Below are 55772 nucleotides of genomic sequence, written 5' to 3' on the forward strand. Positions count from 1 at the left end.
GGCCGGGGCCGACAGATCCCGTTGAGGACCCAAGGTCAGTCAGTGGCTGGGTCAGACCCCGCCGGGAGACGCTCACGAACATCCTCACTGTCAGTGGCGGTGGATCCGGTTGGCTATGGCGTGGCCCACGAACAGATAGACCACGGCGGCCAGCCCGTAGCCGGCGACCACGCGGGCCCAGGCCTCGTCGAAGGTGAACAGGTCACGCGACCAGCCCGCCAGCCAGTTGGCCGCGTCATGGACGAACTGCACCAGGTCGTTGGCCCGGTTGGCGTCCAGCAGATACATGAGGATCCACAGTCCGAGGATGACGGCCATGACGTCGGCGACCACCGCGACGACCGTACCGGCGGAGTGGGAACCCGTGCGATAGCGAGGGGACATGACGTCCGTCTGGCCCCTCAATCCTGATTGAAACCTGTAATGCCTACGGGGAGTGACACCCCAAGCACCCGGCGCACCCCTCGTGGTGCCGCTGTTTCAGCGGGGAGCGGCGGGATCACACGGACGCACGGAGCACACGGAGCCACACCTCGACAGGAGGACACCGTGCCCGTACCGATACGGCGCCTCGCTGTGGCGCTCACCCTCTGCTGCGCCCTGCTCGCCGGATCCACCGCGTGGGCCGCGAACCAGGGCGCCTCACCGCACAGCCCGACCGTCGCCGTCGCGGCGGCCACGCCCAGCCCCAGTACGTCCGCGGAGAAGCAGAAGTTCGCCAAGACGCGCTTCGTGGCCAACGCGGCCCTGGCGGCCGGAGCCACCTACCAGTGGATCTGGAAGCCGTACAAGCAGGGCAAGTTCAAGAAGGGCGCGCCGCACCGCAGGACGACGCTCATCAAGGCGGGCCTGGCGGGCGCGTTCGCGTACAACCGGCTCAAGGCGGCCGTGCGCAACGCCCAGGGCGACCCGACGCTGTCCAAGGCGCTCGCCCCGATCGAGGCGGCCATCGCCGGCCTGAAGGAACTGCCCGCCAAGCTCCGCAAGGGCGACGGCTCGGCGGCCAAGGCCTTCAACGACGTCATCGACAAGGTGAAGGAGGCCGGCAAGAGCGCGGGCGCCGAGGTGAAGGACAAGGTGCCCTCCACCTCCGAACTGACGGGCGGCTGACGGGCGGCCGACCCGGGCCCACCCGGCCCTCCTCCCGGGGCGGCCCGGCCCGGCGGGGCCCCGGGGAACGCCGACGGCCCCCCGCCCGCTGGGGGCGAGGGGCCGTCGGCGTGGCCGGAGGGAACTCAGCCGCGCTGGATGTTCGACGCGTCCTGGAGGACACCGCGGCGGCCGTCCTGCATCTCCGTCAGCAGGCCCTGGCCGCGCTGTTCCACGGCCAAGTACCACACACCGGGCGCCAGTTCGGCGATCTGCGAGGCGCCGTCCTCCCCGAACAGCGGCCGCGGCGCCGGCACGGCGAACCAGAACGGCGAGAACGCCGCCGACGGCTGCGTCTGCTGCGGCTGCCCGCCGGGGAAGGGCTGCGTCTGCTGCGGCTGGCCGCCGAACGCCGCCTGCGGGGCGCCCGGGTAGCCGTAACCGCCCTGCTGCGGCGCCCCGTAGGGCTGCGGCGCGGCCGGCTTCGGCGCCGGCATCAGCGCGCCCTGGAGGGCGGGGACCAGCGGGGTGGCGATCGCGGCGGCGGCCAGCACCAGGGCCGCGATGAAGCCGAGGATCAGGCCGGACCCGGCGTCGACGCCGTCGCCGAGGTCCACCAGCGTCCAGAACAGGGTCCAGGCGGCCAGCACGGTGAAGCCCACGCCGATCGTCCCGAGGTCGAGTCCGGCCACCTTGCGCGGCTGCGGCAGACAGCGGTTGACGACGATCAGGGCGGCACCGATGACCGCGCCCATGTAGGTGCCGAGCCCCATGCCGAGGGAGTCCCACGCGCTCCTGCTGTCGGAGTAGCCTCCGATGGACAGGGAGTAGAAGTCGAGGAACGACGCGATGAAGAGCAACACCGCTGCTCCGATCACCACGCCGTCGCCCCGAGTGAGGGAGCGGATATTCACTTCAGGTCCTTCGTAGGTCGTCTCGTCGTCGGTCAGAGGCGTCGCTGTCACCGGATCGCCGTAGGGCTCCTCGGTGGGAAGCGCGGGGGTGGCCCCTCATCGTACGGGTGACACTATCGTCCGGCCGAGTGGGATGTCCGCCCGGATCCGTGCTGCCGTCAGGACGCGCGCAGGAAACTCACGATTCCCTCAGAGATCCCCTCCGCCGCCTTCTGCCGCCAGTCACCGCTGCTCAGCGATGCCGCGTCCTTGCTATCGCGCATGTTGCCGCACTCGATGAACACCTTGGGAACCGTTGACAGATTGAGACCGCCCAGGTCCTGACGCGTGACGAGACCGGTGCCGCCGCCGACGTAGTTGGACGGCGGTTCGCCCGTGACCCGGAGGAAGTTGCCCGCCACGCGCTCCCCGAGGTCCCGGGAGGGGGCGACGATACGGCGGGTGTCCGCCGCCCCGGCGTGCACCGACGCCGGGAGGATGACGTGGAAGCCGCGGTCGCCGGCCGCCGCGCCGTCCGCGTGGAGCGAGATGGCGGCGTCCGCGTGCGCGGCGTTGCCGATCCGGGCCCGCTCGTCCACGCACGGGCCCCAGGACGGCGAGCCGTCGTCGTGGGTCAGCTTCACCGTGGCGCCCTGCCGTTCGAGCAGCGTGCGCAGCCTGTGGGCCACGTCCAGGGTGAAACGGGCCTCGCTGTAACCGGCGTTGGTGGAGGTACCGGTGGTGTCGCACTCCTTGCGGTGGGTGCCGATGTCCACCGTGCGGTTGATCTCCGAGGTGTGCCGGAAGTTGCCGGGGTTGTGTCCCGGGTCGATGACGACGACCTTGCCCTTGAGCGCGCCGGCGGCGGGCGCGGAGGACGGGGAGGACGGGGAGCGCCGCGCGGGGGAGCCCGCGGAACCCGGTCGCTCCTCCCCTTGGCCCGGATACGACGGCACCGGCGGCGACACGTGCGAGGACGCCGCACCGGCGGCCGGCGCCACCGCCCGGCCGGAGCCGCCCCCGTCCGGGCCCACCGCCTCGTACACCAGCCAGCCCAGCAGCGCGCCGGGCACCAGCGCGGCGAGGGCGACGGTCAGCGGCCCACGACGCGGGCGACGGGCGCCCTCGGGCCGCGGCTGATCGAACTCGGGTCCCAGGTACGACACGTCAGCCACCTTACGGGCAGTCCGAGGGAGCCCGCAGGCTCCGCGGCCGCCCACCCCCTCGCGGCCGGGGTCCTCCGCGGCGGGACTCAGGGCTTGTGGGTCACCCACAGCAGTTCCGCCGGCCAGCGGTGTGCCCAGTCGGGCGGGTCGGTCTCGTTGTAGCCGTTGGGCGTTCCGGGTGCGGGCCGCGGCTCGATGAGGTCGTCGATGACGAGACCCGCGCCGCGCAGGACCCTGACCCAGTCGCCGTAGGTGAGCTGATAGCTGGTCGCGCCGTCGTCCTCGGTGATGGCGTCCAGCCCGAAGTAGTCCTTCTGGAGCGTCGTGGTCACACGGCCGGCGGCTTCGTCGTAGCAGGCTTCGAACCATGGGCCGGCGACGTTGAACACCAGGCGTCCGCCCCGGCCGAGCACGCGCGCGGCCTCGGGGACGGCCAGGTGCGGGGGCGCCCAGCTGAGCCCGCCGAAGTCGCAGAACACCAGGTCGAAGCTGGCGGCGGCGAAGGGGAGTTGCTCGGCGGCGCCCTGCACCAGCGGGTAGCGGGCCGCTCCCCTCGCGCGGGCCGCCGCGGCGAGCTGCGCCTCGGACAGGTCGAGCCCGACCACGCGGGCGCCCTCGGCGGCGAGCGCCCTGGACCACTGGCCGGCGCCGCAGCCGAGTTCGAGGACGCGCTTGCCGGAGACGTCGCCCAGGGCGTGCAGCTGCGCGTCGGGGACGGAGTACATGCCCCACAGCCGGGGTGCGGCGCCGATCCGCGGGTCGTGCCGGTGCTGGTAGGCGTCGCTGATCCGGTTCCAGAACCGCCGGTTGGCGGGGATGCTGTCCATGCGCCGACTCCAGCAGTGCCTGCCGGGGGCGGTCAACACGGTCAGGCCACCGGCCGGCCCTCGCCCGCCGCCGTTCGCCGCAGGACGCGCAGGGAGCCGGTCACCGAGACCTCGGTGAACTCCCCGGACCGAAGGGCCCGCAGGTACACCCGGTACGGGGCCTGTCCGGTGAACTCGTCCACGGGGTCGGGGAACACGTCGTGGATGAGCAGCAGCCCGCCCACCGCCACGTGCGGGGCCCAGCCCTCGTAGTCTGCCGTGGCGTGCTCGTCGGTGTGGCCGCCGTCCACGAAGACGAGCCCGAGCGGGGTGTTCCACACCGCGGCGACCTGCGGCGAGCGGCCCACCAGCGCCACCACGTGCTCCTCCAGGCCGGCCCGGTACAGCGTGCGCCGGAAGGTGGGCAGCGTGTCCATCAGCCCGAGCTCGGGGTCGACGGTGCCCGGGTCGTGGTAGTCCCAGCCGGGCTGCTGCTCCTCGCTGCCGCGGTGGTGGTCGACGGTGAGCGCGGTGACGCCCGCCTGCCGGGCCGCGTCGGCGAGCAGGATAGTGGACCGCCCGCAGTAGGTGCCGACCTCCAGCAGCGGCAGCCCGAGCCGGGCGGCGTCGACGGCGGCACGGTGCAGGGCGAGGCCCTCGTCCGTGGGCATGAAGCCCTTCGCGGCCTCGAAGGCGGCGAGGATCTCCGGCTCGGGGGCCGCTGACATGGGGTTCCTTCCGGTCGTACGTGCGCTCGGGCCATGCTGCCGCACCCCCCGCCGCCGGGGCGACCGGGGGTGCGGTGGCGTGGATCTCACCCGCGCACCCCGCCCACGGCCGCGGGCCGCTCAGGCGGTGACCGTCTCGCCCGGCAGGGACAGGTCCAGGTCGACCGGGCGGTCGTCGCCCGGGTGACTTGCCGCACAGGCGTGCGGGCCGTGGCCGGCGGCACGGGCGGCCAGGACGTACGGTCCGCCGGCCGGGACCTCGAGGGCGTAGCCGCCGTCCTCGGCGGTGAGCGCCGCGCCGGCCTGGCGCCCCCGGCGGTCGATCAGCGTGACCTTGGCCCGGGCGACGGGGGCGCCGTCGGCGCCGAGCACCCGGCCGCGGAAGCCGCGCAGGGCCTGCGTCGCGCGGGCGAGGTTCAGGTCCTCCTCGCTGGCGGCACGCAACCGGGGGCGGGCGGCGGCCCGGCGGCCGGGCAGGAAGAGGGCCAGCACCAGGCCGGTCGCGACGGCGGCCGTGGCGATCAGGAACGAGACGCGGAAGCCGTGCAGGGTGGGGACGGCGACACCGCCCACGGTGTGCGCCGTGTTCGCGAGCACCATGCCGACGACGGCGCTGGAGACCGAGGTGCCGATGGAGCGCATCAGGGTGTTGAGGCCGTTGGCCGCGCCCGTCTCGGACGCCGGGACCGCCCCGACGATCAGCGCGGGCAGCGAGGAGTACGCCAGGCCGATGCCGGCGCCCAGGACCACCGCGATGACCAGGCTCTGCCAGGCGGCGCTCATCAGGCCGAGCCCGGCGCCGTAGCCGATCGCGATGATCAGCAGGCCGGTGATCAGCGTGACCTTGGGGCCGTACCGCGCGGACAGGCGGGCGTAGACGGGCGCGGTGAACATCATCGTCAGGCCGAGCGGGGCGATGAGCAGACCCGCCGAGACCATCGACTGGCCCAGGCCGTAACCGGTGGAGGTGGGCAGCTGGAGCAGCTGCGGCAGGACCAGCGAGACGACGTAGAACGAGACGCCGACCATGATCGAGGCCAGGTTGGTGAACAGCACGGCGGGGCGGGCGGTGGTGCGCAGGTCCACCAGCGGCGCCTGGACGCGCAGCTCCAGCACGCCCCACGCGAGCAGGACCGCCGCCGAGGCGGCGAACAGGCCGAGGGTGCCGGCCGAGGTCCAGCCCCAGTCGCCGCCCTTGGTGATCGGCAGCAGGAACAGCACCAGCCCGGCCGACAGACCGAGCGCGCCCGGCAGGTCGAAGGAGCCCCGCGCGCGCATAGGGGACTCGGGCACGGCAAGCAGCGTCAGGGCGACGCACAGCACGCCGAGGCCGGCGGCGCCGTAGAACAGGACGTGCCAGTCGGTGTGCTGGGCGACCAGGGCCGCGGCGGGCAGCGCCAGTCCGCCGCCCACCCCGATCGACGAGCTCATCAGGGCCATCGCCGAGCCGAGCCGCTCGCGCGGCAGCATGTCCCGCATCAGGCCGATGCCGAGCGGGATGGCGCCCATCGCGAAGCCCTGCAGGGTACGGCCCACGATCATGGGCAGCAGCGCGCTGGTCATCGCGCTGACCAGCGCGCCGGCCACCATCACCGCGAGCGAGGTGATCAGCATGCGGCGCTTGCCGTACAGGTCGCCGAGGCGGCCCATGATCGGTGTGGCCACGGCGCCGGAGAGGAGGGTGGAGGTCAGCACCCAGGTGGCGTTGCCGGGTGAGGTGTCCAGCAGCTGCGGCAGGTCCTTGATGACCGGGACGAGCAGGGTCTGCATCACCGCGACCACGATTCCCGCGAAGGCGAGCACCGGGACCAGGGCTCCGCCCGCGCTCCGGGCGGGCCGGTGGGTCGTCGTGAGCGTCATGTGGGAGGGCCTCCGGGCCTTGAGCGGCGGTTCACGACCGCCCGCGCGGGACGGGACGGGGACGGCCGGGTGCGGTTCGCGGTCGTACGTCGCTGTCCGGTTCGCGGCCGTACGCCGCTGTCCAGTACGGGCCGTACGTCGCTGTTCGGTATGCGGTCGTACGCGCTGTCCGGTTGGCGGTCGTACGCGCTGGTCGTGGCCGTCCCGCGTGGACGGGTGCAGGGGGAACCTCGTATGCGCGGGCAACTATTCCGGTGTTTTGGCGTCCTAACTATTTCTTGACCATTCCGTGGGGATCCGGTCCCGGGGCGGCTTCGTCGCGGCGGTCACAGCCAGCCCTGGCGGCGGGCCTCGCGCATGGCCTCCATGCGGTTGCGGGTCCCGGTCTTGCCGATCGCGGAGGACAGGTAGTTGCGCACGGTGGACTCCGACAGGTGCAGCCTGGCGGCGATGTCCGCGACCGTCGCCCCGTCGGCCGACGCCTCCAGCACGTCCCGCTCACGGCCGGTGAGGGGATTCGGCCCGGCGCTCAGGGCGGCGGCCGCGAGCGCCGGGTCGACCACCGTCTCCCCGGCCAGCACCCGGCGCACCGCGGCGGCCAGCTCCTCCACCGGGCCGTCCTTGACCAGGAAGCCCGCCGCACCCGCCTCCATCGCCCGGCGCAGATAGCCGGGGCGGCCGAAGGTGGTCAGGATCAGCACCCGGCAGCCGGGCACCCGCTCGCGCAGCTCGGCGGCGGCGTCCAGGCCGCTCCTGCCCGGCAGTTCGATGTCCAGCAGGGCCACGTCGGGACGGTGGTCGAGAGCGGCGGCCACGATCGCGTCGCCGGACGCGACCTGCGCGACGACCTCGATGTCGTCCTCCATGCCGAGCAGCAGGGCGAGCGCACCGCGCATCATGCCCTGGTCCTCGGCGAGCAGGAGGCGGATCGGCTTGTCGGAGCGGTGCTCCCGCTCCCGCGGCATCTCGTTCACGGCGCAAGAGTAGGGAAGCGGACGGTGGGGCGGGCAGGCTCAGGCGTGCGCGGGATCGGCGGCCCGCCCGGGCCCGTCCGCGGCGGGCGCCTCCGCGAGGTCCCCGGCGAACCCCGCGGCGGACTCCTCGCGCTCGGTCGGGAGCTCCGCTGTGACCGCGAACCCGCCGTGCGGCGACGGCCCGGCCCGCAGGGAGCCACCCGCGGCGGCGAGGCGCTCGGTGAGGCCTTTGAGGCCGGTGCCGCCGGGGGCCGGGCCGGCGCCCTCGTCCATGGCACTCCGCATGCCCGCGCCGTCGCCCGTGTCCGCGCCGTCGCCCGTGTCCGCGCCGTTGCCCGTGTCCGCGCCGTTGCCCGTGTCCGGGACGCCGCCCGCGTCCGGGACCTGAGCGGCGCCGCCGCCGTTGTCGGCGACGGTGAGCCGGACGCGTTCGTCCGTGCCGTCCACGGTGATCTCGCAGCGGGTCGCGCCGCTGTGCCGTACGGCGTTGGTGACCGCCTCGCGCACCACCCAGCCCAGCAGCGCCTCGGTCCGCGGACTCAGCACGGGACCCGAGCGGCGTACCGCGGGCTCGATGCCGGCCGCGGTCAACGCCGAGCGCGCACGGTCCAGTTCGGTGCTCAGGCTGCCCTCGCGGTAGCCGGTGACCGCCTCGCGGATCTCGGTGAGCGCCTGGCGGCCGACCGACTCGATGTCGGTGACCTGCGCGAGCGCCGCCCCCAGATCGCGGGGTGCCAGGCGGCGGGCCGCCTCCGACTTCACCACGATCACGGACAGCGTGTGGCCGAGCAGGTCGTGCAGGTCCCGGGAGAAGCGCAGCCGCTCCTCCTCAACGGCCCGGCGGGCCAGTTCCTCGCGGGCGGCGCGCAGTTCGCGCACGGCTTCGCTCAGGCTGAGGATCGCGGCGGTCACCATGCTGGACAGGAACGTGCCGTAGGCGATGTTGATGCCGTTCCAGCCCTCGTGCAGGGCGGAGACGGCGCCGGCCAGGGCGGACAGCAGCAGACCCGTCCTGCCCAGCCAGGGCCCGCGCACGATCGCGCCGGCCGCCAGGCCCAGCAGCGGGAAGAACAGCAGCCAGCTGCCGCCGTAGGCGAGCGCCAGGGCGGTGGTCACCGCACCCAGGAGCAGCAGCGCCACCCGGGTGGAGACCGCCTCGCGCGTCCGCTTGCAGAAGGCGCGGAAGACCACGTGGATGTACAGCGAGTTGAAGGCGAGCAGGCCCAGGCCGCCGATCCACGGGTTGGGCGTCTTGCCCTGGAGGACGTTGGACAGCGAGCCCAGCCCCAGCAGCAGCCAGGGCAGCAGGGAGAAGCCGGTGGGCGGCGGCCCCGCGTGCTCGGCCGTCCAGCGCTCCTTGCCGGCCGCCCGCCGCTCGCTCCAAAAGCGCCTCATGTCCTGCCTCCACGCCGTCCCATTCGGTCCCATCGGTCCCATCGGCCCCTCACACCGTCCCCGCGTGCCGCCGGTAGGACAGCACGGCGTACGAGCCGAACACCAGCAGCCAGACCGCCAGTACGAGGATGGCAGCCGCCGCCGGGGCGTGCCCCTGGGTGACCGACGTCCCGAGTTCGGCGAACCGGCGGGTGGGCGTGTACGCCGACAGGGCGCGCAGCCACCCCGGGAACAGCGCGACGGGGAACCACAGGCCGCCGAGCACCGCCAGCCCCAGGTTGCACACCATGTTCACCACGCCCGTGGTCCACGCGGCGCGCCGCCAGAGCGGAGATCCCGGCGAGCTCCAGAGCCCGGGCGACGGGCAGCGGATCGGGGTACCGCCCGGCCACGAACCCGACCAGTTCGCGCACCGTGACCCGGGGCACCGCCCGCGCCTCCTGGAGCATCGCCCCGACCAGCCCGGCGCGCACGGCACGCTCCGGCGGGCCGCCGAACAGTTCCACCCTGCCCGCGTCCGGCGCGCTCAGGCCGAGCAGCAGTGAGATGGCGGTCGACTTGCCCGCGCCGTTGCGTCCGGGCAGGGCCACCGTCTCTCCCCGGCCGATCTCCAGGTCCACGCCGTCGACGGCGCGTACGACGCCCGCGCCGCGGGCCGCGGCGAAGGTCTTGACCGCCCCCGTGAAGGACACGGCACTCGGTGTCTGTGTCATGTCTGCGACGCTACGGACCCGGGCCCGGACCCGGCAGATGCGCTTGTACGGACTCGGCCGGGACAAATGTCACGGGTGGCCGGTGCCGGCCGTCGGGCCGATGTCCGTCGGTGTCCGCGGTCCGGCTGGTGTCCGCCGTCGGGACGGTGCCCACCGTCGGGCAGATGCTCGTCGTTGGGCAGATGCCCGTCGATGCCGGCCGTCGGGCCGGCGCGCGGGGGCGGCGCGTGGGGCCGGAGCGCGGGGCCGGGGTCCGCCAAGATCTTCCGCGACCGGCGGGCGCCGGGCTATACAGGGGCGACCGGACCCGTAGGAGTGCAGCGCCCATGCCCATCGACGCAGCCAAGGCCCTCGCCGCCGCGCCCCGGACCGGTGAGATCTCCTGGACCCCGAAGGACGTCCAGCTCTACCACCTCGGCATCGGCGCCGGCGTCCCCGCCACCGACCCGCGCGAACTGCGCTACACGCTGGAGACCCGGCTGCACGTCCTGCCGAGCTTCGCCACCGTCGCCGGGGCCGGCGCGCCCGGTGTGATCAGGGCCCTGAGCCTGCCCGGTGTCGACGTCGACCTCGCCCGCGTCCTGCACGGCGGCCAGAGCCTGACCGTGCACCGGCCCCTCCCCGCGCAGGGCACCGCCACCACCGCCGACCGCATCGTCGCCGTGTACGACAAGGGCACGGCCGCCGTCCTCGTGATGCGCACCGAGGCCGCCGACGCCGAGGGCCCGCTGTGGACCGGCGACGCGGTCGTCCACGTACGCGGGGAGGGCGGCTGGGGCGGCGACCGCGGACCCTCCGCCCGCACGCCCGCCCCCACCGGCGGGCCGGACCGCACCGTCGAGCGGCGTCTGCGCGGGGACCAGGCGCTGCTGTACCGGCTGAGCGGCGACCTCAACCCGCTGCACGCCGACCCGGAGTTCGCCGCGCGCGCCGGGTTCGACCGGCCCGTCCTGCACGGCCTGTGCACCTACGGCGTGACGCTGAAGGCGGTCGTCGACACCCTGCTCGACGGCGACGTGACCCGCGTCCGCTCCTGCGCCACGCGCTTCGCCGGGGTGGCGTACCCGGGTGAGACCCTGCGCATCCGCATGTGGCGCGGGGACGGCCGGGTACGGGTGACCGTGAGCGCGGCCGAACGGGACGACGCCCCGGTCCTCGCCGGCACCACGGTGGACCACGGGTGAGCGGGACGGCGGTGCTCCCGCTCGCACGCGCGGGTGGTCCCCGGCGCGGGGAACGGCGCGGGCGGTGAGAGCCCGGGGACACGAAACGGCCCCGCCCTGGTGAAGGACGGGGCCGCCGCGTTGTTCCCTCGCGCCGTCAGGCGGCCGCTCCGCTCTCGTCGGCCGGCTTGCGGTGACGGCCGCGGGGGGCCGTCTCGCCGTCCTGGGACGAGACCGGGCCGCGGTGCCTGCCGTGGCCGCGGCCCTCCTGGGCCTCGGCCTCGCGCGCCTCGAGCGGCTGGGTCGTAGTGGCGTTGCTCATCGGAAGAATTCACCCCGTCGACATGATCTTTCGTACAGCCGGGCGAGTCTAACCGGCACACCTCGGGCCGAATCCAGGCGGCCACGCCAACCGGCACTACTTCGTTACAAGCCGCCCCAGCGGCGCCTGTTGAAGCGGAACGGGACGCGGTGCGGAGGGGACCGGAGCCTCCGATTCCCCCTGGTCCACGGCCTGTTCGGGCTCACCGGTCCCCCCGGAGCGTCCGCCCTCGCCGGCCGCCTCCGCGGTGTACCCGGACACCTCCGGCGCGGCGTCCGGCGGCACGTGCTCCCGCGCACGCGCGACGGGCCACACCACCTCCGCGGTCACCCGCCGCCAGACCCCCGTGTCCGTTCCCGTCACCGTGTCCGTTCCCGTCACCGTTTCCGTGACCGTGTCCCTTTGCGTCACCGTGCCGGGACCCGTGTCCGTGCCGGGACCCGTGACCGTGCCGGAACCGCGACCGGAACCGGTGGCCGTCCCCGCACCGACGGCGATGGCCGTCCCCGCACCGACGGCCGTACCCGCACCGATCGCGGTCTCCGCACCGATCGTGGTCTCCGCACCGAAGGCCGTCTCCGCGCCGATCCCCGTCCCCGCACCGCCCCCCGCGTCGTACCCGTACTCCGCCGCCGTCTCCTGCCCCGTCACCGCCGCCGTCTCCTGCCCGGCCGCCGTCCACCGCGCCACCCCGCAGGGCACCGTCTCCGTGGCGTACGGCAGCCGCAGCTCGCCGTCCCCGGTCCACACCCCGCACCCGGTCAACCAGCCCTCGGGCGGCGGCAGATGACGTACCCGGCGCTCGGCGGGCCGCCACACGCCGACCCAGCTGCCGGAGGCGCCGTCGCAGCGCAGTGCCACCGCGCACTGCTCGGGCGTCAGCACCTGCCCCGGCTGGATGGCGAACGGCGTCACCACGCAGTCCGCCGGCCGCAGGCAGTCCGGGAAGCGCACCGGCAGCGTGCTGCCGAGCACCCCCCAGCCCAGCCGGGCCCGGCCCGGCGAGGGCGCGTCCGAGCGGATCAGCAGCAGCCCGCTGTCGGGGTCGGCGAGGAGCAGCCGGTCGTCGCTGTCCGCGGCGATCTGCAGCAGCGGCGACACCTCGCCGCCACGGCTCAGGTCCACCACCACCGCCTTGGTGCGCCCGCCGGACTCCCGGTCCAGGGCGAGCATGCTCCCGCCGCGGTCCAGCCACAGCCCGCCCGAGCAGCGGCCCGGCACCTCGGCCAGGTACTCCGGCCCGCAGGGGCCGCCCGCCACCAGCCACACCGCCGAGGAGCGCGGGCCCACCGCGAGCGCGTACGCCCGCTCGCCGCCGGGTGCCGGCGGCAGCAGCCGCAGCCCGGTGTCCTCCGGGCACTCGATGCCGCCGAGCGGCAGCTCGCCGGTGCCCGGGCCGGTCGGGTACAGCAGGGAGAAGGTGTGCCGGCCGTCCACCAGCCGCCGGATCAGGACCCGGCCGTCGCCCATCGGCTGCACCTCCGTGCCCGGCTCCTCGGGCTGGTTGCCCGGCAGCGGCACCGCGTACGGCTCCGGGCCGTCCAGGGTCCAGCGCTCCGGGTACCAGGAGTCACCGCTGCGTGCGAGCCGGGCGGCGTAGGCGCCGTCCGCCGTGATCGTGCAGCCCGCTCGCGGCCCACCGTCGTCCTCGTCCGCCGCCGAAGGCTCGATAACACAGGCCGTCATCGTTGGGTCACCTCCGGTGAGGACGCTAGTTTTCGTACGCACGGGCGGAGGACCGGCGGGCGGCGGCTTCACACGTACGGGTGGCCCAGAAACGATTCAGCTGAGAAGGGGAGGACGTGTGTGCTGCCCGGCCCACCACCGGCGCACACCGCGCGGCGGCACCCGTCACGGGCGCCCCCGGGACGGCGCCGGGCACACGCCCAACGCCGTGGCAGCGCCCAGCGCCGTGGCAGCGCCCAGCGCCGTGGCACCGCCCCACGCCGTGGCAGCGCCGCGGACTCCTGCCGGCTCGTCGCCGCGCCGGCACTCGAGCACGGCGCTCGTCAGGTACTCGCGGGTGTGTTGCCCGTACGTGACCGGGTGACGGAGGGGGTCACAGCCGGGGCTTGGCCTCCCAGCGGGGGCCCATGTCGGGGGTGTCGACTCCCGCCAGTTCCGTCACCAGGCGGTGCACCCGCGTCAGATCGTGCAGCAACGCCCGCGTCTCGTCCGGCGGCAGGTCCGCCCGCCGGGCGATCTCGTCCAGGAGCACGGCATCGCCGTCGTGCTCCGCCTGTGCCGCCGACAACGCCTCGAACACCCGCTCGTGCTCGGGGGTGTACTCCTGGCGCTCGCGCTCGACGAAGGTCCGTTCCGGGCCCACCGCCGCCGGGTCCTTGATCCGCTCCTCGGCCGGATCCCCGGGACGCCACTGCTGCTTGCCGCGGTGCTTCGCCGCGATCCGGTCCTCGTGCGTCACGGAACCGCCGTGGCGCAGATGCGTCCGCTGCTTGGAGGCGCCGGTGGTCTCGTTGCGGGCGCTGGGGTTCTCGCCGTCGGCCGCCGCCTCACGGGCCGCGGCCCTGCGCTGCTCCTCGTTGCCTTCCATCTTCTTGCCGACCATGGTGCTCTCCCGTCCTCGGTGCTCTGCCGTGTCCTCCCGTTCGTGTCAGCCGTCCAGTTCCTCCTGGACCGGCGGCTTCCACCAGTTGGTCCTTGGTCGCCGGGAAGTCGACGTCCTTCAGGGGCTCCGCACCTCCCGGGCACTCGTGGCGTGCGCCACGGCTTGCTCTCCGTTCCGGTGTGCGGGTCTCGCGGCCGTCGGGTACCCCGACACCGCTGGCCGTTTCGTCACCCTGTCTCCCTTTTCGTCCTGATCCTGACGGCGGACCTGGCAGCACGGCCGGCACGGCCCGGCGTCGACGCGGTCGCCCGGCACGTCGCCGAGCGGCCGTCCCGGGCAATGCAGTTGCCTTGGCGGGGTATCGCCCCTGTTAAGTCCGAAGGTCGCCAGTAGTTGATCTTCAGCGCGTACGCCGCCCCCGGCGCGGGCGCTCCCGGCCCCCCGGGGCGGCCCCCCGGCGCAGGCGCCGAGGCCCGGCGCGGCGGCGCCGGTTCTGCCGGGGTGAACACCCAGGTAGCCTTGCACCCGTGCCCCGTCTGTCTGAAGTCATCGCCGCACTGGAGAACCTGTGGCCCGCCGAGCGGGCCGAGTCCTGGGACGCGGTCGGCACCGTGGCGGGCGATCCCGACCAGGAGGTCACCCGGGTCCTGTTCGCCGTGGACCCGGTCCAGGAGATCGCCGACGAGGCGGTGAAGCTGGGCGCGGACCTGCTGGTCACCCACCACCCGCTCTATCTGCGCGGTACGACGACGGTGGCGGCCTCCACCTTCAAGGGACGCGTGGTGCACACCCTGATCAAGAACGACGTCGCGCTGCACGTCGCGCACACCAACGCCGACACCGCCGACCCCGGCGTCAGCGACGCGCTCGCCGGAGCGCTGGACCTGCGCGTCGTACGCCCGCTGGTGCCGGACCCCAGCGACCCCCAGGGCTGCCGGGGCCTGGGCCGGATCTGCGAACTCGACCACCCGCTGACCGTCCGCGAACTCGCCGCCCGCGCCGCCGAGCGGCTGCCCGCCACCGCGCAGGGCATCCGGGTCGCCGGCGACCCGGGGGCGAGGGTGCGCACGGTCGCCGTCAGCGGGGGCTCGGGCGACAGCCTCTTCGACGCCGTGCGCGCCGCCGGGGTCGACGCCTTCCTCACCGCCGACCTGCGCCACCACCCGGCCTCCGAGTTCATGGCGGACGCCGCTCACGGCACCGCCGCTCGCGACACCGCCCACCGACCTCTCGCGCTGCTCGACGCGGCGCACTGGGCCACCGAGTGGCCCTGGTGCGAGCTGGCCGCCACCCAGCTCGACGAGATCTCCGACCGGCACGGATGGGACCTGCGCGTCCACGTCTCCAAGACGGTCACCGACCCCTGGACCGCCCACGCGGCGTCCGCCTCCACCACTAGCGCAACGGGAGCCCCCAACTGAACGCCGCGCCCGCCGACCAGATCCGACTCCTCGACGTGCAGGACCTCGACGTCCGCCTGCAGCAGCTGGCGCACCGGCGCAGGTCGCTGCCCGAGCACGCCGAGATCGAGTCGCTGACCAAGGACCTCACCCAGCTGCGCGACCTGCTCGTGGCCGCGCAGACCGAGGAGAGCGACTGCGCCCGCGAGCAGACCAAGGCCGAGCAGGACGTGGACCAGGTGCGCCGCCGCGCCGCCCGCGACCAGCAGCGCCTGGACTCCGGCGCCGTCACCTCGCCCAAGGACCTGTCCAACCTCCAGCACGAGATCGCCTCCCTCGCCAAGCGCCAGGGCGACCTCGAGGACGTCGTCCTGGAGGTCATGGAGCGCCGCGAGTCCGCGCAGGAGCGGGTCGCCGAACTCACCGAGCGGGTCGGCTCCGTCCAGGCGAAGATCGACGACGCGACCGCCCGCCGTGACGCGGCCCTGGAGGAACTCGACGGCGAGGCGGCCTCGGTGACCAAGGAGCGCGAGGTCATCGCGGGCTCCGTCCCGGCGGACCTGCTCAAGCTGTACGACCGGCTGCGCGAGCAGCAGGGCGGCATCGGCGCCGCCAAGCTGTACCAGCGCACCTGCCAGGGCTGCCGCCAGGAGCTCGCCATCACCGAGCTGAACGAGATCCGCTCGGCCGCCCCCGACACGGTCGTGCGCTGCGAGAACTGCCGCCGCATCCTGGTCCGCACCGCCGAGTCCGGCCTGTAGGGCACGGGCCCGGAGCGCCGAGTCCGGCCGGCCCGTAGGACGCGGGTCCGGCGCGCGGGCCGGGCACGTGGGCTGGGGTACGTGGGCTGGGGTACGTGGGCCGGGCGCGCGGGCCGGGCGCCAGGGCCTCGGCCCGGGCGACGCGGGCAGGGGAGCCGGCGTCGGAGAACGTCGGGGGACCTCGGGGAGCCTCGGGGAACGAGGGTGAGGAGCGGTCGGGCGTGCGGGAGTTCATCGTCGAGGCGGACGGCGGGTCGCGGGGCAACCCGGGGCCCGCGGGCTACGGCGCGGTCGTACTGGACGCGGCCACCGGCGAGCCCCTGGCCGAGGCCGCGGAGTACATCGGGGTGACCACCAACAACGTGGCCGAGTACCGGGGGCTGCTGGCCGGCCTCCGCGCCGCGCACGCGCTGGACCCGGCGGCGTCCGTCCGCGTCCGCATGGACTCCAAGCTCGTCGTCGAGCAGATGTCGGGCCGCTGGAAGATCAAGCACCCCGACCTCAGGCCGCTGGCCGCGGAGGCGGCCGGGGTGTTCCCGCCCGGGCAGGTCGTCTACGAGTGGGTCCCGCGCGAACGCAACAAGCACGCCGACCGCCTGGCCAACGAGGCGATGGACGCGGGCGCCCGGGGCGAACGCTGGTCGGCGTCGTCCTCGTCGGCGGCCCTCGACCGCGAGGCCGGCGCGCGGGGCACCGCCCCGCGGCAAGCCGCCGTACGAAACACCGCTGCCCAGGGCACCACCGCGCAGGACGCCACCGCACAGAGCACCACCACTCAGAACGCCACCCCACAGGCCGCCACCGCGAAGGAAAGTGCCCCACAGGCCGCCTCCCCGAACGAAAACGCCCCACAGGCCGCCTCCCCGAACGAAAACGCCCCACACGGCGCCACCGCCCAGCGAGCCAGCGTGCGGGAGACCGCGGACCAGCGCGCCGCCCGCACGGTCGCCTCGCCCGGCTGGGGGCCCGCCGACCTCGGGGCGCCCGCCACCTTCGTACTGCTGCGGCACGGTGAGACGCCGCTGACCCCGCAGAAGCGTTTCTCGGGCAGCGGGGGAAGCGATCCCTCGCTCTCCGCGGCCGGCCGGGAGCAGGCCGAGAAGGCCGCCGCCGCGCTCGCCCGGCGCGGCACGATCCAGGCCGTCGTCACCTCCCCCCTCGCCCGCACCCGGGAGACCGCCGACGTCATCGCGGCCCGCCTCGGGCTGGAGGTGACGGTGGAGGACGGTCTGCGGGAGACGGACTTCGGCGCCTGGGAGGGGCTCACCTTCGGTGAGGTCCGCGAGCGTTACCCGGAGGACCTGAACGCCTGGCTGGCCTCCCCGGACGCCGAGCCGACCGGCGGCGGCGAGAGCTTCGCGGCGACCGCCAGCCGTATCGCCGCCACCCGCGACAGGCTGGTCGCGGCCCACCGGGGCCGTACGGTCCTGCTCGTCACGCACGTCACCCCGATCAAGACCCTGGTCCGGCTGGCCCTCGGGGCGCCGCCCGAGTCGCTGTTCCGCATGGAGCTGTCGGCGGCGTCCCTGTCGGCGGTGGCGTACTACGCGGACGGCAACGCCAGCGTGCGCCTCCTCAACGACACGTCCCACCTGCGCTGAGCCCCGCCGCCGCACGGGCCAGCCGCTCGATCCGGGCCCAGTCCCGGCCGGCCACCGCATCCGGCGGAACCATCCAGCTGCCGCCCACACAGCCGACGTTGGGCAGGGACAGATACGCGGGCGCGACGTCCGGACCGATGCCCCCGGTGGGGCAGAAGCGGGCCTGGGGCAGCGGGCCGGCGAGCGACTCCAGATAGGCGGTGCCGCCCGCGGCCTGCGCCGGGAAGAACTTCATCTCGCGCACCCCGCGCTCCAGCAGCGCCACGACCTCCGAGGCGGTCGACACCCCCGGCAGGAACGGCCGCCCGCAGGCCCGCATCGCCTCCAGCAGCAGGTCCGTCCAGCCCGGGCTCACCAGGAACCGCGCCCCGGCGTCCACCGCCGTGTCCACCTGCGCCGGTCCGATCACCGTGCCCGCCCCGACCACCGCGTCCGGCACCTCCGCGGCGATCGCCCGGATCGCCTCGGGCGCGACCGGGGTGCGCAGGGTCACCTCGACCGCGGGCAGCCCCCCGGCCACCAGAGCCCGCGCCAGCGGCACGGCGTGGGCCACGTCGTGCAGGACGACCACGGGAAGGACGGGCGCGATGTCCAGCACGGAGTCCGGCGAGGGGGAAGAGGAGCCGGCGGCGGGGGAGGAGGGGGCGGAGGGCGCTGGCATGGCCACATCCTGCCCAGCGGCAACACCACCCGCAACGAGCATTGCGCATGCTGCAACGACCCGTCCGCGCTCGCCCCCGCACCCCTCCCGCCGGGCGCCGCCCTCAGCGCACGCCCGCCCACAGCCTCAGCGCACGCCCGGCCAACAGCGCACGTCGCACGTCCCTCCTCAGTGCACGTCCGTCACCAGCACGTCCAGCGACCAGCTCCGCCCCGCTCCGCCCGGCGCCTCGGCCTCCACGGCGTACCCGAGGTCGCGCAGCGCCTCGACCAGTTCCGCGGGGCCCGCCGGGGCGGCCCCGGCCGACAGCAGGCTCCGTACCATCCGCCCCTTGGTCGCCTTGTTGAAGTGGCTGACCACCTTGCGGGTCGGCGCGTGCAGCACCCGTACCGTCGCCGTGCGTTCCGCGACCCCGCCCTTGGGCTTCCAGGCCGCCGCGTACGCGGAGGACCGCAGGTCCAGCACCAGCCCGCCGTCCGCCACCTCGGGCATCACCTCGGCCATCGGCGCCCGCCAGTGCGCGCCCAGCGCACCCAGTCCGGGCAGCTTCACACCCATCGAGCAGCGGTACGACGGGATCCGGTCCGTCACCCGCACCGCACCCCACAGTCCGGAGAAGACCAGCAGCGAGCGCGCGGCGCGGCGCTTGGCCGCCGTGTCGAGGGAGGCCAGGCCGAGGGCGTCGTAGAGGACGCCGGTGTAGATCTGCCCGGCGGGCCGGGTGCCGCTCTCGCGCAGGGCCGCGTTCTTGGCGACCTCGCCGCGCAGCCCCTCGCTCAGCCCCAGCACCTCGCGCGCCTTGTCCTCGTCGCCCGAGCACAGCTCGACCAGTTCCGTCAGCACCGCCTCGCGGGCGGCGGCGAGCCCCGGCAGCGACAGCGACTCCATCGCGAGCGGGGCGCCGCGGCCGGCGGAGGCCTTGCCTTCGGACGGGGGCAGCAGGACAAGCACGGGGTGTCTCCTTCAGGTAGCGCTCGGCGCCAGCGTACTGAGCGCCCGGACCAGCCGGTCGGCCTCCTCGGCGTGGAAGCGGACCACCCGCACCCGCCGCCGCCCGCCCAGGAGGGTGACGTGGGTGACGGGGGCGGCCAGTTCCACCGTGACGGAGGTCTGTCCTCCGACGGGGACGTCCAGCTCGCCGTCGGCCCGCTCGCGCCGTTCCCGCGCGAACCGCGTCTCCCGCCGTACGGAGGCGATCGCCTCCAGCGGGATGCGCAGATCGACGTGCGCGGCGTGCCGTACGCGCAGCTCACCGGCGGTCAGCACGTGCGGGCGGACCACGCAGGAGGCGTGCAGGGCGATCACGAACACGACGGCGTAGGCGTCCAGGAACAGCATCACCGCGTGCGCGGCGGGCCAGTCCCGCAGCAGCACGGACATCGTCAGCGTCTCGACCAGGCACACGAACGCCAGCCCCGCCATGACCGCGCCCTGCCCGCGGGCGTACCCGAAGGCCCGCCCGCCGCCGGTGCCGTGGGTACGCCGGGCCGCCCACAGCGCAAGCCCGGCGAACAGCCGCAGTTCGTGCCGCGCCAGCAGGAGAACGGCCCTCATCCCGCCGCCCCCTGCCCGCCGCCCCCGCAGCCCCCGCGACCCCGGGCGAGCAGCCGCAGCGCCTGCCGGACGGCCTCGGCCTGGGCGGGAGCGAAGTCGGCGTACAGGGCCCGCAGAAACCCGTCCACGCCCCGGCCCCCGCCCCCGCCCCGTCCTTCGCCGTCGCCCCCGACCGTCGCGGCGCCGTCCCGCCCCGGCACGGCTTCCGCCACGGCATCCGACACCGCCCCCGGCACCGCTTCCGGCACCGCCTCCACCCCCAGGTCCGGGAACCCACCCGGGAGCATCTGCGGCGGTATGCACTCCGCGACCGCCCGCGCGGTCTCGGCCACCCGCGGGTCGTCGGGGGCCGCGTCGGCCAGCGCGTCGAGCATCGTGTACGCCCGGTGCGCCCGCGCGATCGCCTCGGGCGAGGCGAAGGCGCTGCTCAGGGCCTCCGCCATCCGCTCCCGGTCCGCGGGGGCGGCGGTCGTCTCCAGCAGCGCGAGGATCTCCCGGTCCTTGGCGGCCATCGGGGAGCCGGGCAGCCTGGCCGCCGTCTCGGCGAACAGTGCGGCCAGTCCCGGCGAGACCGGCCCCTCGGCCGGCAGCTCTCCCGTGTCCAGCAGGGCGCGCAGCCGGGCCCTGCGGTCCCGGATCGCCGCCTCCTGACGTGCCAGGTCGGCGTCGAGCTCCTCCAGCACCTCGGCGAGGTCCCGCCCCGCGTCCTCGGCGAGCACGTCCCGTACCTCCGCCAGGCCCAGCCCGAGCTCCGTCAGCCGCCGGATCCGGGCCAGCGCGACGGCGTGCCGCAGTGTGTAGTGCCGGTAGCCGTTGGCCCGCCGCTCCGGCTCGGGCAGCAGGCCCAGATGGTGGTAGTGCCGCACGGTCCGCGTGGTGACCCCGACGACCGCGGCGAGTTCTCCGATCCGCATGAGGCAAGTACAGACGTTGACGCTGCGTGAGGGTCAAGACGGGCGGACGGCGAGCGGCACGGCGGTGCCTGACGGGGGCGGTGCTCCTGTGCCACGATCGAGGGAACGGCTCCCGATCTCTCGGACAGGTGATCCTCGGATGTCCCACTCTGGCGACCGACCGAGGGAGGGGCGTGACATGACCGCCGTGGCGCACGAGCCCACCACGCCGGCCGAGGGCCTGCTGGAGATCTTCCTGTCCCTCGGCACCCCGGAGGGCTTCCGGGCCGAACTGATCGAGGGAGAGATCGTCGTGACGCCGCCGCGGGACGGGGAGCACGAGAAGTACATCAGCCGCGTCGTGAGGCAGGTGATCAGACGGTCCCGGACCGACATGGACTTCTCGGGGAACAAGGGCCTGAAGCTGCCCAGTGCGGGGCGTGCCCGAAGAGCCATGTGATCCCCGAGGTCACGTTCGGCGCCGTGGAACTCGACCTGTTCGGCACCGCGGACCCGTGGATGCCCGCCGACGGTGTGGCCATGGTGCTGGAGGTGACGTCCACCAAGCCGCAGACGGACCGCGAGGCCAAACGCCGCTGCTACGCCCGGGCGGGCGTCCCCCTCTGCCTGCTCATCGACCGGGAGCCGGCGTCGGTGACCTTGTTCAGCGACCCGAAGGAGGACGACTACCGAGCGCACTGCACCCGCCCCTTCGGCAAACCCCTCACCCTCTCCGAGTCCTTCTCCTTCGACCTGGAGACCAGGGACCTCCTCTGACCTCCCGCGCCTGGATGGACCGGGCACCCGGCGCGCCCGGTACAATGGTCGGTACGGCAGACGAGCCGGGCGGACGGCCGCGTGGAGTACCCCTGACGGGGTGCTTCCCGAGGAACGTCCGGGCTCCACAGGGCAGGGTGGTGGCTAACGGCCACCCGGGGTGACCCGCGGGACAGTGCCACAGAAAACAGACCGCCGGGGACCACGGTCCTCGGTAAGGGTGAAACGGCGGTGTAAGAGACCACCAGTGCCCAGGGTGACCTGGGCAGCTAGGTAAACCCCACCCGGAGCAAGGTCAAAAGGGAACCCCCCGGGGTTCCTGCGCGGACGTTCGAGGGCTGCCCGCCCGAGTCCGCGGGTAGACCGCACGAGGCCGGCGGCAACGCCGGCCCTAGATGGATGGCCGTCGCCGGAGGGCCCGCGAGGACCCCCCGGAACAGAACCCGGCGTACAGCCCGACTCGTCTGCCGTTCCCTGTTTTCGCAGGTCAGGCGCCGTTTCTTCGGTGTGGACAGATCGGCCGGGTCGAATCGGGGTCGAAGCGCGTCACGATGACTGCTCCGCACAGACCGCAGGCCAAGATCACTGACGCGAAGCGCCGTCAAAACTCATGAAGACTTATCGCCCCAGAGATCGCTAACCGCCGCTCAAACTGGTCGACAAACGCTGTCACTGAAGGTGAACGAAGCCAGTCGCGCTCAATGGTGGAGGCGATGACGCCGTGCCCACGGTCGCGTAGGGCCTTCACTGTCGGTGTGCCGGGCGAACACATTGCGAGCATCCGGGTTCATCCGCATCAAGGCCACCATGCCGGTCACGATGACGTCGCAGACCTCCGCCTGAACTTCCTCCCAGGTGTGGGAGAAGCCCTTGCGAGGGTTCTGCCCCATCGCTCCGATCACGGCCTCGGCGACTTCGCCGGCCTCCTCCTGAATCTTGAGCAACTGCAGGAGGACCCGCTGTTCGCGGGGGAGCGTGGAATGTTCCTCCAGCCGGGTGGCGAGACGGGCGATCGTGGTCCAAGCCTCGTTCACGTGGGGCTCCAAGGTGCGTCGGTCATCGATGTGGGTGAGGGACGGGTCAGCGGTCCTGGGCGAGAGCCACGAGTTCCGCGAAGAGGCCGCCGGCGTTGACGAGGTCGTCGTACCGGCCCTGTTCGATGATCCGGCCGTGCTGCATGACCACGATCCGGTCGGCGAGGCGGGTGTTCTCCAGCTGATGGGTGACCACGATGGTCATCCGATCGGCTGCGATCCGCTTGATCTCCAGGAAGATCTGGTGCTCGCCGCGGGGGTCCATCTGGGAGGTCGGCTCGTCCAGGATGAGCAGGGGGGTGCGCCGGTAGAGGGCGCGGGCGCAGGCCAGGCGCTGCCACTGGCCGCCGGACAGCTCGGCGCCGCCGAACAGCTCGCGTGCGAGGAGGGTGTCGAGCTGCCGGGGCAGTTTCTCGATGGCCTCGCGCATACCGACGGCGTCGACGGCGTCCCATACGGGGCCGTCGTCGAAGGTGCGGGGCTGGCCGAGGGTGATGTTCTCCCGGGCGCGCAGGGGCCAGCAGGCGAAGTTCTGCGGGACCAGTGCGGTGCGCTTCCACACCGACTCGGGGTCGGCCTCGGCGAGGTCGGTGCCGTCCCACAGGACGCGGCCCTTGTCGGCGAGCAGGATGCCGGTGATGAGCTTGGTGAGGGTGGACTTGCCGGAGCCGTTCTCGCCGACGATGGCGAGGATCTCGCCGCGGCGCAGGGTGAGGGAGACGCCGGCCACCGCCGGCTGGTCCTTGCCGGGGTACTGGTAGGCGACCTCGTCGAGGCGGATCTCGTCCACCTGCTCCGGGATGGTCAGGGGGCCGCGGTGGGGGGCTTGTTTGGCTGCGGTGTCGAGGAAGGACCGCATGTCGGCGAGGTAGAGGGAGGTGTGGAAGAGAGCGGCGCCGTGGATGACGACCTGTGACAGGGCGGCGAGCGCGGTCTGGACGCCGACCACGGCGGTGGCGGCGACCGGTAGGCCGACCCGGCCGGTGGAGGCGAGCCAGGCGAGGGCCGCCCAGGTGAGCAGGAGGAACAGGCCGCCGAGAGCGGAGGTTGCCAGGACGATGCGGAGCATGCGCGGTGCCGCGGTCAGGGTGCGCTGGTCGATGCGTTCGGACAGGGCGCGGTACCAGTAGGTGAGGTAGCCGGTCATGCCGTTGGCGCGGACCTCGTCGCCATGGCGGGGGTAGGTGGCCCACCAGCGCATCATGCCGCGGACGTTGCGGTCACCGACGTTGGCGTAGTGGGTCTCGTAGTCGATGCGGGCGGATAGCACGGCTCCGGCGCCGGCGGGGAGCACGGCGAGGAGCAGTAGCGGGAGCAGCATCCAGTGCAGTGCGGTGATCACGCCGGCTGCGGCGATCATGCGGATGAGCGCGGACATGAACAGCTGGGCGTCCTTGACCATCATGGTGGTGCGGGTGACGCCGACCTCGGCGGCTTCCTGTCGGTCGGCGAAGCCGTCCGTGCCGTAGGCGGAGGCTTCGACGCGACAGACCGCGGAGACCAGGGCGACATCGGCCTCGGTGGCCAAGCGGGGCGTGATCCGGCCGTCGGCGTAGGAGGCGAGGGCGCTGCTGACCCGGCCGATGGCCGCCGCGGCCGTGACCACCGTGAGGGCGGGGAGGGCGGCGTGCAGGCGTTCGGTCACCGTGCCGGCGCCGAGGAGGTGGGTCATGGCCTTCGCAGTGAAGCCCAGGACAACGGCGGCCGTAGTTCCGGTGAGAATCTGACTGGCGAGGAGAAGGACGACTCCGTGCCGGTCGACGGCCCACGCCATCCATGTGGTGTCGCCGAGGACCGACGGCAGCCGTGCGCACATCTTGCGGAAGTCGGCTTCTTCCAGCGGGTTCTTCCCGAACTTTCCCTCGTAGACGATGGTGGCCGGCGGTGGGGGCGGAGGCGTTGGGGAGCTTTCGGCAGAGGCGGCGGTCTGGGGCACCTGCATCCCTCCTTGGGGTTGGCGCCGTGCCTGGATGGTCCGGCGGTGCCTGGCTCAACGAGGTGGAGAGCGAATCGAACACGCTCGATTCCGGTCGCTGGCGCGGCCCAGAAACAGGGGGCGTCGCACGTACGGCAGCGGTGCTGTACGGCTTGCCGCGGAACTGAGACTGGCCGAAACGCCGACGCTTGTTGCAGGAGCGGCTGGTGGGTTTTGCAGAGGCGGGATGGTGGCTGTCCGAGTGGTTGGTCAGCCACCATCCCGCCGCGGTGAGGTAGAGGGGGCAGCCACGCACCTGCCGCCCCTGCGCTGCAGTGGTGACGATGTGGCCGAACCGGAAGCCGTTTCTCGACGGTCTGGACCAGGAGTGGCCGTAGGCGTTCCGGTGCAGCGTCGTAGGCAGCGCCCAGGGTGAGAGTGAAGTTCGCAGCCATGACACGGCAGCGGACGCATCCGTTGCGCCAACTGCCGCGCCAGGTCGAGGGCGAGAATCAGTACGTGATGACCAAGCGGCCTGATGGCTTGCCGATGACGTGTCCGCTGGCCATCTTCTCGTCGGGAGTCCCCGCCGGGTACGCGATGATCGACGGTGGCAGGGTGCGGTCGTCGTCCCAGGCGCGCAGCTGCACACACAGTCGCTCGGCCAGTTCCTGGCCGGCCGGCCCGTACCCGGCGGCGCCCAGCCGATACCGCTTGCTGCCCTGAACGTCCACCGGTTCGAGAACCAGGTACGCCAGGGAGTCGCCTTCGACCAGGGCAGGGCTCAGAGCGGGGATGGCCGGGCGATGGAGGCCGGCGGCGCTGGCGAAGGCCTCGGGGCGGACGGTGATGCGGCAGGTCGCCGGATCCACTGCGCTGAGGCGGAGCCAGATCGCGTCGAGGGGTTCGTCCGGTGCGACGGCTACGTTGGTCCACAGGAGGTGTTCCTTCGCCTCGGCCAGGCTTTTGCGCAGGCTGAGCGCGTGGATGGGCTGGTCGGCATCCCAGTACAGCTTGACCAGGTGGTCCTCGTCGACGTAGCCCTCACGTTCGCCGTCCTGGCCGATCATCGGCAGGAAGCCGCAGGTGGCCAGGGACTCCGAGCGCAGGCAGTCGGCCTCGCGGACGAAGGCGATGCTGCGAGTCAGGCCGCGCCAGCGCAGCGGAAGCACCAGGCGGCCACCGACGGCCAACTGATCCCACCAAGATGCGGGCAGGTCCCATACACCGACGGTGGCGATCAGCCGGTCGAACGGCGCATATTCGGGGGCTCCCAGGGCGCCGTCGCGCGTGAGGACCCGCACGTCGCTGAAGCCGGTCGCGTCGAGCCGCTGCCGCGCGTGGGCAGCGACGTCCTCGTGGTAGTCCAGCGTGGTGACGGTCCCGGTCGGGCCGGTGATGTGTCGCATGAGGGCGGCGTTGTAGCCGGTGCCCGCGCCGGCCTCCAGGATGTTGTTGCCCGGCTGGATGGCCAGTTGGGCGAGCATGAAGAACACCACGTCGGGCTGTGAGGCGCAGCTGAGGGGCAGGGCGTCGGGGTCCGGGTTGTCCTTGATCGTTACGGCCTGGTTGGCGTAGGCCAGTTCCAGAGACGCCTGGGGAATAAAGTCGTGCCGGGGGACCGTGCGCATCGCGTCCTCGACCCGGGCGTCGTAGAGGCCTGGGAGGCTGGCCTTCACGATCCGGTCGACCAGGCGGTTGCGCAGTTCCTGCGGAGTGCTGTGCTCAGTCATACATGTCCTTCCGGGAGCGCCCGGCTCGTCCTGTGCGGAGTGCGGGCAGAGCCTAGCTACGTCGTGGTGGTGGGAAATGGTGGTGAATCGGGTCAGCCGCTCAACAGCAGGAAGAGATCCCAACTCGTCTCGGGCGTGGCGCACTTGGAGTCGTCGAGGCGGACCAGGTCCAGTCCCGCGGTGCCCTCCATGAGTGTGGAGTGGGCCGGTGGCCCGTGCTCTTCGAGGTGCGTCGTGAGCCCGGCCCAGAGCCTTGGGAGCAGGTCGTAGAGCTGTCCGTCCTTCTCGTCCTCGGCAGCACGTCGGGCCGCCTGTATGAGCCCCGACCACCCGTGGCACAAGGAAGCATCGGTCAGTAGGGCGAGCTGTTGCGGGTCCAGCAAACATCCGGCGAGTGCCTGCTCGGCATGCTCCTGGGGTTACGTCCTGGGAAGTGGTGTACGGGCTCCCACCTGATCCGGGCGTTTGGCCCGGCGTCGGAGTGAGGGCACGGATATGAGAACGGCCACCGGCTGATCTTTCAAGACGACCAAGTCTTTGAAGGAGATCAGCACGATGACCGCACCCGACAGTCTGCCCCTGCACGCCCTCGCGGAGGACAATCTCGCCTCGGCGAGTCCGGACCTGCTGCGCGCGATGGTCAAGACGTTCGCCGATGCCCTCATGTCGGCGGAGGCCGACGCCCTCTGCAACGCCGAATACGGGCAGGTCAGCGACGAGAGGGTCAACCACCGCAACGGCTATCGCCCGCGCGAGTGGGACACCCGCGCCGGGACCGTCGAGCTCGCCGTTCCCAAGCTGAGGCAGGGCAGCTACTTCCCGCACTGGCTCCTCGAACGCCGCCGCCGGGCCGAACAGGCCCTCATCTCTGTGGTCGCCACCGCCTACCTCCTCGGCGTCTCCACCCGCAGAGTCGAGAAACTCGCCGAGTCCCTGGGCGTTACCCAGCTGTCGAAGTCCCAGGTCAGCGCGATGGCCAAACACCTGGACGAGCAGGTCGCCGCCTTCCGCAACCGTCCACTGGACGCCGGCCCGTACTCGTTCGTCTGGGTCGACGCCCTGACGCAGAAGGTCCGCGAGGGCGGCCGGATCATCAACGTCCACGTGCTGATCGCGGTCGGCGTCAACGCCGACGGCCACCGCGAGATCCTCGGCATCGACGTCGCCACCGCCGAGGACGGCGCCGGCTGGCTCGCCTTCCTGCGTTCCCTGATCGCCCGCGGCCTGTCCGGCGTCCAGCTCGTCATCTCCGACGCCCACGCCGGCCTGGTCGACGCCATCGGCGCGGTCCTGCCCGGCGCCGCCTGGCAGCGCTGCCGCACCCACTACGCCCGCAATCTGCTGACCCAGGTCCCGAAGTCGGCCCAGCCCTGGGTGGCCACGCTGCTGCGGACGGTCTTCGAACAGCCCGACACCGAAGCGGTCCAAGCACAGATGACCCACGTCCTGGACGCGCTGGAGGCCAAGTTCCCCAAGGCTGCCGCCCACTTGGACGCCGCCCAGCACGACCTGCTCGCCTTCACGGCCTTCCCGCGGGAGATCTGGCGGCAGATCTGGTCGAACAACCCGCAGGAGCGGCTGAACAAGGAGATCCGCCGCCGCACCGACGTGGTCGGCATCTTCCCCGACCGCACCGCCGTCATCCGGCTCGTCGGAGCGGTCCTGGCCGAGCAGAACGACGAGTGGACCGAAGCCCGCCGCTACATGGGCCGCGAACTCCTCGCCAAGGCCCGCCTCCACCCGATCGAGTCAGAAACCGACGACACCGCCCTGCCCACCGAACTCACCGCATAGCCTCAGACCGAGATCACCGAGTGGCCGTCGATACACCACTCCAGCGGACGTGACCTCCGGTCGGCCCTGCCAGCGAGCGTTGCGTGACCCGCGACAGGTGGGCGGTGAAAACCTCCTGGGCTTCCGGGGTGAGGGTGCGGAGGGCGACCAGGGCTGTGATGGTCACGTCGCAGAGTTCCGCCTGTACGTCCGCCCAGGTGTGCGTGGTGCCCTTGCGGGGGTTCTGGCCGGTGGCGCCGATCACCGCCTGGGCGACCTCGCCGACCTCCTCGGACAGCTTGAGCATGCGCAGCAGCAGGTCCTCGCGGGTGTCGTGGACGCGGTGGGCGTCCAGCCAGTGCCACAGCGCGTCGATGGAGGACCACAGGTCCTCGGGCGGGGGAGCGGTGGGGGCGGGCCCGGGGGTGCGGTGCGGATGCTGAGCGGTCATGGGCGCAGCCTGCCACGGACCGGGTGTACGGACCGGGTGTACGGCGGGGCGCGTGATCCCGCACTCCCGGTGCCCGGCGGGCCGCCTCACGGGAGCGGGGCGTCCAGCAGGTGGGCCGCGCGTTCCGTGCGCAGGTGCAGGGCCGTGCGGCCGGTGCGCCGGGTCGAGACCAGGCCGGCCGCGCGCAGCGCGCCCAGGTGCTGCGAGACCGCGCTCGGGGTGATGCCCAGGCGGCCGGCCAGGGCCGTCGTCGTGAGGGGTTCGGCCAGGGCGGTCAGCAGCGCCGTCCTCGTACGGCCGAGGACCGCGGCGAGGCCCGCCGGGGCGGTCGCGGGCCGCTCCCAGAGCAGGCCGACGCCGAGCGCCGGGTAGCGGATCGACGCGGCGGCCACCGGGGACTTGTCGACGCCCACGTCGGGCCAGTTGAAGACGCCGGGCAGCAGGACCAGGCCGTGCCCGCGCGTGTCCACCGTGTGGGCGGCGCGCGGGGTGCGCCGGCCGTTGACCACCAACTGGCCGTCGTCCCAGGCGATGTCCTCGTGCAGACCGGCGAACAGCGCCTGGACGCCGCCGTCCACCAGAGTGAGCGCGCGCCGGGCGACGTCGGCCTCCAGGACCGCGCGCATCCGGCCCCAGTGCGGGGCGACCAGCAGTTCGTGGCAGCGGTGCAGGGCCCCCGCGAGCCGTGGCAGGACGGACTCGGGCGCGGGGGCGTCCTCGGCGGGAACGCCCGTGACGGCGCCGTACTCCCGGCGGAAGAAGGTCTCCTCCGTGGCCCGCAGCGCCTCCAGTTCCGTCGCCGCCGACGGCAGCCGTTCCTCCGGCACGGGGAACAGGAAGGAGGGCAGCGGCCCTGCGATCAGCGCCCGCAGCAACGACAGTTCACGCTCGCCGGTCAGCAGGGGCCGCGCCCCGTCCGCCCAGGGCCGGTGCACCGCGTGCCCGCCCGCGCCGCCCAGCAGGATCCGCAGCGCCAGCACCGTCTCGCCCAACGGGGAGAGGGCGAACCGCACCCTGGCGACCGACGCCGCGGTGAACCTGATCCCGACCGCCATGCCCGCCGCCCATCGTGTAGCTGTGGCTGAACGATAGGCCGGATGCGGCCGCCGCCTCCACGCTGCCGGGCATGGACTTCTTCACCTCGTACGACGGAACCGCCCTCGCCTGCCACACGACCGGCGACGGGGGTGCCCCCGCCGTGGTCTGCCTGCCCGGAGGGCCGATGCAGGACTCCGCGTATCTCGGCGATCTCGGCGGCCCCGGCGAACCCGGCGGCCAAGGTGGACCCGGCGGTCCCGGTGGACTCGGCGGCCAAGGTGGACCCGGCGGTCCCGGTGGACTCGGCGGCCAAGGTGGACCCGGCGGTCCCGGTGGACCCGGTGGACTCGGCGGCCAAGGTGGACCCGGTGGACCCGGTGGACTCGGCGGTCCCGGTGGACCCAGCGGCCCAGGCCGCCCCGGCGGGCTTTCCGCCCACCGCCGGCTGATCAGGCTGGACCTGCGCGGCACGGGACGCTCGGCGACGCCCGAGGACCCCGCAACCTACCGCTGCGACCGGCTCGTCGGCGACGTCGAGGCCCTGCGCGAGCACCTCGGCCTGGACCGGATGGACCTGCTGGCGCATTCGGCCGGCGCGAACCTGGCGGCCCTGTACGTGAGCCGGCACCCGGAACGCGTCCGCAGTCTCACGCTCGTCACGCCGAGCGTCGTGGCTGTCGGCCTGACGATCGCCGGGGAGGTACGGCTCGGGACGGCGCGGCTGCGCCGGGACGAGCCGTGGTTCCCGGAGGCGTACACGGCCCTGGAGGCGGTCGCCGCCGGGAAGGGGACCGCCGCCTCGTGGCAGGCCGTCGCGCCGTTCTTCTACGCGCGCTGGGACGGGGCGGCCCGGGCGCACCGGGCCGCCGAGGACGGGCAGCGCAACCAGCGGGCCGCACAGGTGTTCGCGGCCGACGGGGCGTTCGATCCCGACGCCGTCCGGGCGGCTCTGGGGCGCTTCACGCCGCCGGTGCTGGTGCTCGCGGGGGAGTTCGACGTGGCGGCGCCGCCCCCGGTGATGGCCGAGTACGCCCGGCTGTTCCCGAACGCCGCCCTGGTGGTCCAGGACGGCGCCGGCCACTTCCCCTGGCTCGACGACGCCGGCCGCTTCGCGGACATCGTGCTGGCGTTCCTGGAGGGGCGGGGTGGCGGCCCTCGCGATGTGCCCGGTGTATCTGGTATCTCCGGTGCGCCTGGTGTGCCCGGTGCGTCCGGTGTGCCTACTCCATCAAGTCCTCGCTGAACAGCGACTCCTGTTCGCCCTCCTTCTGCCGGCGCAGCCACTTGATGCGGGCGCCCACGACCACGGCCGTCGCCGCGCCCACCGTGGCGAAGGCCGCCGGAACCATCCAGCCCCGGTCGACCGTGTGGCCGAGGGCGTGGTCCAGGGACAGGCGGCCGGGGCCGGTCACGGCCAGCCCGGCCGCGGTCAGGCCGAGGGAGGCGGCGTACTCGTAACCGCCTTCCTGGGCGAAGAAGCCGTTGGGGGCGTGCACCGCCGCCGCGCCGGCCATCGCCCCGGCCGCCGCCGCACCCGCCGCGGGGGTCGCCAGGCCCATGGCGAGCAACAGGCCGCCGCCCGTCTCCGCCAGACCGGCCATCGTGGCGCTGGCCTTGCCCGGCCGGTAGCCGATGGACTCCATGTACTGGCCGGTTCCCTCCAGTCCGCCGCCGCCGAACCAGCCGAACAGCTTCTGCGCTCCGTGCGCGGCCAGCACTCCGCCCGTGCCCAGCCGGAGCAGCAGCAGGCCCAGATCGCGTCGGTCGTAACAGGTCACGGTGACTCCCCGGACAGACAGGACAGACAGGACAGACAGGACAGACAGGACAGACAGCAGGGGCAGTCCCCTCCGCGTGTCCACCGTCGCACCCTCCACACCCGCCCGGCCCGTTGTGGACGCCGTTCGGGTGGCGGGCGCCCGGGAGCGGTGTGACGCTTCCGGCATGACGATTCAGACCGCCAAACTGAGCGACCCGGCCGTCCGCGCCTTCGTCAACGCCGTCAACTCCCATGACCGGGAGGGCTTCCTGCACCTCCTCGCGCCCGGCGCGACCATGTCGGACGACGGCGCCGAGCGCGACCTGGCCGAGTGGATCGAGCAGGAGATCTTCAGCACGCACGGCCACATGGAGGTCGACAACGAGTCCAACGGCGGCCGCTGCCTCCTCGCCCGCTACCGCAACGACACCTGGGGCGAGATGCGCACCCGGTGGAGCTTCGTCGTCACCGACGACGGGCGCATCTCACGCTTCGAGACCGGGCAGGCGTAACCGCAGCGCAGACATGCGGCGGGCGCGGCGGGCGGCAGCACCGTGGGTGCGGCGGAGGGCGCCCGGTCCGCGCGTCGCCCCGGGCAGAGCGTTCGCCTTCGATCGGGTGAGTCACGTCGCCCCTTTGGTGATCCTTTGATCATCCTTTGAGGTCCCGTCATGCGCGGGCACAGGCTCGCTCTGTACGGTCCCGGGGTGCGTGATTCCTCTACGTCCCCCACGTCCCCCCACCTGTCCCGTCGTTCCCTGCTCGGCCTGGCCGCCGCCCCCTTGGCCGCCCCGCTCGCCGCCGCCCCGGCGATCGCCTCGGCCGGCCCGGCCCTCGCCGCGGCCCCCGAGGACACCACCGCGGTCGGCGGCTCCCGGTTGGCCCGAGCCGGAGTGCAGGTGCGCGGCGCCGCGGGGCTGCCCACCAAGCTCAACTCCCGTGCCTGGCTCGTCGCCGACGCCGAGACGGGCGAGGTGCTCGCCGCCTACCGCGCGCACCAGCGTCTCGCCCCCGCGTCCACGCTGAAGATGCTGTTCGCGGACACGCTGCTGAAGAAGTTCGACCGCGCCGAACGGCACACCGTCACCGCCGCCGACCTGGCCGGCATCCCCGCGGGCTCCAGCCTCGTCGGTGTCCGGGCCGGCATCACCTACACCGTCGAGCAGTTGTGGCAGGGCGTGTTCCTGCGCTCGGGCAACGACGCCGTGCACGTGCTCGCCCACATGAACGGCGGTGTGGACAGGACCGTGGCCGAGATGCAGGCCAAGGCCGAGGACCTGCAGGCCCTGGACACCCATGTGGTCAGCCCGGACGGCTTCGACCACCCGGGGCAGCTCTCCTCCGCCTACGACCTGACCCTCTTCGCCCGGCACGGGCTGCGCGACGCCGACTTCCGCGCCTACTGCGGCACCCGCGTCGCCGACTTCCCGGCCGGCGGGGGGAGGACCTTCCAGATCCAGAACACGGACCGCCTGCTCACCGGCGCGTGGGGCCTGAAGTCGTACGACGGCCTGATCGGGGTGAAGAACGGCTACACCAGCAAGGCCGGCAACACCTTCACCGGCGCGGCCGTCCGCCGGGGACGTACGCTGATCGCCACGGTGATGCACCCGGCGGCCGGCGTCAACGCCGTCTACGAGGAGACCGCCGCCCTGCTCGACTGGGGCTTCGACTACGGGCGTTCGGCGCGGGCGGTGGGCACGCTGGCCGAGCCGCTGAGCGAGGGCGGGGCACGCGCGCAGGCGGCCCCCGCGCGGAAGACCGTCCGGCCCGCCGCCGGGGCCGCCGGAGCCGCCGGGGCGTCCGGCGCGGCCGCGGACGGCCCCTCCACCTGGCGGCTGCTGGAGGGCGGCGCCGGTACGGTCGCGCTGCTCGCGGGCGGTCTGTGGGCCCTGCGCCGGCGCCGGGCGGCGGCGGCCGGGACGCGGGGCGGGCCGGTGGCCGAATCCGGCGGCCGGCACCGGCGTTGAACCACGGCCTTGCCCCCCACCGCTGGTGCCCCCACCGCTGTCGACCCCCGGCGGCAGCCGTTCCACGCACCGGTGCGCACCCCGCGGTCCCGCGCGGGGCCCACCCCCCAAAGGTGCCGGTGGAACGGCTGCCGCCTCCCCCCTTGATGTGGCCGGCGGCTGACGGAAGTTCACTGCCCCAACTGTGAAGCTTTGGTGGAGGAGGTGTCGAGCATAAGCCCGCTACCGGCCGAATTGGTGCGGAGTTCTACATTCCGGTTGTGAGGGTTGAGGGGCCCGGGTCGCAGGGGCGGCGGGGCGGCGGGCCCCTGCCCGGCCGTCTCAGGCGGCCGGCACCGGCTCCGGCGCCTGCCGCGTCTCCGGCTCGTCGCCCGGGTAGCGCACGCCGATCCGCTGCCGGATCGCGTCCAGCGTCCGCATCACCGCGAGCGTGCCCTCCAGCGGCACCACCGGTGACTCGGTCTCACCGGCCCGCAGCGCCCGCATCACCTCCAGCGCCTCGTGCCGGAAGCTGGTGCGCGGGCCGTCGGCCGGGTCGGCCGTGAACTCCTCGGGGTCGCGGCCGTCCCGGTGCAGGACGAACCGGTCCGGCTGGAAGAACCCCGACGGTACGTCGATGCGGCCGGCCGAGCCGGTGACCGAGGCGCATGTCGCCGTACCGCCGCTGATGGAGCAGTGCAGCGAGGCCAGCGCGCCGCCGTCCCAGGAGAGCAGCGCGCCGGTCTGCAGGTCGACGCCCTCGGGGGAGAGCACCGCCCTCGCCGTCAGCTCCGCGGGCTCGCCCAGCAGCAGATGCGCGAACGACACCGGGTAGACACCGAGGTCGAGCAGCGCGCCGCCGCCCAGGAGCGGGTCGCGCAGCCGGTGCGCGGGCGGGAACGGCCCGGCCAGCCCGAAGTCCGCCTGGACCGTGCGGACCTCGCCGATCGCGCCGTCGTCGACCAGCGCCTTCAGCCGCCGTACCAGCGGATTGCAGTACATCCACATGGCCTCCATCAGAAAGCGGCCGTGCTTCCTGGCCAGGGCCACCAGCTCCGCCGCCTGCCGGACGTTGAGGGTGAACGGCTTCTCGCACAGCACATTGCGCCCGGCCTCCAGGCACAGGCCGGCCGCCGCCCGGTGGGCCGCGTGCGGGGTGGCGACGTAGACGACATCGATGTCGGCGTCCTGCGCGAGGGACTGCCAGTCGCCGTAGGCGCGCGGGATGCCGAACCGGTCGGCGAACGCCTGCGCCGACTCCGGGCTGCGCGAGGCCACCGCCACGACCTCGGCGTCCGGCAGATCCACCAGGTCCGCCGCGAAGGCCGCCGCCATGCCGCCCGTGGCGAGAACACCCCAGCGCACCTTCTGCTCCGTCACCCCGGATATTCCGGTCATCCCGGTCCCCACCCTCGTCCATGTGTCCCTAGGCACGGTGTACGAGCTGAGAGCATAGGTGGCGCAGCGGCACGGGAGGGAGGGACGCATGTCCGAGGGTGGGGCGCCGGCACCGCACGCGTCGCGGGGGGAGACGGAGGGGGCCACGCACCCCGTCGAGCCACCCGCACCCGCACCCGCACCCGCCGCCTCCGCGCCCGCCCCGTCCGCACCCGCCGCCTCCGCGCCCGCCCCGTCCGCACCCGCCGCCTCCGCGCCCGCCCCGTCCGGGCCCGCCGCCTCCGCGCCCGCCCCGTCCGGGCCCGCCGCCTCCGCGCCCGCCCCGTCCGGGCCCGCCGCCTCCGCGCCCGTCCCGTCCGGGCCCGCCGCCTCCGCGCCCGTCCCGTCCGGGCCCGCCGCCTCCGCGCCCGGCCCTTCCGCGTCCGGCCCCTCGACATCCGCCCCCTCCGCGCCCGTTCCCACGGGCGGGCCGGACGCCCGCCGCGCCCGCCGCGCGGGCCTCCTGGTGACCCTCGCCCTCGGCGGGCTCACCGCCACGCCCCCGCTGGCGATGGACATGTACCTCCCCTCGCTCCCGGAGGTCACCCGCACCCTGCACGCCCCGGCCGCCACCGTCCAGCTCACGCTCACCGCCTGCCTGGCCGGCATGGCGCTCGGGCAGCTCGTCGTCGGTCCGATGAGCGATCGCTGGGGACGCCGGCGCCCGCTGCTGACCGGTCTGGCCGTCTACGTCCTCGCCACCGCGCTGTGCGCGCTCGCCCCTACCGTCGAGGTGCTGGTCGCCCTCCGTCTCGCCCAGGGCCTGGCGGGCGCCGCCGGCATCGTGATCGCCCGCGCGGTCGTCCGCGACCTGTACGACGGGGTGGCGATGGCCCGGTTCTTCTCCACGCTCATGCTGGTCTCCGGGGCCGCCCCGATCGTGGCGCCGCTGATCGGCGGGCAGGTGCTGCGGGTGACGGACTGGCGGGGCGTGTTCGCCGTGCTCACCGTGGTCGGGGTGCTGCTCGCCGGGCTGGTGTGGGCGCGGCTGCCGGAGACCCTGCCGCCCGCCGGGCGGCACGGCGGCGGCGTCGGCGAGGCGCTGCGCCCGATGCGCGCGCTGCTCGCCGACCGCGCCTTCACCGGCTACGCGCTCGCGGGCGGCTTCGCCTTCGCCGCGCTGTTCGCGTACATATCGGCGTCGCCGTTCGTCGTCCAGGAGATCTACGGCGCCTCCCCGCAGACGTTCAGCCTGCTGTTCGGGCTGAACTCGGTCGGGCTGGTCGTCGCCGGGCAGGTCAACGGCAAGGTGCTGGCCGGGCGGGTCCGCCTGGACCGGGTGCTGGGCGCCGGCCTCGGGGTGGTCGTCCTGGCCGCGGGCGCGCTGCTGCTGATGGCCGCGGGCGCCCTCGGCGAGGTGGGGCTCGCCCCGGTGGCCGCCGCGCTGTTCGTGCTGATGTCCGCGATGGGCGTCACCCTGCCCAACACCCAGGCCCTCGCCCTGATGCGGACCCGGCACCACGCGGGCTCCGCGTCCGCGCTGCTCGGCACCTCCTCCTACCTCATCGGCGCGGTGGCCTCCCCGCTCGTCGGCGTCGCCGGGGAGCACACCGCCGTACCCATGGCGGTGGTCCAACTGGTGGCCGCACTGGTGGCGCTGGTCTGCTTCGTGGCAATGTGCCGTCCCTGGAACGTGTCCGCGGGCGCGGAGGGCGGGGGCACGACCCGCCCGCGCCGCGCCGAGAACCTGGGGGAAGACAGCTGAGCGCACCGAGACTCCGCCGGGACACCCCGGAGAAGGCCGGACTCGACGCCCGGGAACTCAGCCGCCTCGTCCGCGAGGTGCACGACCTCACCACCGGCGACCGCCCCTGGGCGGCGGGCGCCGTCGTGGTCGCCGGACGCGGCCCCGTCGTCGCCGTGGCCGAGGCCGCGGGCTGGGCCGTGCGGTACGCGTCCTACGATCCCGCGAGCGACCGCGGCGTCGAACTGCCGTCCGAGGCGTGGGTGCCGATGACCGTGGACACGCCCTTCGACATCGCCTCGCTCACCAAGCTGTTCACGGCGGTCGCCGCGGTGCAGCAGATCGAGCGGGGCACGCTGGGCGTCGACGCGCGCGTGGGGGCGTATCTGCCGGAGTTCCGCGCGGCCGCCGCGCACGGCGTGACCGTACGGCAACTGCTCACCCACACCTCCGGGCTGCGCCCCGAACTGCCGCTGTACGACTGCCCGGACGACACGGCCCGGCTGGCCATGCTGCGCGCCGAACCCCCGGTGGGCGTGCCCGGCACCTACACCTACTCGGACCTGAACCTGCTGCTCCTGCAGCAGGTGCTGGAGCGGATCACCGGCCGCGGCCTGGACGTCCTCGTCCGCGACGGCATCACCCGCCCGCTGGGGATGGCCTCGACCCGCTTCGGGCCCTGCCCCGGCGCGGCGGCCACCGAGGACCAGCGGCGGCCGTGGGCCAAGGCGGACCGGGGGATGCTGCGCGGCGAGGTCCACGACGAGAACGCCTGGGCGCTGGGCGGGGTGGCCGGGCACGCGGGCCTGTTCTCCACGGCGGGGGACCTCGCGGTCTTCTGCCGGGCGCTGCTGGCCGGCGGCGCCTACGGGCCCGCGCGCATCCTCGGCCCCGACTTCGTGGAGCTGCTGCTGACGCCGCCGGGGCTGGGGTTCGCCGTGGACCAGCCGTGGTTCATGGGGGAGCTGGCGGGGCGCGGGGCCGCGGGCCACACGGGCTTCACGGGGACGTCCCTCGTCCTCGACCCGGCGACGGACACGTTCCTGGTGCTGCTGGCCAACACGGTGCACCCACGGCGCCGGCCCCCGGACAGCACGCCCCGGGCAGCGGCGGCGACCCGGCTGGCACGGGCGGTCCGAGGGGGCTGACCCCGGGGGGCTGACCCCGGGGACGGCTCCCGGACGCCTCCCCGAGTGCGGCTCCCGGTCGCCTCCGGGGCGCGCCTCGCGACTGCCTCCCCGGCTGTGGGCGGGGGTGTGCGCGCCTGCGGGTCGGACAGCCGGTGCCCGTCCGGGGCCGGGACTCGAGGGGGCCGCCCGGAGACGGAGACGGAGAGGGAGACGGAGACGGAGACGGAGAGGGAGACGGAGACGGAGAGGAAGACGGAGACGAAGGCCGCCGGTCTCCGGCGTGGGGCCGTGGCGCCCCGTGCCGGGCACACCGGGCGGGCTGAGAGAATCGCGGGGTGAACGAGCCGTACGCCCCGCCTCCCGCGGAGACCCTCCGTGCCGCGCTCTCCGGTCTGCTCGACGGGCTGCCGCCGCGGCAGGCCGCCGGGGCCGTGGAGCGGCTGATCGCCAGCTACCGGGGCAGCACCCCGACCGACGCGCCGATCCTGCGGGACCGCGCCGACGTGGCCGCGTACGCCGCGTACCGGATGCCGGCCACGTTCGAGGCGGTGCGCGCGGCCCTCGCGGAGTTCGCGGACGCCGTCCCCGGGTGGGCGCCGGGCGGCCACGTCGACGTCGGCGGCGGTACGGGCGCCGCGACCTGGGCCGTCGCCGCCACCTGGGACGGCGTCCGGCCGGTCACCGTGCTCGACTGGGCCGAGCCCGCCCTCGCCCTCGGGCGGGAGATCGCCTCGGCCCACCCCGCCCTGCGGGACGCCCACTGGCGGCGCGCCCGGATCGGCGCCGCGCTCGCCCTCGACCCCACCGACCTCGTCACCGTCTCCTACGTGCTCGGTGAGCTGACCGAGGCCGACCGCACGGCCGTCGTCGACGCCGCCGCCGGCGCCGCGCGGGCCGTGGTGGTCGTCGAGCCCGGCACGCCCGACGGCTACGCCCGTGTCATCGCCGCCCGCGAACGGCTGATCGCGGCCGGGTTCCGCATCGCGGCGCCCTGCCCGCACAGCGCCGCCTGCCCGATCGAGCCCGGTACGGACTGGTGCCACTTCTCGGCCCGGGTCAGCCGTTCCTCCCTGCACCGCCAGGTCAAGGGCGGCTCGCTCGCCTACGAGGACGAGAAGTTCGCCTACGTCGCCGCCACCCGCCTCCCGGCCACCCCCGCCGCGGCCCGCATCGTGCGGCGCCCGCAGATCCGCAAGGGCCAGGTCCTGCTCGACCTGTGCGAGCCCGAGGAGCGGCTGCGCCGCGGAACGGTCACCAAACGCCACGGCGACCTGTACAAGGCGGCCCGCGACGCGGACTGGGGCGACGCCTGGCCGCCCCGGGAGCCCTAGCCGGCACGGCCGCGCGGGGCGGCGCCTCCCGTCCGGCGGCCCCTCCCGTCCGGCGGCCCCTCCCGTCCGGCGGCGCCTCCCGTCCAGCGGGCACGACCCCGCGCGGTCGACGGGGTCGACGCCCCCCGTCCGGCCCAGCCCGCGCGGCCGGCCCAGCCCGCGCGGCCGGCTCGGGCCGCGCGGTTCTCACCCCCGTAGCTCCAGCGAGCAGCACTTCACGCTGCCGCCCGCCTTCTGCAGCTCGCTCAGGTCCACCCCGACCGGTTCGAAACCGTGCTCGCGGAAGGCGTCGCACAGCCCGGCCGCCGCCTGCGGCAGCACCACGTGCAGCCCGTCCGAGACGGCGTTCAGGCCGAAGGCCAGCGCGTCCTCCTCGGCCACGAGCAGCGCCCGCGGGAACAGGCGCCGCAGCACCTCCCGGCTGCCGGGGGAGAAGGCACCCGGGTAGTACGCCACCTCGTCCGCCTCGTCGTCCAGCACGGCGAGCGCCAGGTCGAGGTGGTAGAAGCGGGGGTCGGCCAGCTCCAGGCCGATCACCGGGCGGCCGAAGTACTCCTGGGCCTCTCCGTGCGCCAGCGGATTGGTGCGGAAGCCGCGCCCGGCCAGCAGATACGACGCGGTGACGGCGAAGTCGCCCTCACCCTCGTTGATGTGCACGGGCATGTGCAGGTGCGGGAAGCCGTGCGCGGCGAACCACTCCAGGTGCGCCTCGGCCTCCGGCTCCCGCTCCGGGTGGGCGAACCGGGCGCCGAAGACCCGGCCGTCGGCCACCGTCGCGCCGTTCGCCGTGAACACCATGTCGGGCAGCGCCGGCTCGGGCTCCAGCTCCTCGACGGTGTGGCCCAGGGAGCGGTACAGCTCCCGCAGCTCCTCCCACTGGGCCAGGGCCAGCGCCGTGTCGACCGGCTTGGCCGGGTCCATCCACGGGTTGATCGCGTACGCGACGTCGAAGTGCGCGGGTGGGCACATCAGATAGCGCCGGGGTCGGGCGCGACGGGAAGGTTCCAATGGGGGCTCCTCGGGACGGGTACCGGAGGATCGCTCGCCGGCGCGGTCGGACGTTTCCTTGGTGCGCCCGGTGGTGCGTCCGGGTGCGGCCGGGGCACCCGGCTGGAGTGTCCCGGTGGTGCTTTCGTGCCCATGGTGCGGCCCGGGGACGCGTTCGCGCGCGGGCCGCGGGCCGTCCTTCGGCCGCCCGAGTGACATCCCGGCGTCCGGGCCGCCGGGCTGTCCGGGGCGCCCGCCGTCGCCGTGCCCGCCCGCCTGTGGTGCCCGCCCGCCGTGGGTGCCCGCCGTGGGGTGCCGTACGCCGCGCGTCCACCCCGGATGCGGGCCGCGGTCACCCGAGGCGCAGGATGGTGGGACCATAGGGCATGCTGTCCACACCGGAGGCGAGGGGATAGATGAGCGCGGAGTTCGGCGGCCGCACCGGCCGGCGGGGAAAAATCTCCCAGTGGCTGCGCGGACGCCGGCCGAAGGAGACCGCCGGCGACGGCGGTCGTGAGGCCCTGCTGCTCGCCGCCGCCGCCGCGGGACTGCCCCTCGCGCCCGCCGCCCACCCGGGGGCCGGCTACGGCTGTTCCTGCGACCGCGTCGGCTGTCCCACGCCCGCCCGGCACCCGGTGTCGTTCGCCTGGCAGACCCAGTCCACGACCGACCGCGCGCAGATCGAGCGCTGGGCGCGGCACCAGCCGCAGGCCAACTTCATCACCGCCACCGGCATGGTGCACGACGTGCTCGACGTGCCGCTGGAGGCCGGACGCGAGGCGCTGGAGCGGCTGCTGTCCGCCGGTGTCGAGGTCGGCCCGGTCGCCGAGAGCGACGACGGCCGCATGCTGTTCTTCACCCTCACCCGCGGCACGCCCGAGGACGAGGACGAGTGGTGGCCCTGCGAGCTGGACTGCCACCCGGAGACCATGGACGAGCATCCCGGCCTGCGCTGGCACTGCCGCGGCTCCTACGTCCTCGTACCGCCCGCCCGGCTGCCCGGCGGCGACGAACGGCAGGTGAAATGGGTACGCGGTCCCGAGCACCCGCTGCCGGACCCGCTGACCCTGCTGGAGGACCTCACGGACGCGTGCGCCCGCCACACCGGCGACACCGACCACGCGGGCACCGCCTGGCCCCTGCGCCACTGAACCCCACCCCTTCGGTGAACCGCGGCGCCCGCGGGAACCGGCCGCGAACCTGGTGCTGTGGCCGGAAAGGTTTGCCGGAAAGCTCGCGGCGTCCGGTGCGGTGCATCGCAAGGCGGACCATCACCCGCGTACTGGACGTACTCGGGTGATGCGACAACGCGGCGAGGTGCCGTGCCGGGCGTCGTGAGCCGGTGAACCTATCCGGTCGCAGCACTACTAGCTAGCTGCCCTGCGCCGACGTGAGGCCCTGGATACGGCCCAGGAGTGCGATCTGCCGGGCCGGGCCGGCCGTGGGCGGGTCGAGGGCCACCTCGTTGGAGACGAACTCCATCGTCAGGGACTGCTTGATCTCGCCGGTCGTCAGCGCCCGCACGTCCTGGTTCGGCGCCGGCACCGACGCGCCGGCCGCGGCCGTCTGCTTCTCGTAGTGGTGCGAGGCGAAGAACACCAGCGCACCGCCGTCCGTGGTGCGCAGCGCCAGCGGGGCGTAGGAGCCGTTGGTCAGCGGCTCGTCGATGTACTGGGTCGCCAGGCCCGGCCGGGCCGCGTCCTTGGCGCGCAGCTCGCGCCAGCCCGAGGTGTGCGTGCCCGGCGCGAACGCCTGCCCGCCGCTCCTGAGGTACGTCGTGTAGCCCTTGCTGAGCCCGGCGGGCGGCACGGACAGTCCGGTGGCGTCCGCCGGCACCGCCTCCGCCCAGCCGTCCGCGTCCTTCTTGAACTCCGGGACCCTGCCGGGCGCGACGAGCGTCAGATACGCCACCCGCCAGCGCTCGCCGAGCCCGTCACGGACGAAGACCAGCAGCCAGCGGGCGTCGCCGCCCTTGTTGGCCCGGGTGTCGGCCAGGAACCAGCGCGGCCAGCCCGCCTTCTTGGGGATGGTGAACTTCGCGTCGCTCAGCTTCAGCGGGGTGTGCCCGGCGTTGCCGCCCGGGCTGTTGACGTGGCCGGCCTTGAGCCGCGCCGCGTCGATCGCACCGAGCGCGCCGGTGACGTAGGCCGCGTCCAGCGAACTGTCGTACGCCTTGTCCGCCTTGTTGTACGCGTCGGTGAACCGCTCCAGCGCCGTCGCGGCCTCGGCGCGGGTGGTGGCCGGGAGCACCTCGCGCTCCCCGTGCACCACCACGCATCCGCTCGCCGTCAGGAACAGCGCGGCCACCGCGAGCGCCACCGGCGTCCTCCGCCCGAAGGCCCTCCGCCCGAAGGTCCGCCCGCAAGCCGCCCGCACCGGCCGCCCCGGCCGATCCGCCGGCGCAGTGCGCTCCGTCCGCTCCGTCCGCTCAAGCCTGCGAAGCCTGTGAGGGCCGCGAACCTGGCTCATCAGCTACCGTCACCTTCCCCTTCCCGGAGGCGAACCCTACCGGGGCGAAGAAGAACGTGAGCGTCGGTACCAGGTACAGCAGCCACACCGTGACCTGGAGGACGGTCGGGTCGGGCTGGAAGTTGAACACGCCCTTGAGCAGCGTGCCGTACCAGCTGTCCGGCGGGATCGCGCCGCTGATGTCGAAGGCCGGACTGGTCAGGCCGGGCAGCCAGTCGGCCTCCTGAAGGTCGTGGAAGCCGTACGCCAGCACACCCGCCGCGACCACGACCAGCATGGCGCCGGTCCAGGTGAAGAACTTGGCCAGGTTGATGCGCAGGGCGCCCCGGTAGAACAGCCAGCCCAGCAGGACCGCCGTGGCCAGGCCGAGGGCGACGCCGACCAGCGGGCGCGGGGTGCCGTCGGAGGCCGCGTGCACGGACGCCCACACGAACAGCGCGGTCTCCAGCCCCTCCCGGCCCACCGCGAGGAACGCGGTGGCCACCAGCGCGCCGGTGCCCATGGCCAGGGCCGCGTCCAGCTTGCCGTGCAGTTCGGACTTCAGGTGCCGGGCGGTGCGCCGCATCCAGAACACCATCCAGGTCACCAGGCCCACCGCGAGCACCGACAGCGAGCCGCCGAGCGCCTCCTGCGCCTGGAACGTCAGCTCCTGGGAGCCGAATTCGAGGACGCAGCCGAAGCCCATGGCGATCGCGACCGCGATGCCGATGCCCGTCCAGATCGGCCTCAGGGCGTCCCTGCGGCCGGTCTTGACCAGGTAGGCGATCAGGATGCACACGACGAGGCTGGCCTCCAGCCCCTCGCGCAGACCGATCAGATAGTTGGAGAACACGGGCCTACGCCTCCTCGGACAGCAGGGTGCGGCCCCACCAGTCGTTCGCGTCGCGGACGCCGGGCGGCACCGCGAACACCGCCGAACCCACGTGCTGGATGTACTCGTTGAGGGCGTCCTGCGCCGCGAGCCTGTGCTGCAGCGGGATGAACCCCTTGCGCGGATCGCGCTGGTAGGCGAGGAAGAACAGGCCGGCCTCGAGGCGGCCGAGGCCGTCGGTGCCGTCCGTGAAGGAGTAGCCCCGGCGCAGGATGGTGATCCCGTCGTTGCTGTCGGGGTGCGCGAGCCGGACGTGCGCGTCCGGCTTCATCGCCTTCAGGAACGGCGCGTCGTGCTCCTTGGCCTTGCCGGCCGGCGCGCCCTCGCCCTTGTCCCGGCCGAAGATGTCCTCCTGCTCCTGCAGCGGGGTGCGGTCCCAGGTCTCGATGTTCATGCGGATGCGCCGCGCGACGAGGTACGAGCCACCCCGCATCCACGCGTCCTTCGGGCCGCCGTCCGAGTCGCCGACCCACACGAACTTCTCCAGCCGGTCCGTCTCGGTGCCCGCGATGTTGCGGGTGCCGTCCTTGAAGCCGAAGAGGTTGCGCGGCGTCTGGGCGTCCGGGGTGGTGGAGGACGTCTTGCCGAAGCCGAGCTGCGACCAGCGGATGGCGGCCTTGCCGAAGCCGATCCGGGCCAGGTTGCGGATCGCGTGCACGGCGACCTGCGGATCGTCCGCGCAGGCCTGGATGCACAGGTCGCCGCCGGTGCGGGAGCGCTCCAGGTTGTCGCCGGGGAACTTGGGCAGGTCGACCAGGGCGGCCGGCCGCCGGTCGGCCAGGCCGAACTTCTCGAACAGCGACGGTCCGAAGCCGATGGTCAGGGTCAGCCGCGAGGGCGGCAGGCCCAGCGCCTCGCCGGTGTCGTCCGGCGGCGCCTCGGCCGGCCCGCCGTAGGCGCCCTCGCCGACCACCCGGCCGGCGGTCATCCGGCGTGCGGCGGCCGTCCAGTCCTTCAGCATCCGCACGAACGCGGCACGGTCGTCGGTCTTCACGTCGAAGGCGGCGAAGTGCAGCCGGTCCTGCACCGGCGTGGCGATGCCCGCCTGGTGCGCGCCGTGGAACTCCACCGCGCCGCCCGCCGCCGCGCCCGGCCCGCCGGCGCCGTCGCCGTCGCCGGAGGTGGCCACCGCCACTCCGCCGGCCGCGACCGCGCCCAGGGCGAGCCCGGCGCCGCCCCAGCCGATCACGGCGCGACGGGACGGTGCGGCCTGCGCGCCGGTCCCGGCCTGCGGGCCGGCCCCGGCCGACGGGCCGGCACTGGAATTCTGAGTCTCGGTCATCGCGGGCCCCTCCCTACTTCGCGACCGCGGCGGCGAGCCGGGACAGCGGCTCGGCCAGCGCGTTGACCGCGTCCGACAGTTCCTTGCGCTGCTCCTCGCCGACCTTGTCGTAGGAGACGAAGTCGTACGACGTCTTGTCCGCGCGGTACTTGTCCAGCGTCGCGTCGAGCGCGGCGAACTGCTTGTCCAGCTCCTTGGCCAGCGCCGGGTCGTTCTGCCGCGCGACCGGCTCGAGCAGCTCGTAGGCCTTGTGCGCGCCCTCGACGTTGCCCTTGAAGTCGACCAGGTCGGTGTGGGCGTAGCGGTCCTCCTCGCCGGTGACCTTGCCGGTGGCGACCTCGTCGAGGAGCTCCTTGGCGCCGTTGGCCATGGAGGTCGGGGTGATCTCGGCCTTGCCGACCCGCTGCTGCCAGTCCTTCAGGTCGGTGACGAGCTGGTCGGCGAGGGTCTTCTCCTCGGCGCCGATCCGGCCGTCCTTCCACAGCGCCTTCTCCAGCCGGTGCCAGCCGGTCCACTTCTGGCCGTCCTCCAGGCCGTCCTCGCGCACGTCGACCTTGGGGTCGATGTCGCCGAAGGACTCGGCGACCGGTTCGGTGCGCTCCCAGCCGAGGCGGGAGACGGCGTACGCCTTCTTGGCGGCCGTCACGTCCCCGGCCTTGACCGCCTTCACGAACGTCTCGACCCGGGGCAGGGTCTCGTCGGCCTGCTGCTGGGCGTAGGCGCGGTAGTCGGCGACGGCCTTGTCCAGCTTCGGGTTCCGCTTGGCGGCGGCGCCGGCGCCGGTGACCGTGAGCTTCTGCCGCACACCGTGGCCCTTCATGCCGGGGCGGCAGGCGATCTCGTAACTGCCCGCCTTGACCTCGGCGGTCAGCGTGTACTTGGTGCCCGGGCCGATGTTCTCCTTCTCCGAGACGATCCGGTCGTCCGGGAGGACGATCTCCACCTCGGTGGCCTTGGAGCCCTTGTTCTCGATCTTCAGCGTGACGTGACCGGCCGGGACGCTCTTGGCCGAGGTCTCGCAGGTGGTGTCGGCGGCGGTCACCTGGATCGCCCCGGTGTCCTTGGCGTCGCTCTTCGCGGTGCAGGCCGTCATGGCGGTCAGGGCCGCCGCGGTGGCGGCGGCGGTGACGACGGGAAGGCGGACGGCTCGCATAAGGGCTCCAGTGCTCCAGTGCTCGGTGAAGCGGTTCGGTGAGGCTTGCCTAATTTAGCCCAGCCTCACCTCGTCGCTACAGGGTGGGGTCCGTGATTCGGCTCGCACGGAAGGATCACGAAGGATCACAGACGCGGCTCGGTCTCAACCACGCCAAGCGGACCCCATGGGATGGTCAAGCGCGAGCAAAGGAGGAGCGGGGGTGCTTCAATGCCCGGGTGACTGACTACGACGTGCTGCGCGTCTTCTGCGGACCCCGCGGCGGCTACGGCAACGAGCTCGGCGTCGTCCGTGACGGCTCACGCGTCCCCGGACCGGACGACCGCCAGGCCTTCGCCGCGAAACTCGGGTTCAGCGAGACCGTGTTCGTCGACGACCCCGAGCGCGGCGTCATCGACATCTACACCCCCACCCTGCGCCTGCCCTTCGCCGGCCACCCCTGCGTCGGCACGGCCTGGCTCCTGGACGTCCCCGAACTGGTCACCCCGGCCGGCCCCGTCGGCACCCGCCTGGACGGAGAGTTCACCTGGATCGAGGCCCGCCCGGAGTGGGCCCCGCCCCGCACCCTGCGCCAGTACGCCACCCCCTCGGAGGTCGACGACCTCGAGATCCCCCCACCCGGCGAGTGGATCTACGCCTGGGCCTGGGAGGACGAACCCGCCGGCCGCATCCGCGCCCGCGCCTTCCCCGGCCGCGACGACGGCATCGACGAGGACGAGGCGACGGGAGCGGCGGCCCTCCTCCTCACCGCGGAACTGGGCCGCGCCCTCAACATCACCCAGGGCGCCGGCTCCCAGATCCTGACGGCCCCTCAGCCCGAGGGCTGGGTCGAGGTCGGCGGGCGGGTGCACCTCGAGGGTGCGGAGGGCGGAGAAGCGGCCGACGCCACCGGGCGCATGGACGCATTCCGGCTCGCGGGGGCGCTCGCCGGGGGCGCCGGACGCCTGCCGGCCTTCGCCGACGCCCCCGAACGCCTCCGGACGCTCCCGGGCCCCCCGTGTGCTCCCGGTGAGCCGTCGCCCGGCCGGGCCGCTACGGCAGGGTGAGGATCTCCGCGCCCGTGTCGGTCACCACCAGCGTGTGCTCGAACTGGGCGGTCCGCTTGCGGTCCTTGGTGACGACCGTCCAGCCGTCGTCCCACACGTCGTACTCGTGGGTGCCCAGCGTCAGCATCGGCTCGATGGTGAAGGTCATCCCGGGCCGCATCACCGTGGTGGCGTGCGGGCTGTCGTAGTGCGGGACGATCAGGCCCGAGTGGAAGGACGAGTTGATGCCGTGGCCGGTGAAGTCGCGGACCACGCCGTAGCCGAAGCGCTTGGCGTACGACTCGATGACCCGGCCGATGATGTTGATCTGCCGGCCCGGGCGGACCGCCTTGATCGCCCGGTGCAGCGCCTCGCGGGTGCGATCCACCAGCAGACGGCTCTCCTCGTCGACGTCCCCGACGAGATAGGTGGCGTTGTTGTCGCCGTGCACCCCGCCGATGTACGCCGTCACGTCCAGGTTCACGATGTCGCCGTCGCGCAGCACCGTCGAGTCCGGGATGCCGTGGCAGATCACCTCGTTGACGGAGGTGCACAGCGACTTGGGGAAGCCCCGGTAGCCCAGCGTGGAGGGGTAGGCGCCGTGGTCGCACATGAACTCGTGCGCCACGCGGTCCAGCTCGTCGGTGGTCACGCCCGGCGCGATGTGCCTGGCCGCCTCCTCCATCGCCTGCGCCGCGATCCGTCCGGCGACCCGCATCGCCTCGACGGTCTCCGGGGTCTGCACCTCGGGTCCCGTGTACGGCTTGGGCGCGGGCTTGCCGACGTACTCGGGGCGGCGGATGTTTCCGGGCACGGGGCGGGCGGGGGACAGCTCCCCGGGCACGAGCAGTGACTGGCCAGACATGCCGTCGAGTCTATCCAGGGCCGATGGGGGAACATGTCGGTGGCGAGAGGAGCTGGTCATGGCCCTGTTCAAGAAGCGCACCGCCGGAAAGCCGGGCGAGTGGTTCTACTGCCTGGAGCACGGAAAGGTCGAGGAGGGACCCGAGTGTCCCGCCAAGGACCGGTTCGGCCCGTACGCCTCCCACGAGGAGGCACAGCACGCGATGGAGATCGCCCGCGAGCGCAACCTGCAATGGGAGAACGACCCCCGGTGGCACGACGCGCCGGCGTCCGGCACGGAGGACGACTGACGGGCGGCCCGCGCCTGCCGGCGGGCCGCGCGCGCCGGTTGGGCCGAGCTGGTCGGCGGCCCGCGCGCGCCGGTTGGCCTGCACCTGCCGGTTGGCCTGCACCTGCCGGTTGGCCTGCACCTGCCGGTTTGCCCGCGCCGGCCGGTTGGCCCGCGCGCGCTGGCCGGCGGCCCGCACCTGCGGGTTGGCCTGCGCCGGTCGGCGGCCCGCGCCTGCCGGCGGCCCGCACCTGCCGGTTGGTCCGCGCGCGCCGGTTTGACCCACGCTGGTCGGCTACCCGCGGCTCCCCGGCCGGCCGACGGGGTGGGCGGGCCCGGGGCAGCCGGGTGGGCCGACGCCCGTGGGCACGACCCGTCCCGGGGCAGTTGGGTGGGCCGGGACCCCAGGGCCGGCCGGCCGTTCCGGCCGCCGGGTGGGCTGCGATCCGTCGGGCGGTGCTCGGCCCGGGCCGCCGACCGCCGGGGCGGACCCGGGGCCGTCGGGCGATCGGGTGGTCGGGCGGTCGGGTGGGCGTGAGGCCGCCGGGCGGACGGGCGGGCGGGGTTCCGCCCGGACCGCCGGGGATGGCCCGTAACCGCCGGGCGACCGGGCGGGTGCGAGACCGCCACACGGCCGGGCGGGCGAGGGAACCCGCCGGGACCGCCCGCCGGGGCGGGGGCCGGAGCACCGGCCACGGGGGTGAGCTGCGGTCTGTCCGACGGTGGCCGGGCCGGCCCGGAACGGCCGAGCGGCGGGCGGGCCGCCGACCGCCGGGGCGGGCCAGGGCCGTCGTCGGTCGGTGAGCGGGGTTCCGCCCGGACCCCCGGGGCGGGCGCAACCGGGGGCCGCCGGACCGGCGTGAGACCGCCGACGGGCAGGCGGGCGAGGGGACCCGCCCGGACCGCCGGGCGGGGCCGGAGCGCCGGCGGCCGGCCGGGCGTGAGGCACCGCACGGTGAGACGGGGTGGGATACCACTCGCATCGCCGGGGTGGGCGCAACGACCGGGCGGGAGGTGGGGCCCAGGACCGCCGCGCGGGATGTACGCGCGTGAGGCCACCGTACGGTCCGGCGGGCGGGGGAAGTGCCGGGGCCGCCGGGCTGGGCCGCGATGAACCGCACGGTGGGCGGGGCCGGGGTCGCCGCAGGGACGGGCGGGGACCTGGGACACAGGTGGGGCCCGGGGACACAGGTGGGCGCGGGGGCGGCGGGGTGGTGGGGGCCGGTCAGGCCGCCGTGCGCAGCGCGGACGCGCGCTGTTCGCGCAGCCGTACCGCGTGCTCGTTCGTGCGGGCGTCGTACGTCATCAGCTTCGGCAGGCACAGGGCCAGCAGCCCGACCGCGCCCGCGCACAGCAGCCCGCCCGACCACACCGACGCCCGCACGCCCCACCACGCGGCGACGCCGCCCGAGCGGACCTGGCCCAGCTGCGGGCCGACCGAGTAGGACAGCAACTCGATGCCGGCCAGCCGGCCGCGCAGCTCGTCCGGGATCGTCTGGTTCCACATGGCGCCCCGGAAGACACCGCTGACCATGTCGCAGCCGCCGGCCACGGTCAGGAACAGCAGCACCAGCCACACATCGCCCACCACCCCCGCGGCCGCCACCGCCAGTCCCCACAGCAGCGCCGCGAGGACCACCATCCGCCCGTGCCGGTGCACCCGCGAGGTCCAGCCGCTGGTCAGGCTCACCAGCAGCGAGCCCAGCGGCACCGCGGCGTACATCAGGCCCAGCGACCAGGGCGCGCCCAGCTCGTCCGCGAGGAACGGCAGCACGGCCAGCGGCATCGCCAGGAACATCGCCGCGAGGTCGACCACGTACGTCCCCAGCAGTTCCTTGCGGCCCCACGCGTACCGGGCGCCCTCGGCGATCGCCCGCAGCGACGGCCTCGCCGCCCCGTGGGAGGCCGGCTGGGGCGCGATCCGCACGACGAGGACCACCGACACGGCGAACGTCGCCAGGTCGGCGGCGTAGGCGGCGGGCAGACCCGCGTACGCCACGACCACGCCCGCCGCGGCCGGTCCCGCCACTCCGCCGACCGTCCAGCGCAGCGAGTTGAGCGCGGTCGCCGCCGGCAGGTGCTCGTGCGCCACGATCCGCGGCCACAGCGAGTCCAGCGCGGGCCGCTGCACCGAGGTCAGGGCGGAGGACAGCGCGGCGACCACGTACAGCGGCCACACCGCGGGGTGCGGCAGCAGCGCCCCCGCCAGCAGCGCCGCGCTGAGCACGCCCTGGCCGGCCTCGGTCCACACGATCAGCCGCCGCTTGTCCAGGGCGTCGGCGAGCGCCCCGCCGTACAGCCCGAACACGATCAACGGGACCAGTTCCACCGCGCCCAGCGCGCCGACCGCCGCGGCCGATCCGGTGAGCTCCTTCATCTGCACCGGCAGCGCGACGAAGGTGAGGAAGCTGCCGAAGTTCGAGATCAGCCCGGAGACCCACAGCCGGCGGAAGTCGCGGGAGGCCCGCCAGGGCGCGAGGTCGGGCAGCAGGGCCCGCGGGCCGGAGGGCGGGGCATCGCCGGGCACGGGAGGGTCGTCGGTCACGACGAGTCATCGTCGGCACGCCGCGGGGGCGGGGCAACTCCTTTTCCGGTACCGGCCCGGGCCGCCCTACCAGCGCTCCGGCGGGGGCGCCGTCAGCTGCTCGGCCAGCCGGGACAGCCGGTCCCGGAAGCGTCCGCGGCCCCTGGGCGGGGGCACCGCGTTCTCCCCGGCCGCCGCGCTCACCAGGTGCTGCACCGTGTCCAGGTCCAGCTCGGCGCCCTCGGGCACCGCCAGCCTCTCGTGGGCCAGTGCCGCCAGCTCGCCCTCGCCGGGGCCCAGGGCCAGCACCGTCACACCCGACCGGCGGGCCGCGTGCACCCGTTCCAGCAGCGCCGCGGGCTCCTCGGGGGCCACCACCAGCAGGGTCTCGCCGCGCCGGGCCGCCTCCAGCCGGCCCGGACCCACGGCCAGGTGCGCGGGGTCGGCGGGCCGGGCGTCGTGCCGCACCAGGGTCGGCGCCAGCTCCGGGGTGCCCGACCAGGCGGCCTCGTCCACCAGGTGGGCGGCCAGATGCCACGGCTCGTAACCGGGCGTGCCCACGAGCAGCAGCCCGCCGCCGTGCGACACGACGGACCCCCGCAGCGCCCCCGCGAACCGCCGTGTGGCCCCCAGCCACTCGGTCCCGGCGAGCACCTCGCGCAGTAACGCCACTCGAACCGCGTCCATACGAGGGCATGCTGCCCCACGGCACCCGCCCGGGCGGCCGGTTCGGCCCGGATTCGCCCGTCCCGGCGAATCAACGGCAGCCGCGGCCCCGGGGTGGGACGGGCCCGCGCGCGTCGGCGACGCCGCCTGCCCGCCCGGCCACGCACCGTTCCGGTGGCCCGTTCCGGCCGGGGCCCGTTCCGGCCGGGGCCCTTTCTGGCCGGGAGCCGTTCCGGTCGGGCGCCGTCCGGGCCGCGCGCCCTGCCGACGGCGCGGCGGGCCGGAGGGCGGGCGGAGGGCGGGCTGGGCGCAGGCGGCGCGGCGCCGTGGCGATCCGCGCGCAGGCGGCGCGGTGGCGCGGCGGGCCGACGATCGGGTGGGCGCGGCGGGGTGTCGGCAGCCGGGGGCCGGCCGCGGCGGCGGGAGGTGGTCCGGGCGGGCCCGCGCGCGGTGTAGCTGCCCGGCGGGCCGGGCGCATCCGTGGCGGGCCCGGTGGGGCGGGCGGACCAGCGGTGTGGCCGGCCGGGGAGTCGGGCGTACCCGGGGTGCGGGGTCGGCCGGGGAGTCGGGCGCATGGCGTGCGGGGGCGTTCGGCGGTCGAGCACGTAGAGTAGCGGGGTCGTCCGGCGGGCCGGCTCGGGTGGCCTGTGGCCGGGTGGGGCAGGGGAGTTCGGCCGGGGTCGGTGGGGGGCGGGGCCGGGGACGTAGAGTCGGCGCATGACCTCTTCCGACAGCGCACAGCAGCCCGCCAAGGCCCCGGCCAAGGACCCCTGGGACCTCCCCGACGTCTCCGGTCTCGTCGTCGGCGTGCTCGGCGGCACCGGTCCGCAGGGCAAGGGCCTGGCCTACCGCCTCGCCCGGGCCGGCCAGAAGGTGATCATCGGCTCCCGGGCGGCCGAGCGCGCGCGGGCGGCGGCCGAGGAGACCGGGCACGGTGTCGAGGGCGCCGACAACGCCGAGACCGCCCGCCGCAGCGACGTCGTGATCGTCGCCGTGCCCTGGGAGGGGCACGGCAAGACCCTCGAGTCCCTGCGCGAGGAGCTGGCCGGCAAGCTCGTCGTGGACTGCGTCAACCCGCTCGGCTTCGACAAGAAGGGCGCCTACGCCCTGCGGCCCGAGGAGGGCAGCGCCGCCGAGCAGGCCGCCGCGCTGCTGCCCGGCTCCCGGGTGACCGCCGCCTTCCACCACCTGTCGGCGGTCCTGCTGCAGGACCCGGAGATCGAGCGGATCGACACCGACGTGATGGTCCTCGGCGAGGAACGCGCCGACGTCGAGATCGTGCAGGCGCTGGCCGGCCGCATCCCCGGCATGCGCGGCATCTTCGCCGGCCGGCTGCGCAACGCCCACCAGGTCGAGTCCCTGGTGGCCAACCTGATCTCCGTCAACCGCCGCTACAAGGCGCACGCGGGACTCCGGCTCACCGACGTCTGAGCCGATGGGGGACACTGGTCGGCGAAGCGGTTCCGGGCGCGGCAGCGAGCGGTCCGGGACCGTCCCGAGCACCGAGCAGTGTCCCCGACAGGAGCCGACCGCCATGCAGCCCTCGTCCTCGCCCAAGCCGGCCAGGCGACTCGCCCTCTACACCCTCGCCGTCTGCGTCCTCTCCGTCGCCGCCGCCGTGGTCTCCTTCCTTCAGGGCAGCTGGCTGGGCATCGTCTGGGTGCTGCTGGCGGGCCTGTCGTCCAACATGACCTGGTACTACGCCCGCCGGGGCCGGACGGCAGGCGGCGGCCCGGTCACCGGCTGACCGGCCAGGTCACGGGCCACCGACCCGGGCGCAGGCCGACCGGCCCGGGCGCAGGCCGACCGGCCCGGTCACGGGCTGACCGAGCAGAGCTCGTCGGTGCCCTTCCAGAAGCGGTAGAGCTCCTGCCCGCAGTACTGGTCGAAGTCGTTGATGCCCAGCGGGCGCAGGACGGCGTCGACCAGGTCGAAGAAGGCGCTGTTGACCGCCGGCACCCACAGCAGGGCGAACACGAACAGCAGGCCGAACGGCGCGAAGGGCTCCACCTGGCGCTTCACGCCGTACGACAGCCACGGCTCGATCACGCCGTAGCCGTCCAGGCCCGGGACCGGCAGGAAGTTCAGGATCGCGGCCGTGACCTGGAGCAGGGCGAGGAAGGCCAGCGCGAACCGGAAGTCGCCGGGCACCCCGTCCAGCGCGTCCAGCCAGAACGGGGCCGTGCACACCGCTGCGAACAGCACGTTGGTGAGCGGCCCCGCGGCGGAGATCAGACTGTGCCGCCAGCGGCCCCGGATCCGGCCCCGCTCGATGAACACCGCACCGCCCGGCAGACCGATCCCGCCCATGATCACGAAGAGCACCGGAAGCACGATGCTCAGCAGGGCGTGGGTGTACTTCAGCGGGTTCAGCGTGAGGTAGCCCTTGGCGCCGACCGTGATGTCGCCGCTGTGCAGGGCGGTGCGCGCGTGCGCGTACTCGTGCAGACAGAGCGAGACGATCCAGGCCGCGGTCACGAACAGGAACACCGCCACGCCCGGCTGCTCGGCGAATCCGGTCCAGGTGGCCCACCCCGTGACGGCGGTGACGGCCAGAATCCCGACGAAGACGGGACTGATCCGCCGGTCGCTGTGGCGGGTGGTGGCGGTGGTCATGGGGGAGGGCTCCTGTGGTCTCTCGCGCGTGGTCGCCCGTTCGGGCGAGAGCGACCGTACCCGGCGCAGGGGAAAACGTCTCGCGCCCACCCCCCGGTTCCTGCGAGGGTGGTGCCGGCCGCCGCGCCGTCCGAACCCCGTGACCGGCCCCGAGGCCACCGGAGACAATGGACCCCGTGCGCTATCGCATCCTCGGCACCACCCAGGCGCTCCGCCCCGACGGCACCGCCGTCCCGGTCGGCGGGGCGCGGCTGCGTGCCCTGCTGACCGTGCTCGCCCTGCGCCCCGGCCGTACGGTCCCGGTGCGCGTCCTGGTCGACGAGGTGTGGGGCGCGGACCCGCCCGCCGACGCCACGGGCGCCCTCCAGGCGCTGGTGGGACGACTGCGCCGGGCGCTCGGCGCGGAGGCGGTCGGCTCCGCCGAGGGCGGCTACCGGCTCACCGCCGCGGCCGACGACGTCGACCTGCACCGTTTCGAGCGGCTGGCCGGAGAGGGCCTGCGCGCCCTCGGCGACGGCGACGCCGCCAAGGCGGCCGCCGTCCTCGACGACGCGCTCGCCCTGTGGCACGGCCCCGCCCTCGCCGACCTGCCCGACCGCACCGCCGAGGCGGCCCGCTGGGAGACCCGCCACCGGGACGTGCGCCGCGCCCGGCTCGCCGCCGCGCTCGCCCTCGGCCACGCCGAGCAGTGCCTGCCCGAGCTGACGGCCCTGTGCGACACCCACCCCCTCGACGAGCCGCTCCAGGCGCTGCGCCTGCGCGCCCTGCGCGACACGGGCCGCACGGCGGAGGCCCTGGCCGCCTACGAGGACGTACGGTGCCTCCTCGCCGACCGCCTCGGCTCGGACCCGGGCCCGGAACTGCGTGCCCTGCACGGCGAGTTGCTGCGGCCGGACGCGACGGACGGGACCGGCTGGCCGCGCGAGCCGGGCCACCCGCTCGGCCAGGGCGAACCGCGTGGGCCGCGCGAGCCGCGCGGGCGGGGCCGGCAGGACGCGCCCGGTTCCGGCACCCGGCAGGAGGGCGGGGGCGGCGGCGTCACGCCGGATGCCCACGCCGGTGCGGGCACGGCTGCCGACGCAGGCACGGCTGCCGGTGCCGGGGCGGCTGCTGACCCCGCCGCGGGCGTCCCGGCCGGTTCACGGGTGCCCCAGGTCCCGGCGGGCGCCGGTGCGGCCGGGGCCCGGCAGGGGGAGCCGGGCGGGCGGACACCGGTCCCGTCGGCGCCGGGCCTACCGGCCCCGGCGGCCGGGACCTCCGACGCCGTGATCCCCGACACCCCGGCCCCCGACACCGGGACCCCCCACGCCGAGCACCCCGGCTCGAGCGTCCCGGCGCCTTCCAGGACCGCCGGGACCCCCGACGGCACCCCCCGGACCGAGGACCGCACGCCGCCGGACCGCACGCCGCCGGACCGCACGCCGCCGGACCGCACACCGCCCGGGCGGAACGGCCGGCCCGCCGGGAACCTGCGGGCCCGGCTCACCTCCTTCGTGGGACGCGAGGCGGACATCGCCGAGATCCGCGCCGACCTCGGCGGCGCACGCCTGGTGACGCTGCTCGGGCCCGGAGGGGCCGGCAAGACGCGGCTGTCGCAGGAGGCCGCCGACGTCGTACGGCCCGCGATGCGGGACGGGGTGTGGCTCGCCGAACTGGCTCCCCTGGACGACCCGCAGGCCGTGCCGGAAGCCGTGCTCACCGCCGTGGGCGCCCGCGAGACCGTGCTGTACGGAGCCGGCGCCGAGGAGCTGCGCGCGGCGGTCGCCGACCGGCACGACGACCCCGTCGAACGGCTCGTCGAGCACTGCGCCCGCCGCCGCATGCTGATCCTCCTCGACAACTGCGAGCACGTCGTGGAGGCCGCCGCCCGGCTGGCCGAGGAGCTGCTCGCGCGCTGCCCGCAGGTGACGGTGCTCGCCACCAGCCGCGAGCCCCTCGGCGTGCCCGGCGAGGTGCTGCGGCCGGTGGAGCCACTGCCCGATCCGGTGGCGCTGCGGCTGTTCGCCGAGCGGGGCGCGGCCGTACGGCCCGGCTTCCGGGTCGACGCCGACGAGGACACGCAGGCGGCCTGCGCCGAGATCTGCCGGCGCCTGGACGGCCTGCCCCTGGCGATCGAACTCGCGGCGGCCCGGCTGCGGATGCTCACCCCGCGCCAGATCGCCGACCGGCTCGACGACCGCTTCCGCCTGCTCACCTCCGGCAGCCGTACGGTGCTGCCCCGCCAGCAGACCCTGCGGGCCGTCGTCGACTGGTCCTGGGACCTGCTCGACGAGGACGAGCGGCACGTGCTGCGCCGGCTGTCGGTGTTCGCGGGCGGCTGCGACCTGGCCGCCGCCGAGGCGGTGTGCGGGCCGGCCGCCTTCGACGCCCTGGGCTCCCTCGTCGACAAGTCCCTGGTGGTGGCCGCCCCCGCGCCGGACGGCGGGATGCGCTACCGGCTCCTGGAGACCGTCGCCGAGTACGCCGGCGAACGGCTCGACGAGGTCGG

Annotated in this window: 49 protein-coding genes, 1 other RNA gene and 5 pseudogenes (1 of these 55 running past the window's edge); 21 read left to right on the forward strand and 34 right to left on the reverse strand. The window is 74.4% G+C overall.

Translation table 11 applies throughout. The features are described from left to right. Positions 1-90: 90 nt before the first annotated feature. A complete protein-coding gene (locus tag ACI2LW_RS14310) occupies positions 91-384 on the reverse strand; it encodes a hypothetical protein (protein ID WP_404731482.1) in 294 nt (97 codons plus the stop codon). Between the two features lie 165 nt (positions 385-549). Here ACI2LW_RS14310 and ACI2LW_RS14315 point away from each other — a divergent pair, with 165 nt between their 5' ends. Continuing rightward, positions 550-1110, forward strand: coding sequence for a hypothetical protein (locus ACI2LW_RS14315; protein WP_404731483.1), 561 nt, complete (start codon positions 550-552; stop codon positions 1108-1110). A gap of 125 nt (positions 1111-1235) precedes the next feature. Here the strand turns inward: ACI2LW_RS14315 and ACI2LW_RS14320 are convergent, their stop codons facing one another. From ACI2LW_RS14320 to ACI2LW_RS14360, 9 genes and pseudogenes are all read right to left on the reverse strand, one after another. Beyond that, positions 1236-2003, reverse strand: coding sequence for a hypothetical protein (locus ACI2LW_RS14320; RefSeq protein WP_404731627.1), 768 nt, complete (start codon positions 2001-2003; stop codon positions 1236-1238). Between the two features lie 158 nt (positions 2004-2161). Continuing rightward, complete coding sequence (locus ACI2LW_RS14325; RefSeq protein ID WP_404731484.1) at positions 2162-3148, reverse strand: N-acetylmuramoyl-L-alanine amidase; 987 nt, start codon at positions 3146-3148, stop codon at positions 2162-2164. An 86-nt stretch (positions 3149-3234) separates the two neighbouring features. Further along, on the reverse strand, positions 3235-3975 hold the full coding sequence (locus ACI2LW_RS14330; RefSeq protein WP_404731485.1) for a class I SAM-dependent methyltransferase: 741 nt from the start codon (positions 3973-3975) through the stop codon (positions 3235-3237). Positions 3976-4016: 41 nt separating this feature from the next. Further along, positions 4017-4682, reverse strand: a complete 666-nt coding sequence (locus tag ACI2LW_RS14335) for a class I SAM-dependent methyltransferase (protein WP_404731486.1) — start codon at positions 4680-4682, stop codon at positions 4017-4019. Between the two features lie 120 nt (positions 4683-4802). Continuing rightward, positions 4803-6542, reverse strand: a complete 1740-nt coding sequence (locus ACI2LW_RS14340) for an MFS transporter (protein WP_404731487.1) — start codon at positions 6540-6542, stop codon at positions 4803-4805. Between the two features lie 326 nt (positions 6543-6868). Then, positions 6869-7507 carry a response regulator gene (locus ACI2LW_RS14345; protein ID WP_404731628.1) on the reverse strand — a complete coding sequence of 213 codons (639 nt, stop codon included), beginning with the start codon at positions 7505-7507 and terminating at the stop codon, positions 6869-6871. A gap of 48 nt (positions 7508-7555) precedes the next feature. Then, complete coding sequence (locus ACI2LW_RS14350) at positions 7556-8953, reverse strand: histidine kinase (RefSeq protein WP_404731488.1); 1398 nt, start codon at positions 8951-8953, stop codon at positions 7556-7558. Between the two features lie 7 nt (positions 8954-8960). Further along, positions 8961-9224: pseudogene (locus tag ACI2LW_RS14355) on the reverse strand (ABC transporter permease); the annotation flags it as partial. Next, positions 9205-9624 (reverse strand): annotated as a pseudogene (locus tag ACI2LW_RS14360) (ATP-binding cassette domain-containing protein); the annotation flags it as partial. The pseudogenes ACI2LW_RS14360 and ACI2LW_RS14355, both read right to left, overlap by 20 nt. A 326-nt stretch (positions 9625-9950) precedes the next feature. Here ACI2LW_RS14360 and ACI2LW_RS14365 point away from each other — a divergent pair. Further along, positions 9951-10808, forward strand: coding sequence for a MaoC/PaaZ C-terminal domain-containing protein (locus ACI2LW_RS14365; protein WP_404731489.1), 858 nt, complete (start codon positions 9951-9953; stop codon positions 10806-10808). A 136-nt stretch (positions 10809-10944) separates the two neighbouring features. On the opposite strand, the gene ACI2LW_RS14370 is transcribed toward ACI2LW_RS14365, so the two are convergent. From ACI2LW_RS14370 to ACI2LW_RS14380, 3 genes are all read right to left on the reverse strand, one after another. Further along, entirely contained in the window at positions 10945-11109 is a 165-nt protein-coding gene (locus ACI2LW_RS14370; protein WP_404731490.1) for a hypothetical protein, read from the reverse strand. Positions 11110-11205: 96 nt separating this feature from the next. Next, positions 11206-12795, reverse strand: coding sequence for a hypothetical protein (locus ACI2LW_RS14375; protein WP_404731491.1), 1590 nt, complete (start codon positions 12793-12795; stop codon positions 11206-11208). A gap of 373 nt (positions 12796-13168) precedes the next feature. Beyond that, on the reverse strand, positions 13169-13678 hold the full coding sequence (locus ACI2LW_RS14380) for a hypothetical protein (protein WP_404731492.1): 510 nt from the start codon (positions 13676-13678) through the stop codon (positions 13169-13171). Positions 13679-14205: 527 nt separating this feature from the next. Here ACI2LW_RS14380 and ACI2LW_RS14385 point away from each other — a divergent pair. From ACI2LW_RS14385 to ACI2LW_RS14395, 3 genes are all read left to right on the forward strand, one after another. Further along, complete coding sequence (locus ACI2LW_RS14385; protein WP_404731493.1) at positions 14206-15099, forward strand: Nif3-like dinuclear metal center hexameric protein; 894 nt, start codon at positions 14206-14208, stop codon at positions 15097-15099. Then, complete coding sequence (locus tag ACI2LW_RS14390) at positions 15096-15839, forward strand: zinc ribbon domain-containing protein (protein ID WP_404731629.1); 744 nt, start codon at positions 15096-15098, stop codon at positions 15837-15839. Before ACI2LW_RS14385 ends, ACI2LW_RS14390 begins: the two co-directional genes overlap by 4 nt. A gap of 221 nt (positions 15840-16060) precedes the next feature. Beyond that, positions 16061-17440 (forward strand): bifunctional RNase H/acid phosphatase, encoded by a 1380-nt coding sequence (locus tag ACI2LW_RS14395; RefSeq protein ID WP_404731494.1) that lies wholly within the window; start codon positions 16061-16063, stop codon positions 17438-17440. On the opposite strand, the gene eda is transcribed toward ACI2LW_RS14395, so the two are convergent. The 4 genes from eda to ACI2LW_RS14415 form a co-directional block, all read right to left on the reverse strand. Continuing rightward, complete coding sequence (eda, locus tag ACI2LW_RS14400; RefSeq protein WP_404731495.1) at positions 17415-18101, reverse strand: bifunctional 4-hydroxy-2-oxoglutarate aldolase/2-dehydro-3-deoxy-phosphogluconate aldolase; 687 nt, start codon at positions 18099-18101, stop codon at positions 17415-17417. The two genes, ACI2LW_RS14395 and eda, sit on opposite strands and share 26 nt — an antisense overlap. 168 nt (positions 18102-18269) lie before the next feature. After that, positions 18270-19052: a peroxide stress protein YaaA gene (yaaA, locus tag ACI2LW_RS14405; protein WP_404731496.1), complete on the reverse strand. Its 783-nt coding sequence runs from the start codon at positions 19050-19052 to the stop codon at positions 18270-18272. A gap of 12 nt (positions 19053-19064) precedes the next feature. After that, positions 19065-19655: a hypothetical protein gene (locus ACI2LW_RS14410; RefSeq protein ID WP_404731497.1), complete on the reverse strand. Its 591-nt coding sequence runs from the start codon at positions 19653-19655 to the stop codon at positions 19065-19067. Further along, positions 19652-20569, reverse strand: a complete 918-nt coding sequence (locus ACI2LW_RS14415) for a MerR family transcriptional regulator (protein WP_404731498.1) — start codon at positions 20567-20569, stop codon at positions 19652-19654. Before ACI2LW_RS14415 ends, ACI2LW_RS14410 begins: the two co-directional genes overlap by 4 nt. A gap of 178 nt (positions 20570-20747) precedes the next feature. On the opposite strand from ACI2LW_RS14415, the pseudogene ACI2LW_RS14420 reads away from it, so the two are divergent. Both ACI2LW_RS14420 and rnpB read left to right on the forward strand, forming a co-directional pair. Next, positions 20748-21325 (forward strand): annotated as a pseudogene (locus tag ACI2LW_RS14420) (Uma2 family endonuclease). Positions 21326-21386: 61 nt separating this feature from the next. Then, positions 21387-21792: RNase P RNA component class A (rnpB, locus tag ACI2LW_RS14425), an RNA gene on the forward strand. A gap of 231 nt (positions 21793-22023) precedes the next feature. Here the strand turns inward: rnpB and ACI2LW_RS14430 are convergent. The 4 genes from ACI2LW_RS14430 to ACI2LW_RS14445 form a co-directional block, all read right to left on the reverse strand. Beyond that, entirely contained in the window at positions 22024-22359 is a 336-nt protein-coding gene (locus ACI2LW_RS14430; RefSeq protein WP_404731499.1) for a MazG-like family protein, read from the reverse strand. 46 nt (positions 22360-22405) lie between these two features. Beyond that, the gene (locus ACI2LW_RS14435) at positions 22406-24301 is read right to left on the reverse strand and encodes an ABC transporter ATP-binding protein (RefSeq protein WP_404731500.1); all 1896 of its coding nucleotides are present in this window, start codon (positions 24299-24301) and stop codon (positions 22406-22408) included. 485 nt (positions 24302-24786) lie between these two features. Continuing rightward, the gene (fxlM, locus tag ACI2LW_RS14440; RefSeq protein WP_404731501.1) at positions 24787-26007 is read right to left on the reverse strand and encodes a methyltransferase, FxLD system; all 1221 of its coding nucleotides are present in this window, start codon (positions 26005-26007) and stop codon (positions 24787-24789) included. 92 nt (positions 26008-26099) lie between these two features. Continuing rightward, positions 26100-26390 carry a lanthionine synthetase LanC family protein gene (locus ACI2LW_RS14445; RefSeq protein ID WP_404731502.1) on the reverse strand — a complete coding sequence of 97 codons (291 nt, stop codon included), beginning with the start codon at positions 26388-26390 and terminating at the stop codon, positions 26100-26102. A 172-nt stretch (positions 26391-26562) separates the two neighbouring features. On the opposite strand from ACI2LW_RS14445, the gene ACI2LW_RS14450 reads away from it, so the two are divergent. Continuing rightward, positions 26563-27801 carry an IS256 family transposase gene (locus tag ACI2LW_RS14450; RefSeq protein WP_404731503.1) on the forward strand — a complete coding sequence of 413 codons (1239 nt, stop codon included), beginning with the start codon at positions 26563-26565 and terminating at the stop codon, positions 27799-27801. Positions 27802-27814: 13 nt separating this feature from the next. Here the strand turns inward: ACI2LW_RS14450 and ACI2LW_RS14455 are convergent, their stop codons facing one another. Together ACI2LW_RS14455 and ACI2LW_RS14460 are read right to left on the reverse strand one after the other, a co-directional pair. Next, positions 27815-28231: a MazG-like family protein gene (locus ACI2LW_RS14455; RefSeq protein WP_404731504.1), complete on the reverse strand. Its 417-nt coding sequence runs from the start codon at positions 28229-28231 to the stop codon at positions 27815-27817. 86 nt (positions 28232-28317) lie between these two features. Further along, the gene (locus ACI2LW_RS14460; RefSeq protein ID WP_404731505.1) at positions 28318-29286 is read right to left on the reverse strand and encodes a DUF5937 family protein; all 969 of its coding nucleotides are present in this window, start codon (positions 29284-29286) and stop codon (positions 28318-28320) included. A 225-nt stretch (positions 29287-29511) separates the two neighbouring features. Here ACI2LW_RS14460 and ACI2LW_RS14465 point away from each other — a divergent pair, with 225 nt between their 5' ends. Continuing rightward, positions 29512-29718, forward strand: coding sequence for a hypothetical protein (locus ACI2LW_RS14465; RefSeq protein WP_404731635.1), 207 nt, complete (start codon positions 29512-29514; stop codon positions 29716-29718). After that, positions 29691-30512: pseudogene (locus tag ACI2LW_RS14470) on the forward strand (alpha/beta fold hydrolase); the annotation flags it as partial. The gene ACI2LW_RS14465 and the pseudogene ACI2LW_RS14470, both read left to right, overlap by 28 nt. Here ACI2LW_RS14470 and ACI2LW_RS14475 read toward each other — a convergent pair. Then, complete coding sequence (locus ACI2LW_RS14475) at positions 30490-31047, reverse strand: DoxX family protein (RefSeq protein WP_404731506.1); 558 nt, start codon at positions 31045-31047, stop codon at positions 30490-30492. The pseudogene ACI2LW_RS14470 and the gene ACI2LW_RS14475 sit on opposite strands and share 23 nt — an antisense overlap. 166 nt (positions 31048-31213) lie before the next feature. On the opposite strand from ACI2LW_RS14475, the gene ACI2LW_RS14480 reads away from it, so the two are divergent. Together ACI2LW_RS14480 and ACI2LW_RS14485 are read left to right on the forward strand one after the other, a co-directional pair. Beyond that, positions 31214-31540: a nuclear transport factor 2 family protein gene (locus tag ACI2LW_RS14480; protein WP_404731507.1), complete on the forward strand. Its 327-nt coding sequence runs from the start codon at positions 31214-31216 to the stop codon at positions 31538-31540. Between the two features lie 159 nt (positions 31541-31699). Continuing rightward, positions 31700-32998 (forward strand): D-alanyl-D-alanine carboxypeptidase family protein, encoded by a 1299-nt coding sequence (locus tag ACI2LW_RS14485; protein ID WP_404731508.1) that lies wholly within the window; start codon positions 31700-31702, stop codon positions 32996-32998. 321 nt (positions 32999-33319) lie between these two features. Here the strand turns inward: ACI2LW_RS14485 and ACI2LW_RS14490 are convergent, their stop codons facing one another. Then, entirely contained in the window at positions 33320-34375 is a 1056-nt protein-coding gene (locus tag ACI2LW_RS14490; RefSeq protein WP_404731509.1) for a Gfo/Idh/MocA family protein, read from the reverse strand. An 88-nt stretch (positions 34376-34463) separates the two neighbouring features. On the opposite strand from ACI2LW_RS14490, the gene ACI2LW_RS14495 reads away from it, so the two are divergent. The 3 genes from ACI2LW_RS14495 to ACI2LW_RS14505 all read left to right on the forward strand — a co-directional run bounded on the left by ACI2LW_RS14495 (position 34464) and on the right by ACI2LW_RS14505 (position 38559). Next, positions 34464-36119: a multidrug effflux MFS transporter gene (locus ACI2LW_RS14495; RefSeq protein ID WP_404731510.1), complete on the forward strand. Its 1656-nt coding sequence runs from the start codon at positions 34464-34466 to the stop codon at positions 36117-36119. Continuing rightward, positions 36032-37246 carry a serine hydrolase domain-containing protein gene (locus tag ACI2LW_RS14500; RefSeq protein ID WP_404731511.1) on the forward strand — a complete coding sequence of 405 codons (1215 nt, stop codon included), beginning with the start codon at positions 36032-36034 and terminating at the stop codon, positions 37244-37246. Before ACI2LW_RS14495 ends, ACI2LW_RS14500 begins: the two co-directional genes overlap by 88 nt. 317 nt (positions 37247-37563) lie before the next feature. After that, positions 37564-38559 carry a small ribosomal subunit Rsm22 family protein gene (locus ACI2LW_RS14505; RefSeq protein ID WP_404731512.1) on the forward strand — a complete coding sequence of 332 codons (996 nt, stop codon included), beginning with the start codon at positions 37564-37566 and terminating at the stop codon, positions 38557-38559. A 186-nt stretch (positions 38560-38745) separates the two neighbouring features. Here the strand turns inward: ACI2LW_RS14505 and ddaH are convergent, their stop codons facing one another. Beyond that, positions 38746-39567: a dimethylargininase gene (gene ddaH, locus ACI2LW_RS14510; protein ID WP_404731513.1), complete on the reverse strand. Its 822-nt coding sequence runs from the start codon at positions 39565-39567 to the stop codon at positions 38746-38748. A 395-nt stretch (positions 39568-39962) separates the two neighbouring features. On the opposite strand from ddaH, the gene ACI2LW_RS14515 reads away from it, so the two are divergent. After that, entirely contained in the window at positions 39963-40697 is a 735-nt protein-coding gene (locus ACI2LW_RS14515) for a bifunctional DNA primase/polymerase (RefSeq protein WP_404731514.1), read from the forward strand. 220 nt (positions 40698-40917) lie between these two features. Here the strand turns inward: ACI2LW_RS14515 and ACI2LW_RS14520 are convergent, their stop codons facing one another. The 4 genes from ACI2LW_RS14520 to efeO all read right to left on the reverse strand — a co-directional run bounded on the left by ACI2LW_RS14520 (position 40918) and on the right by efeO (position 45321). After that, complete coding sequence (locus tag ACI2LW_RS14520; protein ID WP_404731630.1) at positions 40918-41853, reverse strand: hypothetical protein; 936 nt, start codon at positions 41851-41853, stop codon at positions 40918-40920. A gap of 121 nt (positions 41854-41974) precedes the next feature. Next, the gene (gene efeU, locus ACI2LW_RS14525; protein WP_404731515.1) at positions 41975-42847 is read right to left on the reverse strand and encodes an iron uptake transporter permease EfeU; all 873 of its coding nucleotides are present in this window, start codon (positions 42845-42847) and stop codon (positions 41975-41977) included. 4 nt (positions 42848-42851) lie between these two features. Next, complete coding sequence (gene efeB / locus ACI2LW_RS14530; protein WP_404731516.1) at positions 42852-44168, reverse strand: iron uptake transporter deferrochelatase/peroxidase subunit; 1317 nt, start codon at positions 44166-44168, stop codon at positions 42852-42854. Positions 44169-44181: 13 nt separating this feature from the next. Continuing rightward, the gene (gene efeO, locus ACI2LW_RS14535; RefSeq protein ID WP_404731517.1) at positions 44182-45321 is read right to left on the reverse strand and encodes an iron uptake system protein EfeO; all 1140 of its coding nucleotides are present in this window, start codon (positions 45319-45321) and stop codon (positions 44182-44184) included. A gap of 218 nt (positions 45322-45539) precedes the next feature. Here efeO and ACI2LW_RS14540 point away from each other — a divergent pair. After that, a pseudogene (locus ACI2LW_RS14540) lies at positions 45540-46178 on the forward strand (PhzF family phenazine biosynthesis protein); the annotation flags it as partial. A 175-nt stretch (positions 46179-46353) separates the two neighbouring features. Here ACI2LW_RS14540 and map read toward each other — a convergent pair. Further along, positions 46354-47211, reverse strand: a complete 858-nt coding sequence (map, locus tag ACI2LW_RS14545; RefSeq protein ID WP_404731518.1) for a type I methionyl aminopeptidase — start codon at positions 47209-47211, stop codon at positions 46354-46356. A gap of 58 nt (positions 47212-47269) precedes the next feature. Here map and ACI2LW_RS14550 point away from each other — a divergent pair, with 58 nt between their 5' ends. Next, entirely contained in the window at positions 47270-47500 is a 231-nt protein-coding gene (locus ACI2LW_RS14550; RefSeq protein WP_404731519.1) for a hypothetical protein, read from the forward strand. 1203 nt (positions 47501-48703) lie between these two features. Here ACI2LW_RS14550 and ACI2LW_RS14555 read toward each other — a convergent pair. Together ACI2LW_RS14555 and ACI2LW_RS14560 are read right to left on the reverse strand one after the other, a co-directional pair. Continuing rightward, positions 48704-50023, reverse strand: a complete 1320-nt coding sequence (locus tag ACI2LW_RS14555; protein ID WP_404731520.1) for an MFS transporter — start codon at positions 50021-50023, stop codon at positions 48704-48706. A 66-nt stretch (positions 50024-50089) separates the two neighbouring features. Next, positions 50090-50689, reverse strand: a complete 600-nt coding sequence (locus ACI2LW_RS14560; protein ID WP_404731521.1) for a hypothetical protein — start codon at positions 50687-50689, stop codon at positions 50090-50092. Positions 50690-51385: 696 nt separating this feature from the next. On the opposite strand from ACI2LW_RS14560, the gene npdG reads away from it, so the two are divergent. Further along, positions 51386-52099, forward strand: coding sequence for an NADPH-dependent F420 reductase (gene npdG / locus ACI2LW_RS14565; protein ID WP_404731522.1), 714 nt, complete (start codon positions 51386-51388; stop codon positions 52097-52099). A 103-nt stretch (positions 52100-52202) separates the two neighbouring features. Continuing rightward, positions 52203-52415: a hypothetical protein gene (locus ACI2LW_RS14570; RefSeq protein WP_404731523.1), complete on the forward strand. Its 213-nt coding sequence runs from the start codon at positions 52203-52205 to the stop codon at positions 52413-52415. A gap of 68 nt (positions 52416-52483) precedes the next feature. On the opposite strand, the gene ACI2LW_RS14575 is transcribed toward ACI2LW_RS14570, so the two are convergent. Next, positions 52484-53284, reverse strand: coding sequence for a site-2 protease family protein (locus ACI2LW_RS14575; protein WP_404731524.1), 801 nt, complete (start codon positions 53282-53284; stop codon positions 52484-52486). A 167-nt stretch (positions 53285-53451) separates the two neighbouring features. On the opposite strand from ACI2LW_RS14575, the gene ACI2LW_RS14580 reads away from it, so the two are divergent. Next, on the forward strand, positions 53452-55772 hold the 5' portion of the coding sequence (locus ACI2LW_RS14580) for a BTAD domain-containing putative transcriptional regulator (protein WP_404731525.1). It continues 1486 nt past the right edge of the window; the window shows 2321 of its 3807 coding nt (coding positions 1-2321); it begins with the start codon at positions 53452-53454; the stop codon falls past the right edge of the window.

Source organism: Streptomyces sp. NPDC004065 (genome assembly GCF_044903565.1).
Taxonomy (GTDB): Bacteria; Actinomycetota; Actinomycetes; order Streptomycetales; family Streptomycetaceae; genus Streptomyces.

Excerpts from the sequence above, each read along its gene's own strand:
- ACI2LW_RS14310 (WP_404731482.1), bottom strand. The coding sequence starts at position 384 with ATGTCCCCTCGCTATCGCACGGGTTCCCACTCCGCCGGTACGGTCGTC.
- ACI2LW_RS14330 (WP_404731485.1), bottom strand. The coding sequence starts at position 3,975 with ATGGACAGCATCCCCGCCAACCGGCGGTTCTGGAACCGGATCAGCGAC.
- ACI2LW_RS14335 (WP_404731486.1), bottom strand. The coding sequence starts at position 4,682 with ATGTCAGCGGCCCCCGAGCCGGAGATCCTCGCCGCCTTCGAGGCCGCG.
- ACI2LW_RS14340 (WP_404731487.1), bottom strand. The coding sequence starts at position 6,542 with ATGACGCTCACGACGACCCACCGGCCCGCCCGGAGCGCGGGCGGAGCC.
- ACI2LW_RS14345 (WP_404731628.1), bottom strand. The coding sequence starts at position 7,507 with ATGCCGCGGGAGCGGGAGCACCGCTCCGACAAGCCGATCCGCCTCCTG.
- ACI2LW_RS14350 (WP_404731488.1), bottom strand. The coding sequence starts at position 8,953 with ATGGGACCGATGGGACCGAATGGGACGGCGTGGAGGCAGGACATGAGG.
- ACI2LW_RS14365 (WP_404731489.1), top strand. The coding sequence starts at position 9,951 with ATGCCCATCGACGCAGCCAAGGCCCTCGCCGCCGCGCCCCGGACCGGT.
- ACI2LW_RS14370 (WP_404731490.1), bottom strand. The coding sequence starts at position 11,109 with ATGAGCAACGCCACTACGACCCAGCCGCTCGAGGCGCGCGAGGCCGAG.
- ACI2LW_RS14375 (WP_404731491.1), bottom strand. The coding sequence starts at position 12,795 with ATGACGGCCTGTGTTATCGAGCCTTCGGCGGCGGACGAGGACGACGGT.
- ACI2LW_RS14380 (WP_404731492.1), bottom strand. The coding sequence starts at position 13,678 with ATGGTCGGCAAGAAGATGGAAGGCAACGAGGAGCAGCGCAGGGCCGCG.
- eda (WP_404731495.1), bottom strand. The coding sequence starts at position 18,101 with ATGCCAGCGCCCTCCGCCCCCTCCTCCCCCGCCGCCGGCTCCTCTTCC.
- ACI2LW_RS14410 (WP_404731497.1), bottom strand. The coding sequence starts at position 19,655 with ATGAGGGCCGTTCTCCTGCTGGCGCGGCACGAACTGCGGCTGTTCGCC.
- ACI2LW_RS14415 (WP_404731498.1), bottom strand. The coding sequence starts at position 20,569 with ATGCGGATCGGAGAACTCGCCGCGGTCGTCGGGGTCACCACGCGGACC.
- ACI2LW_RS14435 (WP_404731500.1), bottom strand. The coding sequence starts at position 24,301 with ATGCAGGTGCCCCAGACCGCCGCCTCTGCCGAAAGCTCCCCAACGCCT.
- fxlM (WP_404731501.1), bottom strand. The coding sequence starts at position 26,007 with ATGACTGAGCACAGCACTCCGCAGGAACTGCGCAACCGCCTGGTCGAC.
- ACI2LW_RS14450 (WP_404731503.1), top strand. The coding sequence starts at position 26,563 with ATGACCGCACCCGACAGTCTGCCCCTGCACGCCCTCGCGGAGGACAAT.
- ACI2LW_RS14455 (WP_404731504.1), bottom strand. The coding sequence starts at position 28,231 with ATGACCGCTCAGCATCCGCACCGCACCCCCGGGCCCGCCCCCACCGCT.
- ACI2LW_RS14460 (WP_404731505.1), bottom strand. The coding sequence starts at position 29,286 with ATGGCGGTCGGGATCAGGTTCACCGCGGCGTCGGTCGCCAGGGTGCGG.
- ACI2LW_RS14480 (WP_404731507.1), top strand. The coding sequence starts at position 31,214 with ATGACGATTCAGACCGCCAAACTGAGCGACCCGGCCGTCCGCGCCTTC.
- ACI2LW_RS14485 (WP_404731508.1), top strand. The coding sequence starts at position 31,700 with ATGCGCGGGCACAGGCTCGCTCTGTACGGTCCCGGGGTGCGTGATTCC.
- ACI2LW_RS14490 (WP_404731509.1), bottom strand. The coding sequence starts at position 34,375 with ATGACCGGAATATCCGGGGTGACGGAGCAGAAGGTGCGCTGGGGTGTT.
- ACI2LW_RS14495 (WP_404731510.1), top strand. The coding sequence starts at position 34,464 with ATGTCCGAGGGTGGGGCGCCGGCACCGCACGCGTCGCGGGGGGAGACG.
- ACI2LW_RS14515 (WP_404731514.1), top strand. The coding sequence starts at position 39,963 with ATGAGCGCGGAGTTCGGCGGCCGCACCGGCCGGCGGGGAAAAATCTCC.
- efeB (WP_404731516.1), bottom strand. The coding sequence starts at position 44,168 with ATGACCGAGACTCAGAATTCCAGTGCCGGCCCGTCGGCCGGGGCCGGC.
- efeO (WP_404731517.1), bottom strand. The coding sequence starts at position 45,321 with ATGCGAGCCGTCCGCCTTCCCGTCGTCACCGCCGCCGCCACCGCGGCG.
- map (WP_404731518.1), bottom strand. The coding sequence starts at position 47,211 with ATGTCTGGCCAGTCACTGCTCGTGCCCGGGGAGCTGTCCCCCGCCCGC.
- ACI2LW_RS14550 (WP_404731519.1), top strand. The coding sequence starts at position 47,270 with ATGGCCCTGTTCAAGAAGCGCACCGCCGGAAAGCCGGGCGAGTGGTTC.
- ACI2LW_RS14560 (WP_404731521.1), bottom strand. The coding sequence starts at position 50,689 with ATGGACGCGGTTCGAGTGGCGTTACTGCGCGAGGTGCTCGCCGGGACC.
- npdG (WP_404731522.1), top strand. The coding sequence starts at position 51,386 with ATGACCTCTTCCGACAGCGCACAGCAGCCCGCCAAGGCCCCGGCCAAG.
- ACI2LW_RS14570 (WP_404731523.1), top strand. The coding sequence starts at position 52,203 with ATGCAGCCCTCGTCCTCGCCCAAGCCGGCCAGGCGACTCGCCCTCTAC.
- ACI2LW_RS14575 (WP_404731524.1), bottom strand. The coding sequence starts at position 53,284 with ATGACCACCGCCACCACCCGCCACAGCGACCGGCGGATCAGTCCCGTC.